This window comes from Martinezella sp. CNPSo 3959 (assembly GCF_057784355.1).
In genome coordinates, this window is record NZ_JBXSOV010000016.1 from 1 (window position 1) to 56,037 (window position 56,037).

General features: G+C 59.1%; 56 protein-coding genes and 4 pseudogenes (1 of these 60 only partly in view). 37 read left to right on the forward strand and 23 right to left on the reverse strand.

Annotation, left to right across the window (positions count from 1 at the left end):
- Positions 1-138 (forward strand): winged helix-turn-helix domain-containing protein (locus AC13RE_RS24750; RefSeq protein ID WP_488564979.1); only part of this gene is annotated, 138 nt, incomplete at its 5' end.
- Positions 139-325: 187 nt separating this feature from the next.
- On the opposite strand, the gene AC13RE_RS24755 is transcribed toward AC13RE_RS24750, so the two are convergent.
- Together AC13RE_RS24755 and AC13RE_RS24760 are read right to left on the reverse strand one after the other, a co-directional pair.
- Positions 326-1,255 carry an MBL fold metallo-hydrolase gene (locus AC13RE_RS24755; RefSeq protein ID WP_132721664.1) on the reverse strand — a complete coding sequence of 310 codons (930 nt, stop codon included), beginning with the start codon at positions 1,253-1,255 and terminating at the stop codon, positions 326-328.
- A gap of 213 nt (positions 1,256-1,468) precedes the next feature.
- Positions 1,469-2,218 (reverse strand): SDR family NAD(P)-dependent oxidoreductase, encoded by a 750-nt coding sequence (locus tag AC13RE_RS24760; RefSeq protein WP_488564884.1) that lies wholly within the window; start codon positions 2,216-2,218, stop codon positions 1,469-1,471.
- Between the two features lie 58 nt (positions 2,219-2,276).
- On the opposite strand from AC13RE_RS24760, the gene AC13RE_RS24765 reads away from it, so the two are divergent.
- Entirely contained in the window at positions 2,277-3,212 is a 936-nt protein-coding gene (locus AC13RE_RS24765) for a LysR family transcriptional regulator (RefSeq protein ID WP_488564885.1), read from the forward strand.
- 33 nt (positions 3,213-3,245) lie between these two features.
- On the opposite strand, the gene AC13RE_RS24770 is transcribed toward AC13RE_RS24765, so the two are convergent.
- The 6 genes from AC13RE_RS24770 to AC13RE_RS24795 all read right to left on the reverse strand — a co-directional run bounded on the left by AC13RE_RS24770 (position 3,246) and on the right by AC13RE_RS24795 (position 10,352).
- On the reverse strand, positions 3,246-3,941 hold the full coding sequence (locus tag AC13RE_RS24770) for a response regulator transcription factor (protein ID WP_132721658.1): 696 nt from the start codon (positions 3,939-3,941) through the stop codon (positions 3,246-3,248).
- 1 nt (position 3,942) lies between these two features.
- Complete coding sequence (locus AC13RE_RS24775) at positions 3,943-4,320, reverse strand: response regulator (protein WP_488482139.1); 378 nt, start codon at positions 4,318-4,320, stop codon at positions 3,943-3,945.
- Positions 4,321-4,322: 2 nt separating this feature from the next.
- On the reverse strand, positions 4,323-4,964 hold the full coding sequence (locus AC13RE_RS24780) for a response regulator transcription factor (protein ID WP_488482140.1): 642 nt from the start codon (positions 4,962-4,964) through the stop codon (positions 4,323-4,325).
- Positions 4,961-8,170 (reverse strand): PAS domain-containing protein, encoded by a 3,210-nt coding sequence (locus AC13RE_RS24785; protein WP_488564886.1) that lies wholly within the window; start codon positions 8,168-8,170, stop codon positions 4,961-4,963. Before AC13RE_RS24785 ends, AC13RE_RS24780 begins: the two co-directional genes overlap by 4 nt.
- Before the next feature lie 374 nt (positions 8,171-8,544).
- Positions 8,545-9,525, reverse strand: coding sequence for an alpha/beta fold hydrolase (locus AC13RE_RS24790; protein ID WP_488564887.1), 981 nt, complete (start codon positions 9,523-9,525; stop codon positions 8,545-8,547).
- A gap of 41 nt (positions 9,526-9,566) precedes the next feature.
- Positions 9,567-10,352 (reverse strand): alpha/beta fold hydrolase, encoded by a 786-nt coding sequence (locus tag AC13RE_RS24795; protein ID WP_488564888.1) that lies wholly within the window; start codon positions 10,350-10,352, stop codon positions 9,567-9,569.
- Between the two features lie 274 nt (positions 10,353-10,626).
- Between AC13RE_RS24795 and AC13RE_RS24800 the strand changes: the two genes are divergently transcribed.
- The 19 genes from AC13RE_RS24800 (at position 10,627) to AC13RE_RS24890 (ending at position 29,623) form a co-directional block, all read left to right on the forward strand.
- Entirely contained in the window at positions 10,627-11,082 is a 456-nt protein-coding gene (locus tag AC13RE_RS24800) for a carboxymuconolactone decarboxylase family protein (RefSeq protein ID WP_488564889.1), read from the forward strand.
- 307 nt (positions 11,083-11,389) lie between these two features.
- Positions 11,390-12,358: an MBL fold metallo-hydrolase gene (locus AC13RE_RS24805; RefSeq protein WP_488564890.1), complete on the forward strand. Its 969-nt coding sequence runs from the start codon at positions 11,390-11,392 to the stop codon at positions 12,356-12,358.
- Positions 12,359-12,521: 163 nt separating this feature from the next.
- Positions 12,522-13,274 carry an SDR family oxidoreductase gene (locus tag AC13RE_RS24810; protein WP_488564891.1) on the forward strand — a complete coding sequence of 251 codons (753 nt, stop codon included), beginning with the start codon at positions 12,522-12,524 and terminating at the stop codon, positions 13,272-13,274.
- Between the two features lie 78 nt (positions 13,275-13,352).
- Positions 13,353-13,772, forward strand: a complete 420-nt coding sequence (locus tag AC13RE_RS24815) for a cupin domain-containing protein (RefSeq protein ID WP_488482146.1) — start codon at positions 13,353-13,355, stop codon at positions 13,770-13,772.
- Positions 13,773-13,842: 70 nt separating this feature from the next.
- Complete coding sequence (locus AC13RE_RS24820; protein WP_488564892.1) at positions 13,843-14,868, forward strand: mechanosensitive ion channel family protein; 1,026 nt, start codon at positions 13,843-13,845, stop codon at positions 14,866-14,868.
- 2 nt (positions 14,869-14,870) lie between these two features.
- Positions 14,871-16,355: a GAF domain-containing sensor histidine kinase gene (locus AC13RE_RS24825; protein WP_488564893.1), complete on the forward strand. Its 1,485-nt coding sequence runs from the start codon at positions 14,871-14,873 to the stop codon at positions 16,353-16,355.
- 125 nt (positions 16,356-16,480) lie between these two features.
- Entirely contained in the window at positions 16,481-17,731 is a 1,251-nt protein-coding gene (locus AC13RE_RS24830; protein WP_488564980.1) for an adenylate/guanylate cyclase domain-containing protein, read from the forward strand.
- 760 nt (positions 17,732-18,491) lie between these two features.
- The gene (locus AC13RE_RS24835) at positions 18,492-19,187 is read left to right on the forward strand and encodes a GntR family transcriptional regulator (protein WP_488564894.1); all 696 of its coding nucleotides are present in this window, start codon (positions 18,492-18,494) and stop codon (positions 19,185-19,187) included.
- Between the two features lie 21 nt (positions 19,188-19,208).
- Positions 19,209-20,120, forward strand: coding sequence for an agmatinase (locus AC13RE_RS24840; protein WP_488564895.1), 912 nt, complete (start codon positions 19,209-19,211; stop codon positions 20,118-20,120).
- Between the two features lie 350 nt (positions 20,121-20,470).
- On the forward strand, positions 20,471-21,073 hold the full coding sequence (locus AC13RE_RS24845; RefSeq protein WP_488484754.1) for an amino acid synthesis family protein: 603 nt from the start codon (positions 20,471-20,473) through the stop codon (positions 21,071-21,073).
- Between the two features lie 24 nt (positions 21,074-21,097).
- Positions 21,098-21,934: an alpha/beta fold hydrolase gene (locus AC13RE_RS24850; RefSeq protein WP_488564896.1), complete on the forward strand. Its 837-nt coding sequence runs from the start codon at positions 21,098-21,100 to the stop codon at positions 21,932-21,934.
- Entirely contained in the window at positions 21,931-22,866 is a 936-nt protein-coding gene (locus AC13RE_RS24855) for a flavin reductase family protein (protein WP_488564897.1), read from the forward strand. The genes AC13RE_RS24850 and AC13RE_RS24855 overlap by 4 nt, the downstream gene beginning before the upstream one ends.
- Positions 22,863-23,903, forward strand: coding sequence for an LLM class flavin-dependent oxidoreductase (locus AC13RE_RS24860; protein ID WP_488564898.1), 1,041 nt, complete (start codon positions 22,863-22,865; stop codon positions 23,901-23,903). The genes AC13RE_RS24855 and AC13RE_RS24860 overlap by 4 nt, the downstream gene beginning before the upstream one ends.
- Before the next feature lie 5 nt (positions 23,904-23,908).
- Positions 23,909-25,372, forward strand: coding sequence for an aldehyde dehydrogenase (locus AC13RE_RS24865; RefSeq protein ID WP_488564899.1), 1,464 nt, complete (start codon positions 23,909-23,911; stop codon positions 25,370-25,372).
- A 5-nt stretch (positions 25,373-25,377) separates the two neighbouring features.
- Positions 25,378-25,692 carry an NIPSNAP family protein gene (locus AC13RE_RS24870; RefSeq protein ID WP_174172767.1) on the forward strand — a complete coding sequence of 105 codons (315 nt, stop codon included), beginning with the start codon at positions 25,378-25,380 and terminating at the stop codon, positions 25,690-25,692.
- A 55-nt stretch (positions 25,693-25,747) separates the two neighbouring features.
- Complete coding sequence (locus AC13RE_RS24875; RefSeq protein ID WP_488564900.1) at positions 25,748-26,758, forward strand: ABC transporter substrate-binding protein; 1,011 nt, start codon at positions 25,748-25,750, stop codon at positions 26,756-26,758.
- Between the two features lie 114 nt (positions 26,759-26,872).
- Positions 26,873-27,745 (forward strand): ABC transporter permease, encoded by an 873-nt coding sequence (locus AC13RE_RS24880; protein ID WP_488564901.1) that lies wholly within the window; start codon positions 26,873-26,875, stop codon positions 27,743-27,745.
- 1 nt (position 27,746) lies between these two features.
- A complete protein-coding gene (locus tag AC13RE_RS24885; protein ID WP_488564902.1) occupies positions 27,747-28,547 on the forward strand; it encodes an ABC transporter permease in 801 nt (266 codons plus the stop codon).
- Positions 28,544-29,623, forward strand: a complete 1,080-nt coding sequence (locus AC13RE_RS24890) for an ABC transporter ATP-binding protein (protein WP_488564903.1) — start codon at positions 28,544-28,546, stop codon at positions 29,621-29,623. The genes AC13RE_RS24885 and AC13RE_RS24890 overlap by 4 nt, the downstream gene beginning before the upstream one ends.
- A 495-nt stretch (positions 29,624-30,118) precedes the next feature.
- Here the strand turns inward: AC13RE_RS24890 and AC13RE_RS24895 are convergent.
- The 3 genes and pseudogenes from AC13RE_RS24895 to AC13RE_RS24905 all read right to left on the reverse strand — a co-directional run.
- Positions 30,119-30,199: pseudogene (locus AC13RE_RS24895) on the reverse strand (IS6 family transposase); the annotation flags it as partial.
- Positions 30,200-30,307: 108 nt separating this feature from the next.
- Positions 30,308-30,916 (reverse strand): LysE family translocator, encoded by a 609-nt coding sequence (locus tag AC13RE_RS24900; RefSeq protein ID WP_488484763.1) that lies wholly within the window; start codon positions 30,914-30,916, stop codon positions 30,308-30,310.
- A gap of 649 nt (positions 30,917-31,565) precedes the next feature.
- Positions 31,566-32,789 carry an MFS transporter gene (locus AC13RE_RS24905; protein WP_488564904.1) on the reverse strand — a complete coding sequence of 408 codons (1,224 nt, stop codon included), beginning with the start codon at positions 32,787-32,789 and terminating at the stop codon, positions 31,566-31,568.
- Between the two features lie 108 nt (positions 32,790-32,897).
- Here AC13RE_RS24905 and AC13RE_RS24910 point away from each other — a divergent pair, with 108 nt between their 5' ends.
- Positions 32,898-33,257 (forward strand): ArsR/SmtB family transcription factor, encoded by a 360-nt coding sequence (locus AC13RE_RS24910; RefSeq protein WP_488564905.1) that lies wholly within the window; start codon positions 32,898-32,900, stop codon positions 33,255-33,257.
- 146 nt (positions 33,258-33,403) lie between these two features.
- Here the strand turns inward: AC13RE_RS24910 and AC13RE_RS24915 are convergent, their stop codons facing one another.
- Together AC13RE_RS24915 and AC13RE_RS24920 are read right to left on the reverse strand one after the other, a co-directional pair.
- On the reverse strand, positions 33,404-33,559 hold the full coding sequence (locus AC13RE_RS24915) for a DUF2568 domain-containing protein (protein ID WP_488564981.1): 156 nt from the start codon (positions 33,557-33,559) through the stop codon (positions 33,404-33,406).
- 65 nt (positions 33,560-33,624) lie between these two features.
- Positions 33,625-34,230: a TetR/AcrR family transcriptional regulator gene (locus tag AC13RE_RS24920; RefSeq protein WP_488564906.1), complete on the reverse strand. Its 606-nt coding sequence runs from the start codon at positions 34,228-34,230 to the stop codon at positions 33,625-33,627.
- Between the two features lie 73 nt (positions 34,231-34,303).
- Here AC13RE_RS24920 and AC13RE_RS24925 point away from each other — a divergent pair, with 73 nt between their 5' ends.
- Together AC13RE_RS24925 and AC13RE_RS24930 are read left to right on the forward strand one after the other, a co-directional pair.
- Positions 34,304-34,756 (forward strand): hypothetical protein, encoded by a 453-nt coding sequence (locus AC13RE_RS24925; RefSeq protein ID WP_488564907.1) that lies wholly within the window; start codon positions 34,304-34,306, stop codon positions 34,754-34,756.
- 127 nt (positions 34,757-34,883) lie between these two features.
- Positions 34,884-35,672: an SGNH/GDSL hydrolase family protein gene (locus tag AC13RE_RS24930; RefSeq protein WP_488564908.1), complete on the forward strand. Its 789-nt coding sequence runs from the start codon at positions 34,884-34,886 to the stop codon at positions 35,670-35,672.
- Positions 35,673-35,928: 256 nt separating this feature from the next.
- Here the strand turns inward: AC13RE_RS24930 and AC13RE_RS24935 are convergent, their stop codons facing one another.
- The 3 genes from AC13RE_RS24935 to AC13RE_RS24945 are packed head-to-tail and all read right to left on the reverse strand — an operon-like array spanning position 35,929 to position 38,562.
- Positions 35,929-36,648, reverse strand: coding sequence for a hypothetical protein (locus AC13RE_RS24935; protein WP_488564909.1), 720 nt, complete (start codon positions 36,646-36,648; stop codon positions 35,929-35,931).
- A 10-nt stretch (positions 36,649-36,658) separates the two neighbouring features.
- On the reverse strand, positions 36,659-37,483 hold the full coding sequence (locus AC13RE_RS24940; RefSeq protein WP_488564910.1) for an alpha/beta fold hydrolase: 825 nt from the start codon (positions 37,481-37,483) through the stop codon (positions 36,659-36,661).
- 59 nt (positions 37,484-37,542) lie between these two features.
- Positions 37,543-38,562, reverse strand: coding sequence for an alcohol dehydrogenase catalytic domain-containing protein (locus AC13RE_RS24945; protein WP_488564911.1), 1,020 nt, complete (start codon positions 38,560-38,562; stop codon positions 37,543-37,545).
- 151 nt (positions 38,563-38,713) lie between these two features.
- Here AC13RE_RS24945 and AC13RE_RS24950 point away from each other — a divergent pair, with 151 nt between their 5' ends.
- Positions 38,714-39,655 (forward strand): GlxA family transcriptional regulator, encoded by a 942-nt coding sequence (locus tag AC13RE_RS24950; RefSeq protein WP_488564912.1) that lies wholly within the window; start codon positions 38,714-38,716, stop codon positions 39,653-39,655.
- Between the two features lie 211 nt (positions 39,656-39,866).
- Here the strand turns inward: AC13RE_RS24950 and AC13RE_RS24955 are convergent, their stop codons facing one another.
- Both AC13RE_RS24955 and AC13RE_RS24960 read right to left on the reverse strand, forming a co-directional pair.
- Positions 39,867-40,586 (reverse strand): hypothetical protein, encoded by a 720-nt coding sequence (locus AC13RE_RS24955; RefSeq protein WP_488564913.1) that lies wholly within the window; start codon positions 40,584-40,586, stop codon positions 39,867-39,869.
- A gap of 355 nt (positions 40,587-40,941) precedes the next feature.
- Positions 40,942-41,391: a cupin domain-containing protein gene (locus tag AC13RE_RS24960; protein WP_488564914.1), complete on the reverse strand. Its 450-nt coding sequence runs from the start codon at positions 41,389-41,391 to the stop codon at positions 40,942-40,944.
- Between the two features lie 41 nt (positions 41,392-41,432).
- On the opposite strand from AC13RE_RS24960, the gene AC13RE_RS24965 reads away from it, so the two are divergent.
- From AC13RE_RS24965 to AC13RE_RS25010, 10 genes and pseudogenes are all read left to right on the forward strand, one after another.
- Entirely contained in the window at positions 41,433-42,458 is a 1,026-nt protein-coding gene (locus AC13RE_RS24965; protein ID WP_488564915.1) for a LysR family transcriptional regulator, read from the forward strand.
- A gap of 399 nt (positions 42,459-42,857) precedes the next feature.
- Positions 42,858-43,555 (forward strand): IS6 family transposase gene (locus AC13RE_RS24970; RefSeq protein ID WP_488564982.1). Its coding sequence is split into 2 segments (ribosomal slippage): positions 42,858-43,053 and positions 43,053-43,555, totalling 699 coding nucleotides; the frame shifts between segments, so codons are not numbered across the junction.
- A 147-nt stretch (positions 43,556-43,702) separates the two neighbouring features.
- Positions 43,703-43,804 (forward strand): annotated as a pseudogene (locus AC13RE_RS24975) (IS6 family transposase); the annotation flags it as partial.
- 340 nt (positions 43,805-44,144) lie between these two features.
- Complete coding sequence (locus AC13RE_RS24980; RefSeq protein ID WP_488564916.1) at positions 44,145-44,957, forward strand: DUF2189 domain-containing protein; 813 nt, start codon at positions 44,145-44,147, stop codon at positions 44,955-44,957.
- A gap of 103 nt (positions 44,958-45,060) precedes the next feature.
- Entirely contained in the window at positions 45,061-45,447 is a 387-nt protein-coding gene (locus AC13RE_RS24985) for a c-type cytochrome (protein WP_488564917.1), read from the forward strand.
- Positions 45,448-45,682: 235 nt separating this feature from the next.
- A complete protein-coding gene (locus AC13RE_RS24990; protein WP_132720930.1) occupies positions 45,683-46,486 on the forward strand; it encodes a cytochrome c oxidase subunit II in 804 nt (267 codons plus the stop codon).
- 56 nt (positions 46,487-46,542) lie between these two features.
- Positions 46,543-48,321, forward strand: coding sequence for a cytochrome c oxidase subunit I (locus AC13RE_RS24995; protein ID WP_488564918.1), 1,779 nt, complete (start codon positions 46,543-46,545; stop codon positions 48,319-48,321).
- Complete coding sequence (locus AC13RE_RS25000) at positions 48,318-49,022, forward strand: cytochrome c oxidase subunit 3 (protein ID WP_132720932.1); 705 nt, start codon at positions 48,318-48,320, stop codon at positions 49,020-49,022. The genes AC13RE_RS24995 and AC13RE_RS25000 overlap by 4 nt, the downstream gene beginning before the upstream one ends.
- 12 nt (positions 49,023-49,034) lie before the next feature.
- Positions 49,035-49,757: a heme-copper oxidase subunit III family protein gene (locus AC13RE_RS25005; RefSeq protein WP_132721011.1), complete on the forward strand. Its 723-nt coding sequence runs from the start codon at positions 49,035-49,037 to the stop codon at positions 49,755-49,757.
- A gap of 10 nt (positions 49,758-49,767) precedes the next feature.
- The gene (locus tag AC13RE_RS25010; protein WP_132720933.1) at positions 49,768-50,100 is read left to right on the forward strand and encodes a cytochrome C oxidase subunit IV family protein; all 333 of its coding nucleotides are present in this window, start codon (positions 49,768-49,770) and stop codon (positions 50,098-50,100) included.
- Positions 50,101-50,428: 328 nt separating this feature from the next.
- On the opposite strand, the gene AC13RE_RS25015 is transcribed toward AC13RE_RS25010, so the two are convergent.
- Entirely contained in the window at positions 50,429-50,788 is a 360-nt protein-coding gene (locus tag AC13RE_RS25015; RefSeq protein ID WP_132720934.1) for an SPW repeat protein, read from the reverse strand.
- Positions 50,789-50,992: 204 nt separating this feature from the next.
- Here AC13RE_RS25015 and AC13RE_RS25020 point away from each other — a divergent pair.
- A pseudogene (locus AC13RE_RS25020) lies at positions 50,993-51,711 on the forward strand (IS6 family transposase).
- 120 nt (positions 51,712-51,831) lie between these two features.
- On the opposite strand, the pseudogene AC13RE_RS25025 reads toward AC13RE_RS25020, so the two are convergent.
- Positions 51,832-52,118 (reverse strand): annotated as a pseudogene (locus AC13RE_RS25025) (ATP-binding cassette domain-containing protein); the annotation flags it as partial.
- A 539-nt stretch (positions 52,119-52,657) separates the two neighbouring features.
- On the opposite strand from AC13RE_RS25025, the gene AC13RE_RS25030 reads away from it, so the two are divergent.
- Entirely contained in the window at positions 52,658-53,287 is a 630-nt protein-coding gene (locus AC13RE_RS25030; protein WP_488564919.1) for a TetR/AcrR family transcriptional regulator, read from the forward strand.
- Here the strand turns inward: AC13RE_RS25030 and AC13RE_RS25035 are convergent.
- The 3 genes from AC13RE_RS25035 to AC13RE_RS25045 all read right to left on the reverse strand — a co-directional run.
- The gene (locus tag AC13RE_RS25035) at positions 53,284-54,135 is read right to left on the reverse strand and encodes an NmrA family NAD(P)-binding protein (RefSeq protein ID WP_488564920.1); all 852 of its coding nucleotides are present in this window, start codon (positions 54,133-54,135) and stop codon (positions 53,284-53,286) included. The two genes, AC13RE_RS25030 and AC13RE_RS25035, sit on opposite strands and share 4 nt — an antisense overlap.
- Complete coding sequence (locus tag AC13RE_RS25040) at positions 54,132-54,965, reverse strand: SGNH/GDSL hydrolase family protein (RefSeq protein ID WP_488564921.1); 834 nt, start codon at positions 54,963-54,965, stop codon at positions 54,132-54,134. The genes AC13RE_RS25035 and AC13RE_RS25040 overlap by 4 nt, the downstream gene beginning before the upstream one ends.
- Positions 54,966-55,677: 712 nt before the next feature.
- A protein-coding gene (locus AC13RE_RS25045) for a sulfonate ABC transporter substrate-binding protein (protein WP_488564983.1) crosses the window boundary here: on the reverse strand, positions 55,678-56,037 show its final stretch. Its footprint extends 594 nt past the window's final position; only the last 360 of its 954 coding nucleotides appear in the window; the start codon falls outside the window, past its right edge; its stop codon occupies positions 55,678-55,680.

Consider the following 56,037-nt stretch of genomic DNA (forward strand, 5'->3'; position numbering starts at 1 on the left):
CTTCCCGAAGGCGATGCGCTTGACCGCACCGTCGACAGCCACATGAGCAAACTTCGTAAGAAGTTTGAGCAGGCGGGCGCGCATCGAATGATGTCCGGTGTTCGTGGCGTTGGTTACAGATCGTCGGCGGAATCCTGAACCCGGAACGACGGGGGTCCTCGACGCAGGCCAGATGAATTGCTGCCTCTCGCTTACCAAAGGATGTTCCATAATAGAACCTTATCCCAAGAAAGGCATACGACTCTGTTGTCACCAAAGAACCGGCGCATCATGTGATGCGCCAGGCTTCCATCTCCAAATACTGATCGATCTTACCGAGTAATGTTCAGTAATCCCACCACGCCGGCACCCAGCGGAAGAGGTCGCCGGCCACCGCGACGCGACCTACGGACGGGAAGGGCATGTGCGTCGAGATCAGCCAGGAACCCGTATCTGCAAGTTCCTGCATGAGGCGGAGACGAACGCGCGTCGCTTCTTCCGGATCATGTTCGAAGCCGTTGTGCCATTCCGGGTGATCGAAGGACACCGGGAAGATCGCATCGCCGGCGAACATCAGGCGATCCTTGCCAGACCTCACCCTGACGACGCTGTGCCCCGGCGTGTGACCGCCTGTACGGGTTACGGAAACGCCGGGAGCCACTTCGGCCTCATCCTTGAAAGTTCGAATGTGGGGGCCGTAGACATTCATGAAATCGAGCGACGCCTTGCGGGCCAGCGCAGCGAGTGTTGGCGGCATGGCAGTGCGGGAGAAGTCAGGCGACTTCCAGAATTCGGTTTCGGCGGAGCAGACGTGCACGCGGAGATCGGGACGCATCTTCTCCTTCACACCTTCGGCAAGAAGGCCGCCGACATGGTCGAAATGCATGTGGGTCAACACGACATCCGTAACGGATCCGAGGTCGACACCGGCCGCTTCCAGCCGATGCACGAATTGCCCGGCGCGCGGAAAGTCCGGATATTCTTCGCCGAGGCCGCTGTCGATCAGCATCGTCTGCTTTCCTGTGCGGACCACGACGGCATTGAGCGCCCAGTCGAAGGCCTCCTTTGAAAGAAATTGACTATCCAGCCAAGCCCCGCGGGTGGCCGGGTCAGCATTGGTTGCCATCGATTCAGCCGGCGGCGTCAGCATGCCGTCGCTGATCACCATGACGTCGATATCACCGACCTGCACTGCGTAGCGCGACGGGACCAATTCGTCAGGTCCGGGTTTGGCTTGCTGATCCACTGGTCGAGATGTTGCCTCTGCGTTCGACATGATAAGCTCCAGTTGTAAGTTTAAGGTGTGGCATTCACGGGCCACGTAGCGAACTCTAGGTTCGCGGGTGTTGCCGGTCGAGTTATGCGCAAGTAGGGGTGGTGCAACCCAAAGGATTGCTCCCTATAGCGTTCGGGACATGAGGGCGGACGGATTGCACGATATGTCGGTACCGTGGGGTGGGCAGCCGCGCGCTCAGACGTCAGCGTCCTTTCAAGCCAAGGTCATGCCGCCGTCGGCATGAAGCTCGATCCCATTGATAAAGCTGCTCATGTCGGAGGCGAGGAAGAGCGCGGCTCGCGCCAGTTCTTCCGGCTGTCCCATGCGGCCCGCCGGGATGAGCGATGCCATTTGCCCCTCGAAGGCCGGACGCTCGGCATCCGATACGCCGAGCTTACCGAGGATTTCGGTTTCGACCGGCCCGGGACTGAGGATGTTGACGCGGATGCGGCGGGACTTAAGCTCGATTGCCCAGTTTCTTGCAAAGGCGGCGACGGCGGCTTTCGATCCCGCATAGACGGCGTGGTCCGGCAGCACCTTTGTCGCAGCGAGCGAACTTGTAACAATGATGCTGCCGCCATCGCGTATCAGCGGTGCGATCGCCTGTACACCGAAAAATACACCGCGCGTGTTGATGGCGAAATGGCGATCATAGTCTTCCGGTGTCACATTGCGGGATGCGGTGAGATTGATGACGCCGGCATTGGCCATATAGATGTCGATGCCGCCAAAATGATTCTCCACCATGTCCACCACCCTATGATGATGTTCAAGATCGGCGACGTCGCCCACGATGCCGATGGCATGATGACCGATATCGCGCACTGCTTCGTCGACGACATCCTGCCGCCGGCCGGTGATTACGACCCTCGCGCCTTCTTCGACGAAAAGCTTGGCGGTCGCCTTGCCGATACCGCTATTGCCACCGGTAATAACGGCGACCTTGTCTTTGAGATGCTGCATTGATTATCTCCTTTCAGCTGGGATTGAGATAAACGCGGGCATCCTTGGCTGTTAGATCATGAACGGGCACATGATTTGTGCCGCGGAGTCGCAAATGCCGAATCTACTGAATGAGACGTCTGGATTGATGGCTTTCGTGCGGACGGTACAGGCCGGCTCTTTCAGCGCTACGGCGCGCGCGCTCGATACGACGCCATCAGCGGTGTCAAAGAGCGTGGCGAGGCTTGAAAAGAAGGTCGGCGTCCGGCTCTTCCTGCGCTCCACCCGCGCCCTGACGTTGACGCAGGAAGGCCAGATTTTCTTCGAGCGCGTCGCACCGCTCCTGCAGGATCTGGATTCCAGTGATGAGGTGATCAGGTCCGATGCCGCGCTCTCCGGCCGCCTGCGTATCAGCATGCCGACCGAATTGGCGCCTCTGCTGCTACCGCGGCTGTTTACAGGCTTTGCTGCGGACAATCCGGACCTGCATCTCGATATTGGCCTGACGGATCGATTCGTTGACCTCATCCGCGAGGACTATGACGTCGTGCTGCGCGCCGGCAATCCGGCGCAGAGCGATCTCATGGTCCGCCATCTGGCCGATCTGCCGCTGGCAATCGTCGCATCTCCGGCTTTTCTGGAGGCCTCGAGCAATCCTCCGGTACCTGTCGAACAGCTGGCGACCCTACCCTTTGCTCGCTACGTGCTCGGCGGCATGGTCCAGCCTGTGCGCCTGACTAATGGCAGCAGCTTTATTCCCGCCGGCCGTATTGATTGCGATTCAGGTGCCGCGCTCATCCAGGCGGCGCTCGCGGGGCTGGGTGCCGCCTATCTGCTACGGTGCCTGGTGGCAAAGGAGTTGCACACCGGTGCGCTTGTAACACTCGCGTCGGAGAAGGCGCTTCCGAGCCTGCCGTTCAACGCGCTGCACGCCTTTGGCCGCACGGTGCCATTGCGTGTCAAACTGTTCTGCGACTTCATCGCACGCGAGGCAAAGGCCATCGAGGCGATGTGAGGACAAGGCACTCCTGGGCCGGATCGACCCCTATTAGAACGTCGCGCCACCGGCCTCACGCATAGCGGCGGGCAGCGTCTCCCAGGCCCTGATCAACTCGCCGATAGAGCCGGCCCCCATTTTGCGCATGGCATTGGCGCGGTGCAATTTGACCGTGACCGCACTTATCCCGAGGTCGAAGGCGATTTGCTTGTTGAGCCGACCGCGAGCTACCTCGCGCAGGATTTCGCGTTCGCGGTGCGTTAGTGTCACCAGGCGCTCGATATTCCGCTTGACGACCAAAGCATTGGCCCGTCGCTTCGCGTCAAGCGCGATACCGGCAATGACGGCGTCGAGCAGCGTCTGGTCGCGCACTGGCTTGGTCAGGAAGTCGACCGCACCCGCTTTCATCGCCTGCACAGTCATCGGAATGTCCCCATGCCCGGTTAGAAAGATGATTGGCTTCGCATTACCGCTTTCCAGCAGATGATGCTGCAGGTGAAGGCCGCTCGCCCCCGGCATGCGGACGTCAAGGATCAGGCAGCCGGGGCTGTCCAGTATGTCAGCCTCAAGCACTTCTCGGGTCGAGGCGAAGCTCATTGGCTGCAGGCCCGCCGAAAGGATCAGCTCCGACAAGGCCTCGCGAACAGCTGCATCGTCATCAACGATGATCACAATGGGCTCGCTGAGGTCACTCTTTTGCTGCCGCGATAGCGGTGCCGTTCTTCGGAGCGGCTGGTCAATTTTCATGTCACCCTCCATTTCTCGATTTCTGTAGAGCTTCCCCTATCGCGATGAGTAGGGCAGGCGCGTCGAATGGCTTTCGAAAAAAGCCATCCACGCCTTTGGCGCGGCCCTGATCGGCAATCTCGTGGCGGCCTGTAACCAGGAATACCGGCAGTTCCGGACGCGCCTTGTTGACCATGTCACGAAGTTCAAAGCCGTTTGTGCCTGGCATTCCGATGTCGGTGATCAACAAATCCAGATCCGACAGACCGCAGGCAAGCAGATGTTCAGCCGACCGGAAACAGCAGGCTGAATAGCCGGCGGATTCCAGCAGCTCGTCCAGGGATTCGAGCAGCCTCGCATCGTCATCGACAACCGCAACGATCGGTTTTGTCTTCTCCATGCTCAATTTCCTCCCATGCGGCGCGAATGGATGATCTGTATTCCCAATCGTTCCGCTATGCGCACGAGATCAGCGAGCGATGCCGCCGCCATCTTCTGCATCACATTCCGTCGATGGACTTGCAGCGTCACTTCGCTGATTCCGAGTTGCGATGCCGCCTGCTTGTTGAGCAGGCCGCTAACCACGAGCGGCAGCACGTCGCGTTCGCGTGGCGTCAGTTCGAGATAACGCCGCTTCAACAAGCTTAGTTCGGCCCGTTCCGATCGCTTTCGCCGATCTTCGGAAATTGCCGTATGAACCGCGGCCATGAGGTCCGCGTCGCTGAATGGTTTGGTGAGAAAATCCACCGCGCCGTGCTTGATCGCCCGCACCGAGGAAGGGATGTCGCCATGACCGGTGATGAAGACGATCGGCGGATGATCGCCCTCGGCGATCTGCCGCTGCAGTTCGAGGCCGTTGATATCGGGCAATTCAATGTCGAGTATCAGACAAGCAGGTAGATCCGGTTTCTCGGCGTCTACATAGTCACCCGCCGAACCGAACGCGATGGCGCGCATGCCGTGGGTCTCCAGGAGCTCGCCGAGTGCCTCCCTGATGCGTTCGTCATCGTCGACGATGAAAACAACATGATTGTCCGGTGTCATGGCGCCGCTTTCCCCACGGTTGGTAAGGTGAAAATGAACCGCGCGCCACGCGGTTCATTTTTCTCGGCCCATAGACGCCCGCCATGCGCTTCCACGATCGAACGGCAGATGGCGAGACCCATGCCCATTCCGCTCTCTTTCGTCGTGAAGAAAGGTTCGAAGATCTGATCCGGGAACTCGATGCCGTTTCCCCGGTCGCCTATTTCGATCTGCACTTCGCTACCCAAGCGATGGGCGCGCACGTCGATAGTTTTTTCCCCTGCAACGACGTCCATTGCCTCCATGCCATTGCGGATGAGATTGACCAGGACCTGTTGAATCTGGATGCGATCGACCGCGACAGGCAGAAGCTTGTCTTCCACATCGATGTCGATTCGGATGCGGCGGCGCAAAGCTTCGCCAGCCACCAGGCTACATGCCTCGGCGATAACGCCTGCGGTCGACAGGCTGACCCTATTGTCCACGGATTGCTTGAACAGCGCCCGGATGCGACTGACTACTTCCGCCGCTGAATTGGCATCACGAATGACACGTTCAGTTGTAATCTTCGCTCGTTCGACATTGACGGGCTCAGCTGAAAGCCAGCGGTAGCATGCATGCGAATTGGCGACGATCGCCGCCAGAGGCTGGTTCACCTCGTGTGCGATGGAGGCGGAAAGCTCGGCAAGGCTCGCCGCCTGGCTGGCGCGCGCCAGCCGCTCGTGCGCCATGCGCAACTCCTCCTGCATCCGAACCTCACCATCGATATCCAGGCAGATCACATTCCATTGCACTATGGCGCCTTCGCTGTCGCGCATCGGCGCGGCTCGCGTCTCGACCCAGCGATATTCGCCATCGGAACGGCGCAAGCGATGCCTGCGTGCATAGGGTTCGCCGGTCGACAGGCAACGGGCGTACTGTTCCTTGACCCCGGCAAGATCCTCTGGGTGCACCCCGGCATCGAGCGTGCCATTCAGCCGTGACTTCTTCGTGCCGTCCAATTCTTCCAACTCGTAGCCAAGAAATTCCCGGAGCTGCTGACTGCGATAGACCGGCTCGCCATTGGGCGCAGCGCAATCGATCATCGCCGGTAGCGTTTCCACCAATTGCCAGAGAAAGCGTTCTCTTTCCCGTAGCGCCTCCTGCGCGAGCATCTCATCTTCGATATCGATCGAGATGATATACCATTGTACGATGGCACCATCGGCATCCAGCAGCGGCTGCGCGCGGGCCTCGATCCACCGATAGGTTCCATCCCTGGTACGCCGACGAAACCGGTTTACGAAAGGTTGGCCGGTCGCGAAGCCATTCATTGCTCTCTGAAACATGATCGGAAAGTCTTCAGGGTGAGCCAAATCTCGCGCCAGCGAATCGAAGTTCTCGATGTCGGGTGTTGGTGCACCGACATTGTCCAGATATCGTCTGCTCGTATAGGTCATCCTGCGCGATGGAGCAAAGCTCAGGATATTGATCGGCAGGGTGTCGATCATCTGCTCCAATTGCCGCTTACTGGTTTTCAGCGCTTCTTCGGCCTGCACCTGATCGTCGATGTCGATGGATACCTGATACCATTGCACGATCGCTCCATCTCGATCACGCAGAGGCTGCGCGCGCGCCTCCATCCACCGGTAGCTGCCATCTTTCCAACGCCGGCGATACCGCATCATGAAGGGGTCGCCGGATCTGAGGGAGTTGGCTGACGCATGCAGCACCTTGGGAGCATCTTCGGGATGAACTAGTTCTTGCGCCACGCGGGTGCTATCTTCGAAGTTCGCCCCAGAGAGGCCGAGATCTTCCAAAGATCGCTTGTTGACATAGGCCAGCTCTCCAGCAGGCGTCCAGCTCCAGATGTGGACCGGCAGGGCGTCCACAAGCTGCGAGAGCTCTCGCTCCCGATCGCGCAAGGCCGCCTGCGCGCGCACTTCATCATCGATATCGATGGAGATTGCAAACCACTCAACGATCCCGCCGTCATCGTCGAGCAATGGCTCCCATCGACCGTCGAACCAGCGATAGACGCCATCCGCGCGACGCATGCGATATTTCATTGCGTAGGGCTCGCCGGTCGCGATCGAACGTCGGACCGCGTTCAAGAGCCGATCGGAATCGTCCGGGTGAACAAAAGTCCGCATGGCGGTCACCAAACGACTGCTATCCCGATTGTCCAACTGCCCGACGTCATCCAGGCCGAAATAGTCGAGCAGCCGTTTATTGAAGAAGGTTGGCTCACCTGCCGGAGTCAGACGCCTAATTTGGACGGGAACCATGTTTACGATCTGCTCGAGCTCTCGCTCTCGGTCACGCAAAGCGTCCACACTCTGACGCAATGTCTGTAAGGCTAGCTGATGCTGCCGGGATATGGCGGCCACAACCAGAGCTGAAAATGCCGAAATCGCCAGAAAGAGTTGAAGCATGATCTGGTTGTGGCGCTGGCTCTCGGCATTTCCGGCAAACTGGCTGGCACCCGATATCGTGACGATCGCGGTAATTAGCGCGAGAAGGGCGAGAGTGACGACAGCGCCCTTGAATTCGAATCGCACGGCGGCCCAAAGCAGTGGCGGCATGATGATATAGGCGAAGGGCAGGTAGCTGCCGAGCGAAAGGGCCGCGACGCCGAGAAGGATCAGTCCCACTGCGCATGCTTCAAGCCACCGCGCAACCGATAGCTCGGTCTTGCTGTTCCAGTTCTGGATCACGACTAACGCGAGCGGTCCGACGATCAGGACGCCCGTGGCATCCCCGATCCACCAGAGCGGCCAGGCGCCTGAGAAGGTTTGTGAAAATATGCCGAACCAAACAAGTGTCGCGCTTCCGACCGTCGCGCTCACCACGGGAGCAACTCCAGCGCCTAACGCGACGAATACAAGAACCTCCCGCAGGGTTTCCAGTCGAACCGGCCGACCCAAAGCCCAGTTTATGAGCCACGCGCCGACCATGGCTTCGAGCGCGTTGCCGGCATAAATCAGAACGGCGGCGGGCAGCGGGCTGTGGAACCACAGGGCATTGCTGAATAGCTCCCCGAGGCAGCCGATCGATACCCACCACGGCCAACTCCGCTTGGGCGCGAGCATAAGGATTGCGATGAAAAGCCCGCTCGGGGGCCATATGGAAATGCCCGTCCCGGGCACGATTGCAAGTGTCTGTGCGAAGCCGCATCCCAGAATATAGGTCGCAAAAAATTGACCTAGGTGCAGGAGTTGGGGGCGGTACGACCAGACGCGCGTCATCGGCGGCTCCTGCAGGAAACATAAAGTTTGGGCTGCGCCAGCATATCGAATGGCCAGTCTCGATAGCAGCATCAGTGATCCAGACTCGTACACTATTCGCGCCATTACGCGGCGGCAACTTATGGAAATCCATCTATTGGCGGCGCCATCGCCGCGCTGGTGGAAAATCGTCAAGCCTCAGTGGTATCCGGATCCACTCGGATGCCTCCTGTCTCAGCCAAAAGCCGCAGGTGGTTATGGGCCAAGTCTGCTGCGTGTTGGATGAGCTCCGAGAGAACGATGATGGAGAGGGATTGAAGAACTGGCGCGGCAAGGCCGCGCCAGTTCAGGACGGCTCGCGGAGGACGGCGGCTTGCCCCGCGAGCCGTGCCAGCTCAAGCCTTGAGGAAGGCGAGCAGGTCGGCGTTGACCTGGTCTTGATGGGTGGCGGTGAGGCCGTGGGGCGCGCCGGGATAGTAGATCTCCTTGGCACCCTTGATCAGCCGCGCGGATTTGACGGCGGAATCCTGGATCGGAACGATCTGGTCGTCTTCGCCATGCAGGACGAGTGTTGGCACGTCGAACTTCCGCAAGTCTTCCGTAAAGTCGGTTTCGGAGAATGCCTTGACGCATTCATAGGCGTTGAGCAGGCCGGCCTGCATGCTCAAGCGCCAGAACTGGTCGAGGGTGCCTTGGGAGACACCCGAGCCCGATCGATTGGCACCGTAGAACGGCAGGGCGAAGTCTCGGTAGAACTGTGAACGATCCTTGGCGAGACCGGCGCGGATCGCATCGAAGGCCTCGATCGGCAGGCCTTCAGGATTGGTCGCCGATTTGACCATGATCGGCGGCACGGCGCCGATGAGGACGGCCTTGGCGACGCGCTTCGTGCCGTAGCGGCCGATATAGCGCGCGACCTCGCCGCCGCCGGTAGAGTGGCCGACCAGCGTTGCGTCCCTCAGGTCCAGCGTCTCGATAACGGCGGCCAGATCGTCGGCGTATCCGTCCATGTCGTTGCCCGACGTCGGCTGACTGGAGCGTCCATGACCACGGCGATCGTGCGCCACGACGCGGAAGCCGCGTTGGGCGAGGAAGAGCATCTGACCGTCCCAAGCATCGGAATTCAGCGGCCAGCCGTGGGAGAAGGTGACAACCGGGCCGGTTCCCCAGTCCTTGTAATAGATTTCCGTACCGTCCTTGGTGGTGAGCGTGCTCGTTGTTTGTTTTCCGTGGTTGCTGCTGACGGAGAGAGGCTGCTTCGGAGTCTTTGCGGCGGCAACCGCGGGCAAGCCGGCCGCGATACCGGCAATGAGGCTGCCGAGCAGGGCGTCGCGGCGTGAGAGGCTAACGACCGATGGGTTTGGAATGTCCCGCATATTTCTATCTTTCCCGATGATTAAAGTGGAGTAAGGGCCAATCATTGGGCGGATGCCGCCTCTTCGATGAGAGCGGTGACTTCGCCGGGATGCGAGACCATGAGTGCGTGCGAGGCTCCGTTGATCACGACAGTCTTCACGGCATGTGCCCGCTCGGCCATGAATTGCATGACCGCTGGCGGAATGCTGCGGTCGGAAGACCCGTAGATCATGTAGGAGGGCAGCAGCTTCCATGACGCGACGCCGGAGGGTTCGGCAAGCGCAGCTTGGGCGACGGGTCGCTGCGTTAAAGCCATCAGCGCCGCCTTGTCATCCGCAACGTCGGCAGCGAACTGGAGACGAAACTTGGATGGTTGGATATAGAGATCCTGCTTGCCATCAGGCAGCGTCACGGGCGCGAGTGTGTCGGCAAGCGTGCTGCCTGGGAATTTTGCCGATAGGGTGACGCTGGATTCGCCGGTATCCGGCATGAAACCAGCGACGTAAACGAGAGCTTTCACGTTCGGACTGCCGTTCGCGGCTTCGGTGATGACCGGCCCGCCATAGGAATGGCCCACCAGGATTACCGGGCCGCGGACCGAATGGACAACTGATGCGACGGATGCGGCATCCGATGCAACGCCGCGAAGCGGGTTGGCTGCTGCGATCGCCACATAGCCATCCTTCGTCAGGCGGGTAATCACGGCATCCCAGCCCGACGATTCAGCAAAGGCGCCATGGACGAGAATGATTGTCGGTTTAAGATCGCGATCCTGGGACTGTGCGCTGGCGACCGTCAGCGTGGCGATCGCGGCGCCAAGCGCCAAGACCTTTATGATTTTGAGCATCTGCTTTCTCCTAACGTAGCGGTTGCCTATGTCGAGAGAATGCGTGGGTTTGCGGCCGCAAACCATTCTACGTGAGATGCGCCCATCCAATGCTGAGGGATAGGATGATGTAGCGCAGCCGGCGAGAAATCTGATCGATCTGCAGGGCACCGCTACATCAGAGAGCAGCCAGACGCACCTTCCGGCCAGATGGTTGATCCACGGCGCCGGGGATAGTTGGTGATCCGGGCGACACGCCCAGCGTTCCGATCGTAATCAATCAACGGAGAACAGGATGACCAAGCGTTTGAACATATTGGCCAGGAAGAATGACGGCATCGATGGCCTCGTCGCCGTAGAGGCCTGGATTGCCAAAAGTCTCGATCCCAAACTGATGGAGCTCGTCAAGGTGCGCGTGTCGCAGATTAACGGCTGCGCCCATTGCCTGCACATGCATCGTCAGGATGCGCTCAAGCTGGGCGAGACGGAAGAGCGTATGCTCTTGCTGGATGCCTGGCATGAATCCCAGCTTTACACGGATCGCGAGCGTGCGGCGCTGGCATGGGCCGAGTCCCTGACCAATGTTGCTGAGAGCCATGCGCCGGATGCCGACTATGAAACTGTACATAGCGTCTTTTCGGAGGACGAGCTTCTGGCGTTGTCTATCGGCATCGCCATGATCAACGCCTGGAACCGGCTGGCGATCGGCTTCCGGCTGCAGCATCCGGCGGATCACAAGCGTGCTGCCTAATCGCTGACCAGATGCGAGTGGGTCGGGCGGATGCATCCGCCCGGCAATTCCAATCCACAACCTTTGACAGGTGACACGCCATCCACGAGCAGGACCGAGCGCAAGACATCGTTCGGCCGGCTAGAATTCATGTCAGCCTCTTTGCTGCCAAGTGTCCGCTGCGGCCCCCCCCCCGAGAGCATGGGCTGCCCTATCCTCCGGTATGGCTTTTCCTCTCCCTTGGCCGGATCGACCGCCAAACGCCCCGCAACATAAGATCCGGGCCGTGGCTTGTGACCGTTTAGATCACGCAAAACAGGAGCGCATCATGTCGCAGACAGAAACAAAGCCTCACACGATTGCTCAACAGGAGACTAACATGAGCTTGGAGAACAACTCACGCGTCGGGAGAACAGGCGCCGACGAACTGGTCCCGTCGCGCTACGCGGTGCAGATCGGCGATATCGAGGTGCTGGTGATTAGCGACGGCGTGCTGCCGCTGCCGACCAAGATGCTGGGATACAATGCCGACCCGGCCGATCGCGCGGCCTGGCTGAACGACATGTTCCTGCCGCCCGACGCCTTCGACTGGGCGCTGAACGTGGTCGTGGTGCGCAGCGGCAAGCAGACGATCCTCATCGACGCCGGTCTGGGGCTGGATCCGGAATTGAACCTGCCGCGGGCCGGACAATTGATCAAGCGACTGGAAGCCGCCGGCATCGACCTTGGATCCGTTACCGACGTGGTACTGACCCATATGCATATGGACCACGTTGGCGGGCTGCTCGTCGACGGAGTGAAGGAGCGGTTGCGTCGAGACCTGCGGATCCACGTGGCAACGGCCGAGGTTAAATTCTGGGAAGCGCCCGATTTCACCCACGTGTCGATGCCGCCCGGCTTCCCGGACGCGCTGCGGGCGGCCGCCAAGCAGTTCAGGAAGGAGTACGACAGCCACCTCAGATTGTTCGATGATGAGCACGAGGTGGCGCCCGGTGTGGTCGTCTCTCGAACCGGCGGCCATACACCTGGCCATAGCGTGGTCCGCGTGACATCGGGCAAGGACCGGCTGATGTTTGCCGGCGATGCTGTGTTCGCCGTCGGCTTCGATCACCCAGACTGGTTCAACGGCTTCGAACACGATCCGGAAGAAGCTGCCCGCGTCCGCGTTCGTCTTCTGCGGGAGTTGGTGGAGACCGGCGAGCTTCTGGTGGCCACTCATATGCCGTTCCCCTCCGTCGGCCACGTGGCAGCCGACGGCGATCGCTTCCGCTGGGTGCCGGTCTTCTGGGACTACTGACCGCCTGGTGTAGTGAAGCCGAGCCGGCGCGCGGCCTTTGAGGCCACGTCCCGGCTCAGTCGAGTGGATCTGCGGAACCGGCAGGGCCGGCCCGATCCTCGGACCAATCATTCAGAAACGAATGAACAATGCGGTGCGCGAAGCGGCCGCAAAGGAGAAGCTCGTGAAAATCGTTATCATAGGCGGAACCGGCCTCATCGGTTCAAAGACAGCCGACCGCCTTCGCAAGCAGGGCCATGAAGTCATCGCCGCCTCCCCCAATACGGGCGTCAATACGATCACCGGTGAAGGATTGGCCGAGGCACTTGCCGGCGCCTCCGTCGTCATGGATCTCGCAAACTCGCCCTCCTTCGAGGACAAAGCCGTGCTCGAATTCTTCGAGACGGCAGGCCGCAATCTGGCGACAGCGGAAAAGAAGGCCGGGGTGAAGCATCATATCGCTCTTTCCATCATCGGCGTCGATCGTCTGCCCGAAAGCGGCTACATGCGTGCCAAGGTTGCCCAGGAAAAGATCATCCGCGAATCCGGTATTCCCTATACGATCGTCCATTCGACGCAGTTTATGGAATTCTTAAGCGGCATCGCCCAGTCCGGTACGGTCGGGAATGTTGTCCGGCTGCCGGCGGCCTATGTGCAGCCGATCGCCTCCGATGACGTCGCCGACGCCATGGCTGCCGTTGCATTGGCGGCCCCCATCAACGGCGTCGTCGAGATCTCGGGTCCGGAACGCGTCCGGATGAATGAGCTCGTCGCCCGCTATCTGAAGGCCATGGGTGATCCGCGCCAAGTCGAAGGAGACCCCGAAGCCCGCTATTTCGGCGCCAGGCTGGAGGATGGTTCGCTTGTCTCCGACAACAATCCCCGCCTCGGTCACATCACCTTCGAACAATGGTTCGCAACCTCCGCGCGGAAATGAGCGCCCACAAACATAAGCGGATGACGACGTCCCGCAGCAGCCGGCGCACTGCCTAGCTCTCAAGAAAGGAAATTCGAGATGATGAAATCAATCCTGACCCTTGCCATGACAGCTCTCTTGTCTGCCACGGTCGCGGCCGCCAATGAGACCGGCGAAAAAAATGCCAAGGTTACCCTCGTCTACGAACATGAATTGCCGAATGTTCCAGGCAAGAGCATCAAGGGTATTCTGGTCGAGTACGGCCCTGGCGGCTTCTCTCCAGGCCACACGCATCCTACCTCGGCCTTCATCTATGCGACGGTCCTGGAGGGCGCGATCCGAAGCCAGGTCAATGACGGTCCCGTCAAGGTGTTCAAGGCCGGCGAGAACTTCTCCGAAATGCCGGGCGACCGCCATGGCGTCAGCGAGAATGCCAGCAAGACCAAGCCGGCGAAGCTGCTGGCCGTCTTCGTCGTTGACAGCAGCCAGAAGGAACTGACCTTCCCGATCAAGAAATAGCTGCATTGGGGCGGGTGCGGTCGGCACTCGCCCGCGCCGCCTGTAGAAAATCATCATCGGTGAGCCCGTCATGTTTGGCGAACATCATTTCCTGCCGCTCGTCCTGATCAATCTGCTCGGGCTGGCTGGCATTGTCATTTGGCATATCCAGGGACGCAGCCGTCCGACCGGGCGTCTGATCGTGCAAATCCTATTCTTCGGCACCATGAGTCTTGTGCTCGGCCTGGGTGGAGTTTCGCCCTATCGCCTCGACGATGTCGAGCTTCAGGAGGCCGGCATCCTGCTGGCCAAATCCGCAAGGGTTCTCTGGTGGCTCCATCTGGCTTGGACGATGATCGGTTTCGTGCAGATCTATATCACCGTCAACCACAAGCCGCGGGAAGCACATCTGCTGCAGGATCTGATCGTCGGTGTCGTCTATCTCGGCGTCGCTCTGGCAGTCATCGGCTTCGTCTTCGGAGCGCCGATCGGCCCTTTGGTGGCTACGTCCGGCGTGGTCGCCATCATCATCGGCCTGGCGCTGCAGAACACGCTTGCCGATGTCTTTTCCGGGATCGCGCTCACGCTCGGTCGTGCTTACGTCATCGGCGACTGGATCCAGCTTGGCGACGGGACGGAAGGGCGCGTCGCCGAAACCAATTGGCGCTCGACCAATCTTTTGACCGGCGGGCACAATGTCGTCGTCCTGCCCAACAGCGTGCTTGCGAAACAGGGAATGACCAATCTCAGCCGTCCTGACGAAACGCACTGGATTTCACTTTCCATGCACGTTGCCGCCACCCAGCCGCCGTCTGTCGTTGAAGACCTCATGCTGAGCGTTCTGCGGAGCTGCGAGCGTATCGTTAAAGTTCCGCCGCCGTCCGTCGCGCTCAAAGCGATCGATGCAATGGCTATCGAGGTCGAGCTGCAGTTTTGCGTGGCAAGCCCCGCGAGCAGGATGTCCGCCAAAAACGAGGTCATTGATCTCGTCTATCGGCATTGCAAGACGAACGGCCTCTCATTGGCGATGCCGCCGGAGAGCCTGTCTTGGGTGACGGCCGTCGCCAGCGGTGAACCGCCAGCCATCAGCAGACCGCTCTCGTCCAGCAGGGTTTAGCCATGGACGCCGAGCTTCGACGCAGGATTGACGAACTTGAACAGCAACTAGGCTCTATGACGGCCGAGAACGCCGATCTACGATCGGAGCTTGGAATTGCACTGGAACGTCAGGCGGTCACCGCGCAGATTCTCAATGTCATTTCCATGTCGCGAACCGACGTACAGCCGGTTTTCGATGTCATTTCCGAGAGCTCGCGACGGCTGCTTGGCGGTCAAACGGCGCTTGTGACGCGCGTTATGGATGGCATGCTCCATCTGGCTGCCTGCACGGCGGGAAGTCTCGCCAGCCACGGCGAGATCCGATCTTCATTTCCGACTCCCTTGACTTCGTCAGGGATTCACAGCCGAGTTGCACTCAGCTCGACCATGGCATTCCGCTCCGATATCGAAGCCGAACCCGGCATCTCCCAGGCCGTCAAGGATATGGCGCGCATTCGAGGATACCGGAGTATTGTCGTAGTACCGATGCTTTGCGACGGCGTCGCGATCGGCACCATAGGCGTTTCGCGTGCCGAGCCTGGCACATTCGGCGACAGCCAGATCGATCTTCTTAAAACGTTTGCCGATCAGGCCGTGATCGCGATCGAGAACGCGCGGCTGTTCGAAGAGCTGCAGGAGCGGACGAGGCAGCTATCCAAGTCTCTCGACGATCTCAGCGCCGCGCAGGACCGTCTTGTGCAGACCGAAAAACTGGCCTCGCTTGGTCAGCTGACCGCCGGCATCGCGCACGAGATCAAGAACCCCCTCAACTTCGTCAATAATTTCGCAGCCCTCTCAGCCGAACTGATGGATGAGTTGAGCAATACGATCGAGCCGCTCGCATTCTCCGACAATGTCCGCGATGAGCTCGAGGAATTGGTCGGGCTGTTGAAGGACAATCTGCAAAAGATCGAGCAGCACGGCAAGCGAGCCGATTCCATCGTCAAGAACATGCTTTTGCACTCGCGGGGAGGCGGCGGCGAACACCGGCTGACGGACGTGAATGCATTGGTCGAAGACAGTCTCAACCTCGCTTTTCACGGAGCGCGCGCCGAGAAGCCGCAGTTCAACGTCACGCTCAAGCGCAAGTTCGATTGCGATGCCGGCTCTGCCGAAGTATTCCCCCAGGAGATTGCTCGTGTGTTGCTGAACCTGATGTCCAATGGCTTCGATGCCGTTGCCGAGCGAAGCGGGAAAAAAGTCCCTGGCTTTGAGGCCGAGCTCTGCGCCAGCACGCACAACCGCGGAGACCATGTCGAAATCCGCATTCGCGACAATGGTATCGGCATTCCGGCAGATGTCAGGGAGAAGATATTCAATCCATTCTTCACAACCAAACCACCCGGCGAAGGCACTGGCCTTGGACTTTCCATGAGCCACGACATCATCGTGAAACAACATGGCGGCAGCATCGATGTCGAGACCGAGCCTGGCGCGTTTACCGAGTTCATAGTCCGGTTGCCGCGCAGGAGTAATTTTTTGGAGACGAGGAGAAGTAAGCCATGACTTCCAACATTGACATGCCTGGGATGAGCGGTGTGCTGGATCGGGGGTGCGGAGGGTCTGGTGACGAAACCGATCGACTTCAGGCAGTTACGCCAGCTCATCGAGGCGAGATTTGGACCGGCCGCATGACTGCAACCGTTCTTGTGGTGGACGACGAGCCGGACCTGGAGACGCTTATTCTGCGGAAATTCCGAAGGCAAATCAGAGACGGGCGCATCAGTTTCGTGTTCGCGCATGACGGTGTCGATGCACTTCAGGCGATCGAGCAGCATCCCCATGTCGATCTCGTACTCATGGACATCAACATGCCGCGCATGGATGGTCTCTCACTGCTGGCGAAACTGCAGGAGCGGGAGGACAGGAAGTCGGCCATCATCGTGTCCGCCTACGGGGATATGAGTAATATACGAACCGCAATGAATCGCGGTGCGTTCGACTTTTTGACCAAACCGATCGACTTCGCCGATCTAGAAGCAACCATCCTGAAGACCATCCGTCACGTCGAAACCTTGCGCGAAGCACGCCGTCGCCAAGCGGAAGCGGAGCGCGCCCATGCGTCGTTATCCCGTTATTTTTCGCCCGAACTAGCCAAGCGTCTCTCTACAGGCGGGAATGATGATGACATGCAGGTACGCTGGCGCGACATCGCCGTGATCTTTACGGACATCACGAGCTTTACCGCACTCGTCGAGACGGCCGCTCCCGAGGTGCTGGCCGAGTTGCTCAATGAGTATGTCGGTGGTCTCACGGATGTCGTCTTCGCGCATGAAGGAACGGTGGCTAAAGTGATTGGTGATGCCATTCAAGTGCTGTTCAATGCGCTGGGCGATCAGGCCGATTACGCCACCCGCGCGATCGCCTGCGCACAAGCACTCGACCACTGGGCTGAGGCGTTTCGCAAGCGCTGGAAGCAGAAAGGTGTCGATTTCGGTGTGACGCGCATCGGTGTTCATGCAGGCCCGGCGCTTGTCGGGAATTTCGGCGGCGATCGATTTTTCGATTTCACTGCCTACGGCGACACGGTCAACACGGCTGCGAGGTTGGAGGCCGCGAACAAGACGCTGGGCACGCGGATTTGCGTCAGTGAAAGTGTAGCGAACGCGGCAGAGGACTTCCGAGGACGACCGATTGGCGATCTTGTGCTTCGTGGACGAAGCCAGTCGTTGCGCGCCTTCGAGCCTTTATCGGTGGCGAAGTTCGATGGCCTGGACGTGGCGCAGTATACGGAAGCCTTTACAAAGCTCGAGCTAGATCACGACGCTGCCATGCCAGCCTTCGCTGCGCTAGTTGGGGCACATGCGGATGATCCGCTCGCCAGCTATCATTTGAGGCGGCTGCTCAATGGCGCCAAAGGGATTTGCATACAGATCGGATGATCGCGAGCGCGTTCATCTAGGTTGCTGACGTTGGCGTGCGGTTGAGCTCATTCAACCCAGTTCCGATGTATGGCAAATGATATTATCGTGTATATTCAACCTGTTAAGCTGCTGGAAAGTTGACGGTCCTCGATTCGTACCCCTTCCCATCAATAGATCCGATTTTGTTGCCTGTGGGTCGTGATTTTTAACAATGGCATTGCAGCCAAGGGCGGAACGACTGATTTGCGTCCCCATTGCGGTCGTAGAGGTCGTCAGCGCGCGCCTGAAAGCGGACTGGCTCCGCTGCGGGAGGTCTTATGTTTAATTTATGATTTGTGAAGCTGACCTTCATGGCTCTCGAGTGCGCCTCAAACAGAATACTGCGCGGCATAAGCGCCGGTCGCGCTATATTGCAAGCGGCGACCGACAAAGAAGCCTTGCATGTCTGTAGGGCTGTTGCCAGGTTTGCGATACCTGTTTGCTTGCGCGTTCTCAGGTCGTAGCCAGCTGATAACAAGGGGAGTGATCACCTCGAGTGCGCTGTCCACTGAACTCGTGGCGTTGTTTGACCAACCTCCTCTCCGCGGGAGGCCATACGGCGGGCGCCTTCGTCTCGCGCCGTTGACGTGACGCCGAAAGGCTGGAAGGTGTTGAAGGAGCATTTCGGCATTCATGAACAAGCCTTGCTCTGACGGGCGCTCTGCTGCATTGACTTCATTTCGACAATAGATGATTTTGGTAGGCCATATTATGGTATCCGGAGATCAAGGGTGCGGAAATGAATGATGATGCGCATGGCGCCGCAATTCGCGTGGAGCGTCCCACCAAGACGTTGCGAGAGCTTGCCCTAGACAAGGTGCGGGAGGCGATCATCAACGGCTACTTCCGCCCGGGCGACCGCCTGGTCGAACGCGATCTGTGCGCGCAGCTCGGCGTCAGCCGCACGATCGTGCGCGAGGTCCTGCGCCATCTCGAATCCGAAGGCCTCGTCGCCAATCTCCCGAACAAGGGGCCGATTGTCGCCCAGCTCAATCATGACGAAGCCAAACAGATCTACGAAATCCGCGCTGCACTCGAAGGGATGGCGGCACGGCTTTGCGCCGAGCAGAACAATCCCGCGATCGCTGATGCCCTGGACAAGTCGCTAGAAGATATAAAGCATAGCTACCGCGAGAAGGACATGGCCGGCGTGCTCGCTCACACATCGTCCTTCTATCAGACGCTGTTCAGCATGGTTGACCGCCATGTCGCCTGGGGCGTCGTCAACCTCCTGACGGTGCGCATCAATCACCTGCGTTCTATGACGATCAAGACGCAAAATCGCGATGTCCAAGGGCCTGCGCAGATGGCGCGTATCGTCGATGCTATCCGGCGTGGCGACGGCGAGGGCGCCTATCAGGCGGCGATGGATCATGTCACCAGCGCAAGCACCATTGCTCAGGCCGTGCTTTCCGGGCGGCAGCCGATCGATTGATTTCTCGCCAAGGCCATGAAAATGACGGCTTCCTCTTCCTTTCTCGGCTTCTCGGACCGCTTTGACGATGGTCGTCTGCCGCGTGTGGTGATCTTTGGGGCGGGGCACGGCAGCACCTATCCCGGCAAGGATAGCAGCGGCTATGCCTTGTCGGCCGGGGCAATCCGGGACGCCAGCCAGGGTGATGCCGGGCTTGTCGAACACTGGGATTTCGATCTCGGCGGCCCGCTGTTCGACGGCAAGCCGATTTCTTGCGTCGACGTGGGGAACATTGAGACCGTCATGCATGACAATGCCGGCAACCGAAGCCGGATTGAGGCCAAGACACGCGACGTTCTGGCATTGTCGGCCGTGCCGATCTTGCTCGGCGGTGACTGCTCGGTAACGGTCCCTTTTATTGCAGGCTTTGCGGATCACGGACCGGTCTGGGTCCTGCAGATCGACGCCCACATCGACTGGCGTGACGAACTGCATGGCGAGCGCTACGGCTATTCAAGCCCGATGCGGCGGGCAAGCGAGATGCCGCATGTCGCTGGAATGGTGCAGGTCGGCCTGCGAAGCGTCGGGAGCGCTCGTCGTTCGGATGTCGAGACAGCGCAACGCTATGGCAGCCGCTTTGTCACGGCCCGCGAGATCCACGCCCAAGGGGTCGAAGCCGCTCTTCGGCATATTCCGGAAGGAGCGCGGGTTGTCGTCACCTTGGATTGCGACAGCATCGATCCCAGCATCATGCCTGGGGTTGCCGCGCGGACGCCGGGCGGTCTCACCTATACGCAGGTTATCGACCTGATCGCTGGCCTCGGCCGACGGGCTGACATTGCGGGTTTCGATCTGGTGGAGCTCTATCTACCCGCCGATATCGATGGACTTTCGGCTCTGACCGCCGCTCGTATCGTCGTCAACGCAATCGGCGCTATCGTCCGCCAGGGGTAACGCCGGCGAAATTCCCGCCGTGTGAGGGGCCGACTTGCACGACGCCGGATGATACCGGTGGGCGTCACGCCTCATCAAATTGTCGTTTGTCTGGTGAAGCGGGTTGACTCTCTCACGCCCTCGATGTGACGGTATACCATAATAACGAATACAAAAGCGGAACATCAATAGCTGAAGGTATGCGATGATAAGCATCGCTTTCGCTGGTGCTTGTCGCGTATATCGATAAAGCACTGATATAGCTGATTATTTCTGATGCGCGGCACGTTTTTCAATCCGGTCGCTTAAGGCCGCTTGACAGAATAGTATTATGGCATACCATCATATATAATATTAGATGAGAGCGAGCCATGAGCCTTCAGATCCGAAAAACTGTCCTGCAGATCGAAACGACGCTTCTTGAAGGGGGGAAGGCAGCGGCTACGCCGCTAAAGCTTTTCTCGGCCTGCGCGATCGTCAAAAATCCCTGGGCCGGCCGCGGCTTCGTTGCGGATCTGAAGCCCGAGATTCACGCCGCCGCGCCAGTTCTCGGTGAATTGCTCACCAAGATGATCATCGATGCGGTCGGATCGGGCGAGGCAGTCGAAGCCTATGGCAAATCCGCCGTCGTGGGTCTCGATGGTGAGATCGAACATGCATCCGCGCTGATCCACACCCTGCGTTTCGGCAATCACTATCGCCATGCCGTCGGCGCCAAATCCTATCTCGCTTTCTGCAACACGCGCGGACCGGCCAATGCACCGATCATGATCCCGTTGATGGACAAGAATGATGAAGGCCGTCGTTCGCATTATCTGACAATCCAGACGTCGGTCCCCGATGCGCCTGCCGCCGACGAGATCGTCGTAGCGCTCGGCGCCTCCGTCGGTGGACGGCCGCATCATCGCATCGGCGATCGTTACCAGGATCTCAAGGATCTGGGGCAGGACGTCTCCAATCCGGCCGGCGTGTAAGGATCGGATGTCTGGATGCCGGCGATGGAAACGATGGATCAGAACAAGGCCGGTAATCTGACTGTGGGAGGCTTGCTGCGCAAGCACACGGCGCATGGCACCGCCTATCATGAAGTCGGCAAAGGCGAGCCGCTAGTGCTGATCCATGGTGTCGGCATGCGGCTTGAAGCGTGGACGCCCCAGATCGAGGCATTTTCTGGAAGCCATCGCATCATCGCCGTCGATATGCCTGGGCATGGCGAAAGCGTCGCATTGCCTGCCGGAAGTCCGCTGCAAGCCTTCGTCGCCTGGTTCGGCGGCTTTCTCGATGAGATGGAGTTCGGCAAAGTTAACGTTGCCGGCCATTCGATGGGTGCGCTGGTTGCCGGAGGGGCGGCTGCCACCTTCGGTGAGCGGATCAAGCGAGTCGCCTATCTCAATGGCGTCTATCGGCGCGACCCCGAGGCCAAGGCGGCCGTACTTGCACGCGCAGCGGCAATACCGCTTGCCGGCGTCGACAAGGAAGGCCCGCTGCTGCGCTGGTTTGGCGATGATGCCCAAAGCGCGGTGGCACGGGAACTCACCCGCAACTGGCTGAGCCTTGTCGATCCGCAGGGGTACGCGACGGCTTACGCCGCTTTCGCCGGTGGCGATGAGACCTATGGCGACCGCTGGCCCGATGTCCGGGCACCTGCGCTGTTCCTGACGGGATCCGACGATCCGAACTCGACGCCGCGGATGGCGGAGCAGATGGCCGCGGCAGCGCCCAAAGGCTGGGCGCGTATCGTCGAAGGGCACCGCCATATGGTGAACCTGACGGCGCCAGATATCGTCAATGAGCTGCTTGCCGAGTGGCTTTCATGCGGGGAGGACGCAAGATGACGACGCAAGATTTCGACCCAAGAGCGCTGCGCGACGCCTTCGGTGCATTTCCGACCGGTGTGACGGTCGTGACCGCGCGCGATCAGGTTGGTCTGCCGCTCGGCTTTACGGCCAACTCCTTCACGTCGGTCTCGCTCGATCCGCCGCTTCTTCTTGTTTGCTTGGCAAAGACCTCGCGCAATTTCGCGGCCATGACGAGCACGAAACACTTTGCCATCAATGTGCTGTCCGAAACGCAGAAGGCCGTCTCTAACACCTTTGCGCGGCCCGTTGAAGACCGGTTCGCCGCCGTCGAGTGGAATTCAGGTGCCGATGGCTGCCCAATCCTTGCCGATGTCGCCGCATGGTTCGAATGCGCCATGGAGCAGGTGATCGAGGCCGGCGACCATGTCGTCCTGATGGGACGTATCGTCTCGTTCGACAATAGCGGCCGCAATGGTCTCGGCTATGCGCGCGGCGGCTATTTCACGCCGATCCTGGCAAGCAAGGCAGTCTCTGCCGCTGCGGAAGGCAATATCGAGCTTGGCGCGGTGATCGAGCGCGATGGCGAAATCCTGCTGCTTGGCAATGACGTTCTCGCTCTTCCGAATTGCGAGGGCAGGGAGGGCAGCCCAGCCGACATTCTTGGCCAGTATCTGACTGCACTGACCGGCCTGACGGTGACGGTTGGCTTTCTATACTCGGTCTATGAAGGCAAGAGCGATGGCAAGCATCACATCGTCTATCGCGCCTTCGCCTCGCAAGGCGAGCCGCGTGAGGGCAGGTTCATGAAGCCGGATGCTTTGAAGGCGGTGCACTTCAAGACGAGTTCGACGGCCGATATCGTCGCCCGCTTCGCAATGGAAAGCCAGATTGGCAATTTTGGGGTCTATTTTGGCGACGAGACCTCCGGCTTGGTGCGGCCGATTTCCGGGAAGGCGGTGCAAGCATGAAATTCTCTCTCTTCGTTCACATGGAGCGCCTCGACGCGAGCCAGACCCATAAGAGCCTCTATGAGGAATTCGTCGCGCTCTGCGAGATCGCCGACAAGGGCGGCATGCACGCGATCTGGACGGGCGAGCATCACGGGATGGATTTCACCATCGCGCCCAATCCCTTCGTGACCATCGCCGATCTGGCGCGCCGGACATCGCGGGCAAGGCTCGGCACGGGAACTGTGATCGCGCCGTTCTGGCATCCGATCAAGCTTGCCGGTGAAGCGGCCATGGCCGACATCATCTGCGACGGCCGCCTCGATATCGGTATTGCCCGCGGCGCCTATTCCTTCGAGTATGAGCGGCTGCTGCCGGGTCTTGATGCCTGGGGGGCGGGTCAGCGTATGCGTGAGCTGATCCCTGCTGTCAAAGGTATCTGGCAGGGGGACTACGCCCATGATGGCGAGTTCTTCAAATTCCCGTCGACCACCTCCGCGCCGAAGCCGCTGCAGGAGCCGAACCCACCGATCTGGGTCGCTGCCCGCGACCCGAATTCGCACGAATTTGCCGTCGCCAATGGCTGCAATGTTCAGGTGACGCCGCTTTGGCAGGGCGATGACGAGGTCGGGGCGCTGATGGGCCGCTTCAACGATGCCTGCGCAAAAAACCCGCATATAGAGCGGCCGAAGATCATGCTTCTGCGGCATACCTATGTCGGCTCGTCCGAGGACGATATCGCACGGGCCGCGCATGAGCTCAGCGTCTACTACAACTACTTCTTCGCCTGGTTCAAGAACGAGAAGCCAATCCATCAGGGCCTGATCGAGCGCATCCCCGAAGAGGATATTCGCGCCAATGACATGCTGTCCGATGCGGTCATGCGCAGCAACAATGTCGTCGGCGACGCCTCGACGGTGATTGCCCGGCTAAAGACATATGAAGCGATGGGTTACGACGAATATTCCTTCTGGATCGACACCGGCATATCCTTCGAGCGCAAGAAAGCTTCGCTCGAACGCTTCATCGCCGAAGTCATGCCGGCATTTGCGGAGTGAACGTCATGCAGCGCTTCCAGTATTATATCGACGGTGAATTTCTGGACGGGGAAGGCCGCTTCCAGAGCATCGATCCCGCGACCGGAGACGTCTGGGCCGAGATGCCGGAAGCGCGCGAGGCCGATGTCGACCGTGCCGTCAATGCTGCCGAGAAGGCCCTTTACGACGGCCCCTGGGCAAAGACGACGGCGACGCAGCGCGGCAAGCTCCTCTACAAGCTCGCCGATCTCGTGGCAGTCAATGCGCAGAAACTTGCCGAACTGGAAACGCGCGACACCGGCAAGATCATCCGCGAGACCTCGGCGCAAATCGCCTATGTCGCCGACTATTATCGCTACTATGCCGGCATCGCCGACAAGATCGAGGGCTCCCATTTGCCGATCGACAAGCCGGACATGGATGTCTGGCTGCGCCGCGAGCCGGTCGGCGTCGTTGCCATGGTCGTACCCTGGAACAGCCAGCTCTTCCTATCGGCCGTCAAGATCGGCCCGGCGCTCGCCGCCGGCTGCACCATGGTCGTCAAGGCATCTGAGGATGGACCGGCACCGCTACTGGAATTCGCGCGGCTGGTCCAGGAAGCCGGCTTTCCGGCCGGCGTCGTCAACATCATCACCGGTTTCGGCCCTTCCTGCGGTGCGGCACTTGGGCGGCATCCGAAGGTCGCGCATATCGCCTTTACCGGCGGGCCAGAGACGGCACGCCATGTCATCCGCAATTCGGCGGAGAACCTCGCCTCGACATCGTTGGAACTAGGGGGCAAATCGCCCTTCATCGTCTTTGCCGATGCCGATCTCGAAAGTGCCGCGAATGCGCAAGTCGCGGGCATTTTCGCGGCGACCGGCCAAAGCTGTGTTGCCGGCTCGCGGCTGATCATCGAGGCCAGCGTCAAGGAGGCATTTCTGTCGATCCTCAAGCGCAAGGCCGAAGCAATCCGCATCGGCTCACCGCTTGATATGGCATCCGAGGTCGGTCCGCTCGCCACCAAGAGACAACAGGATCATGTGGCCGCGCTTGTCGAGACATCCATCAGGAGCGGCGCTCGGCTCGTCACCGGCGGGCAAAAGCCCGACGGCGTGGGTTACTATTTCCCGCCGACGATCCTGGATTGCGATGGTGTCAGCTCGCTGTCATTGGCCGAGGAATTCTTCGGGCCGGTTCTGTCGGTTGTCTCGTTCGAGAGCGAGGCAGAAGCGTTGAGGCTTGCAAACGACACTCGCTACGGACTGGCATCCGGTGTCTTCACCCAGAACCTTACGCGCGCCCATCGCCTGATGAAGGGTATCCGCGCCGGCGTCGTCTGGGTCAACACCTATCGCGCGGTATCGCCGATCGCGCCCTTCGGTGGTTTCGGCCTCTCAGGCCATGGCCGGGAAGGCGGGCTTGCGGCTGCGCTCGATTACACGCGCACCAAGACCATCTGGCTTCGCACGTCGGATGATCCGATCCCCGATCCCTTCGTCATGAGGTGAGGCCGATGTTTTACGAGATCCGCACCTACCGACTGAAGAACGGCACCATCCCGCAGTATCTGAAGGTCGTCGAAGAGGAAGGGATTGCCATCCAGAAGGCGCATCTCGGCAATCTTGTCGGCTACTTCCATTCGGAAATCGGAGTAATCAACGAGATCGTGCACATCTGGGCCTATTCAAGCCTCGACGATCGTGAGGCGCGGCGCGGGCGGCTGGCGGCGGACCCCGAGTGGCAGGCTTTCCTGCCAAAGATCCGCGACCTGATCGAACAAGCGGAAAACAAGATTATGAAGCCCGCCGGTTTCTCCCCATTGGGATGAACGGGCGGGTGCGTAAGGCATGCCTCTAAGAACTTAAAAGCAAGGACAAGGGAACATGAAAGCAAGAATTGCACTCGCGGCCTTTGCCGCAATGATAGCCGCATCCATGCCCGTCAAGGCCGAGACCATGGTCTTTACAAGCTGGGGAGGAACGACGCAGGATGCGCAGAAAGTTGCCTGGGCCAACCAGTTCACGGCCAAAACCAACATCGGCGTCATGCAGGACGGCCCGACTGATTATGGCAAGCTGAAAGCGATGGTCGAAGCCGGCCAGGTGAGCTGGGACGTCGTCGACGTCGAGGGCGATTATGCCGCGCAGGCTGGAAAGGCAGGCCTGCTCGAAAAGTTGGATTTTTCCGTCATCGATAAATCGAAACTCGATCCGCGTTTCGTCAGCGATTATTCGGTCGGAAGCTTCTATTATTCCTTCGTCATCGGATGCAACGCCGATGCCGTCAGCGCCTGCCCGAAGACCTGGGCGGATCTTTTTGACAGCAAGAAGTTTCCCGGCAAGCGCACCTTCTACAAATGGTCCGCGCCCGGCGTCATCGAAGCCGCACTGCTCGCCGACGGCGTTCCCGCCGACAAGCTCTATCCGCTCGATCTCGATCGTGCCTTCAAGAAGCTCGATACGATTAAATCGGATATCGTCTGGTGGTCGAGCGGCGCGCAATCGCAGCAGCTGCTGGCGTCGGCCGAGGCACCTTTCGGCAGTCTCTGGAACGGCCGCATGACGGCGCTTGCCAATAGCGGCGTCAAGACGGAGACGTCATGGAGTCAGAACATTACCGCAGCGGATTCCCTCGTCATCCCGAAGGGCGCGCCGAACCTCGAAACGGCGATGAAGTTCATCGCGCTTGCGACCTCGGCACAGCCGCAGGCCGATCTAGCGAAGGCAACCGGATATGCGCCGATCAATCTCGGCTCGGTGAAACTCATGGACCCGGAAACGGCCAAGACCTTGCCCGACCAGCAGACGGCGAGCCAGGTCAATGCCGATATGAGCTATTGGGCCGCAAACCGGGATGCCATCGGCAAGAAGTGGTACGCCTGGCAGGCGCAGTAAGCGGCGGAGATGATCAGACCACCGCGGAAAAATCTCCGCGGTGGGGCAATGCGAGGTCCAGGCCCGCGAGTAGCGCTCGCTGCCCGTCGGCGCCCGTGGTGGGAAAGGGTTGCCATGTCGACATACATAGACGTTGCGGATAAGGCCGCACCGGCGCGCAAGGCGGCAAGGCCCACCGGATTTGCCCAGGTGGCGCCGGCTCTCGCTTTCGTCGCGATCTTTTTCATCTTTCCGGTCATCGCGCTGCTTTTGCGCAGCGTGATGGAGCCGGCATTCGGCTTTGGCAATTATGTAGAGTTGTTGGGCTCCGAAACCTATCTGAAGATCTTCGGCAATACATTCATCGTGTCGGGCGTCGTGACCGTCTTGTCGCTGCTGATCGGTTTTCCTGTCGCATGGACGCTGGCGATCATGCCTTCGCGCTGGTCTTCCATCGTCTTTGCGATCCTGCTGCTGTCGATGTGGACCAACCTGCTGGCGCGAACCTATGCCTGGATGGTGCTTTTGCAGCGCACGGGATTGATCAACAAGATGCTCATTGGTATGGGCCTGATCGACAAGCCGCTCGCGCTTGTCAACAACCTCACCGGCGTGACGATCGGCATGACCTATATCATGCTGCCCTTCATCATCCTGCCGCTCTACGGCGTCATCAAAAAGATCGATCCTGCCGTGCTACAAGCGGCGGCGCTCTGCGGCGCCAGCCGGCTACAGTGCCTGACCCGCGTTCTGATACCGCTTGCCGCTCCCGGCATGATGGCGGGGGCCTTGATGGTGTTCGTCATGTCGCTCGGTTACTACGTCACGCCGTCGCTGCTTGGCGGCACTGCGAACATGATGCTCGCCGAACTCATTGCGCAATTCGTGCAATCCCTCGTCAACTGGGGCATGGGCGGCGCAGCAGCCTTCGTCCTGCTCGTCGTCACCCTGTCGCTCTATGCCGTCCAGCTGCGGCTGTTCGGCGCCCAGAATATGGGAGGACGCTGAGATGTTGCTGAATTTCGATCGTCTCGGCTGGTGGAAATATGTGTTGCTTGCCATTACCGTCCTGACCGCGGCTTTTCTTCTGCTGCCGATCCTGTTCATCGCGGCCTTGTCGTTCGGTTCGTCGCAATGGCTGATCTTTCCGCCGCCGGGCTGGACGTGGCGCTGGTATGCGGAGCTGCTATCCGACCCGCAATGGCTGGCTTCGGCCTGGACGAGCTTCAAGATCGCGGCGATCGTCACGGTGCTTTCGGTGCTGCTCGGCCTCGTGACCTCCTTTGGCCTCGTGCGCGGGAAATTCATGTTCCGCGATGCATTGAAGGCTCTGTTCCTGACGCCGATGATCCTGCCGGTCGTCGTCTTCGCCGTGGCGCTCTATGCCTTCTTCCTGCGAATTGGCCTTGGGGGCACCTTGATCGGCTTCGTGGTGTCCCACCTCGTGCTGGCGCTGCCCTTTTCCATTCTGTCGATCTCCGGCGCGCTTGAGGGCTTCGACAAGTCGATCGAGGATGCCGCCGTACTTTGCGGCGCCTCTCCGCTCGAGGCGAAGATCAGGGTGACGCTGCCCGCCATCAGCCACGGATTGTTCTCGGCCGCCGTCTTCTCGTTCCTGACATCGTGGGATGAGGTGGTGGTGGCGATCTTCATGGCGAGCCCGACGCTGCAGACGTTGCCGGTCAAGGTCTGGGCGACGCTCAGGCAGGACCTGACCCCGGTCGTCGCCGCCGCTTCCACTCTTCTCATCCTTTTGACGGTCATATTGATGACGCTGGCCGCGATCCTACGCAAGGTTTTGAAATCATGAGTGAATCCTTCCTGAAGATCAAAGGCATCCGCAAGGAATACGGCCCCGTCGTCGCGGTCCACGACGTCAATCTCGAGGTCAGGCGCGGCGAGTTTCTGACCTTTCTCGGCCCCTCCGGCTCGGGCAAGAGCACGACGCTGTATATCCTCGCCGGTTTCGAGAACCCGACCAGGGGCGATATCTTGCTGAACGGCGAGACGCTACTGTCGACGCCATCGCACAAGCGCAATATCGGCATGGTGTTCCAGCGCTATACGCTGTTTCCGCATTTGACTGTCGGAGAGAATATCGCCTTTCCGTTGAAGGTTCGCCGCAAGTCCAAGGCAGAGGTCGACAGCCGGGTCAGGGAAATGCTGCGCCTCGTCCGGCTCGAAGGCTTCGAGGATCGCAAGCCCGCGCAAATGTCGGGCGGCCAGCAGCAGCGCGTCGCGCTTGCAAGGGCGCTTGCCTATGATCCGCCGGTGCTTCTCATGGACGAGCCGCTGTCGGCCCTCGACAAGAAATTGCGGGAGGAGATCCAGCACGAGATCAAAAGGATCCACGAGCAGACCGAAGTAACGATCCTCTATGTGACCCACGATCAGGAAGAGGCGTTGCGGTTGTCCGATCGTATCGCCGTCTTCTCCCGAGGCATTATCGACCAGATCGGCACCGGGCCGGAACTTTACGCCAATCCGAAAACCCGCTTCGTTGCCGAATTCATCGGCGACAGCGATTTCATCTCCTGTCATCTGCTGTCCTCGGACAATGGCCAGGCGACGATCTCGCTCAGTGACAAGACCGTCTTCGACAGCATCCCGGTTCACGGCCGGCCGATGTCGGGCAGTAAGGCGGCATTGATGCTGCGGCCCGAGCGCATCCGGCTCGGGCGCGAGGCGGGTGTGAGCAAGGGCCTCAGCGCGACGGTTAATGATATCACTTTCCTCGGCAACAACGTGCATGTGACCACGCGGATTGCCGCCGGCGAAACCCTGTCCGTGCGTCTGCCCTTCGGCCATGAAGCCATCTCGGGCTTGAGCCGTGGCGACAATGTGCATCTGGAGTTCGATCCCGATGCCGCACATGTCTTCTGCTAGCGCTGGCCGGCACTCTTACTGCGTAATGAAGGCAACGACTGCGACGACGGCAATCAGGACGATGAAAAGCAACCGAAAACGCACGGAGTCGCTGGCGCACTGTGTCGGGGCTGCAGTCATACAGACCCGCGTCGGCCGTTGGCTGGCTTTCAGGGTGTGGAGAGCCTTCCTAAGGTGGGTTGCATCCTTGGCATCGAAGCCCCTTTACACCCCCCGACATAGACCTAATCACCCTTTCGGCCGCCAAGAGGAGGGCTCCCGGTCCCGCTGCGGGCATCGGTCGGTCACCCATTGCTTACAATCATGCAACTTTCCCTCTTTTCTATCGCTATTCGCGCCCCGGAAAATCAGGCGCTGATCAATCGCTCAGCCGTGAACTTATCGGTCACGAGTATGTCGATGACACCGGTATCGCAAATTGCGGTTCTGTCGCAAAACGATATTGAGGTCACGGATGCGGAGCCATGCACTGGGGCTCAAGCGGCAATAAGTTCGGAATTGCTCTGCGATTGACGGGCGTGGATTGTCGGCGAACCTCGCCTGCCGTTTGTGCATCATATGGACCATCTCGATACCGTGTTGCGACAGAACCTTTCCAGCTTCATAGGTGAAGCTCCGGTTCGCCCTATGACCTGCGGCAGGTGCCATCTCCTTACCCTTATGATTTGCGGGCAAGTGCGCCGCTCACAGAATGGCCATCAATACAGTGGCCAGGATCGTGGCGCCCATGAGGACATTAACTGCTCTCTCTGTCGCTGGCTTGAGGTTGGCCCGACCAAGGGCGACGCCAGCCCAGAGCCAGGCAAGATCGACGACGACCATGACAGCAACGCAGACGATCCATTTGATCGACATGTCAGCAACGGTGTCGAGTCGGACGATCGAGTACGACGCCATGAGCGACGCAAAGGCGATATAGGCCTTGGGATTTGTCACGCCAAGGAACGCTCCGCCGGCCACCGTCGAGGCGAAGTTCGTTCGGCTCTCTGTTTCACTCGCTCCAACCGGTGCGAAAGCGATCTTGTAAGAGAGATAGAGCAGATAGGCGGTTGCGATGAACATCATCGCCTTTGTGGCACCCGGAATGGCGGCGAATATGGAAAAGAGGCCGGCCGCGCTCGCACCGGCGGCAATCGCCAGACCAAGCTGCAGGCCGCCGTAGAAGCGCAAACCCTGGAGAAATCCCCGGTTCTTGCCAACAGCAATAAGCGCCGCAATGGCTGGGCCGGGCGACCCAAGCAGAAGTACCGCAGCAATCCAAAAAAGGGATAAATTCCCAATATCAATCGTCATGAAAGCCATCACATAAAGGATTCTTTATGTCTTTATATGTTCTTGGCCAAGTTGCGTCAAGCGATCACCAGGGCCCGAGCGAGGAAGATCTGTTCGACGCCAGTCCAGACTATAGCTCCTCAATCCGGACCTCGTGTTTGTCGCCCCGAGCATGCGAGGGTCGGCTGGGGAGGGCGGACCTGTGGCCGGCTGGCGCTTGCGCCTAACCCGAAAAAGGCGGCTTCATTAACCTGAAATGACCGACGACATCGTCGGAGAGCAGCTAATTACATCATGGCAAGCGCTCTGGTTGCTATAAGGGAGGCTGAACCACATCGCCTCGCCGATCGCAAGATAGCGGCTACCAAGACGGCGACATTTGCTAAGGATACAATTCCCTCCTAACGCGTAGTGATGACGTTGGAGCAGCCGGGAATTCGTACGACAAAGTCGCTGAGTGTGGCACCGGGGCCTGTAACAACGTAGGCCGAAGACGGTATGATCTGGATCGTCGGTTCCACGATCGTGTGGTGGCCTGATCTAGTCGAAAAATAAAATCCGAGCGGACGCCGGCTTCGGTGGTCCTATCCCTCGAAGCTCCGGGATACCCCGAAGCTGATTGCGGCCCACCTCCTTTCCATTACTTATCCGTCCCCCAACGCAGGCCATGTCAGTCCCTTGCAAGCTTATGGAAAACGGTCATGCCACCCAGAAGGGCTACAATGGCCAGCACCACCGCAAATCCTGTCGAACCAAGGGAAAGCCCCGCCCTATCGATGACGAAGCCGGTCGCGACAGGCATCAGCCCGGCCGGGATATAGCCGCCGATATTGAGGACGGCGTTTGCCTCCGCCCGATGATTGCCTGGGACGTGCAGTCCGATCAGCGTCAGGCCGCCGAGCTGCCCGAGGCCTTGTCCGCTGCCAGCAAGAAGTGCTGCGACAATCAGGGCCGCGACATTGGACGAGATCACCGCCAGCGCGATGCCTGCCATGGACAGGATCGTTGCCGCGGCGCCGCATAGGAAAATGGTGCGCACGGAAAATCGGCGGGCGGCGAATTGGACGCCGGTCGCCGTAAGAAACATGGCGCAGGCCATGCCGCCGGCGATCAATGGGCTGGTGACACCGAGCAGATGCGACAGCAGCGAGGGGCCGAGTGCCAGCACAAAGGACGTCGCGGTGATACCCGGCCCAAAGACCGCAATACCCAACAGAAGATGGCGATGATTGGCGCGCGGCACGCTCGGCAGATGCAGTCGCCAGCCATGATCGGCCTTTGTGCCGTGATGCTTCAGTGGCAGGATCAGGATAGCGGCTAATGCACTCAGCAGTACGGCAAGCTCGACGGCAAAGATCGGAATCACCGGTGCCGCCAGCAAGAGGGCGATGCCGCCGGCGAGCAGCGGCCCGAGGCCAGCCCCGAGAACCATGGAGACGGACGCGATCAGCGAGGCTTGCCGTTTGCGTTCTGGTCCGCCGAGATCGACCACCGCCGCCATGCCCGCCGACACCACGACGCCAACAGCTACACCCGATAGGAAGCGCGCGGCGATCAGCATCGCCACTGAATGGGCGCTGGCGAAGAGCACACAGGCGACGAGTGCGGCCGCGAGTCCCGGGACAAGGACGGGCTTGCGCCCGTAACGATCGGAGAGCTGCCCGGCGACCAGCAGCGTCAATAGCAGGCCAAGAATGTAAGCGGCGAAGATGACGGTCAGCGTGGCTGATGAGAAGCCAATCGCAGCCTGCCACCGCACATAGAGCGGTGTCGCCGAATTCGAGAGAATGAAGACGGCGGTGATGATCCAGGCGGCCATCCACATACGCCAAGGCGGATGGGCGGCGTTCTCATAGGCTGAGTGGACAGTGTGGGCGGGGTTAAGAGACGACATGGGCAGACTCCATTTGTCAGTACGATTTTAGTCGTACTTACCATAGTTCGATGGAAGTCGTACATATTAATTCGACAGGAATCGTACCGACGTGCTATGAGAGCTGCCATGGCCCTTTCGACCACTGACACCCACCACTCAATTCCCACCGATCTCCCGGCGCCGCTGCCTGAGCCGTCAGCAGAGGATATGCGCCTCGATATCATCATGGGAGCGCTCGCCGATCCCTTGCGTCTCACCATCGTCAGAAAGCTGCTTCTGGAGTCGGAAGCCTATGACCACACCTGCGGATGGTTCGGTTTCGACCGGCCGAAGTCCTCGCTGACCCATCATTTCAAGGCACTGCGGGAGGCGGGCTTGATTCGGCAACGGCAATATGGGCTTGAGCGCCGTAGCCGGGTGCGCGCTGAAGACCTCGATACCCGGTTCCCCGGCCTTCTCGATCTGGTGAAGGCGTGGCAGCCGTAAGACCAAACCGATGACTAAGTCTGTCTCCGTCTCCATCGGCGAATCGACCATTGTGGTCCGCTTGCGTCGTTTGGCCATTGTCGTCGGGTTTAAACCGCATTGGACGGCCAGGGACCGGGCGCTTTCCTAGGCTCGAAGTAGCGTCGTCATTCGGGAGCTGCCGCGGAGGCAGTCGAGAGGAACATGCCCCAGACGGCAGCGCCCGTCACACAGAACACGAGCCCAAGTAGCACCTGCACCAAGCCCGGTATGTCGAGATGCCCGGCCAAATTTGCAAGCGATGCGAGAATGCAAAGCTCCAGGGAAAATCATATACCGAGCGCCGTTGCTCTCATTGTCTGTCCACGACGTCGTTGGATTCGTTCGCTCATTTTTGAAGCAGTCCTAAGCCGGTTAAGAGCCGAATGATGTAGTCTCTGAGCTGCTCCTCCGTTTGGTCCGCAGGCTCGAGAAGGATCTGATGGAGGAGAGCGCCGGTCAGCATGTCTTGGATCAGTTCCGGATCGAGACCACCCGGAAGAGCGCCAGTGGCACGAGCGCGCCGGATCATGTTGGAGAAGGCCGCTCTGCGTGGACGCAGGACGGCCTCGGAATAAATTGCCTTCAGCTCTGATTTTTCGCCCAGGGCCAGGACGCTGCGCGAAAGGCCCCGATAGAGGGGGTTGAGCATCTGACGCGGCACGTTTTCGACGAACCAGTCCATCACCTCTGAAATCGGCCGCTCGGCCCAGTCGGCGAACGTGGCCTCCGCCTCCTCGCGAAGACGGCCCAGAGCTCGAGCGAGGATTTCTTCTCTGGAAGACCAGCGGCGGTAGATCGCGGTCCTGCTGACGCCGGACCGTTGTGTGATCTGCTCGAAGCTAACTGCGCTGAGGCCGCCCTCGATGAATAGCGCCAACGCTGCATCAAGGATCGCGGCATCGACCTCGGGGCTGCGGGGGCGGCCGGTTCCGATGCTGGAGGATGCGCACATTGACAAGGATCCAAACCAAAGTTACGCTACAGTAACGTATCGTAAGTCGGTGCGTCAACATCGGAGGCGAAAAATGGTGGCGAAAATCCTCGCAATCCTTCTGGCTATCTATTCCCTCCAGGCCCTGGCGAAGTTCGGCTTCTTCTTCGCGCTCAGCTATCGCAGTCGCCGGATGGCCCTAGATCGCGCGTATGCGGGCAAGGCGAGCGCCACCAAGACGGCCGATGCCTTTCTCCTCGTGCTTGCCATTGTGCTCGCCGTACTGCTCGACCTTCGGGGCGCTGACCATGTGAGCTTCCTCACAGGCTTGCTCGTCGGGATGACCCTCATCCAAATCTACTTCCACCAATTCTCCGTCCCGCTTTCCAATGAGGAGACGCCGGAGCCTCCTTCCTCGCCGATCAAGACCATGTCGTACGCGATCCAGGCGCGGCCCAGCCGTCCCTGGAAGGAGTTGGTGGTGATCGCAGTCTTGCTCGTCTGGTCGCTGTACGGCCTCGCCCAGCAGTACGGATTGCTCCGGTGAACACCAACGCCGAACGGTTCCGATCGCTCCGGCGCGAGCGGGCGCGATGTCGCTTTGTCCGCTACAGTCAGCGCGAACATCGGGATTTTCGGCGCCTTGTTCTTGTTCAGGATGTCACGGGTGCAGGATGAAGGGCTCGTCGGTGCTTGAAACGGTGGCCTGCCTCGGCTCCAGCAGCACCGCTGGCAAAGGGCAGGCATTCGATTGGATTGGCGAACTATCTCGACGGCCGTGCAACGCACGGTTCAAATTTCTCAACTTCGGCGTTGGCGGCGATTTGGCAAACGATGCCCTGAAGCGCGTGGACAGCGTTCTGGCGAGCACGCCCGACCGCATAGTCGTTTGGGTCGGCGGTAACGATGCCCTGGCGACGGTATCGCCTAAGGCACGACGACTTTTCCGAATAATGAAGTTTGCATCCACGCCTGCGACCGAGACGCGGTTTGACGACTGCTTTGAGAGGCTCGTTCGACGGCTGAAGTCCAGCGGCGCCCGCGTGGCCGTATGCTCTCTCGGGCCGATCGGGGAATCGCCTACATCCCATCATCCTTTTCAGGCTGCGCTCAACTCCGCAATCCGCGACTTAAGCGCAAGTATCCAACGCATCGCTTGCGATGAAGCCGTCGAGCACATCCCGATGTTCGAGACCTTCCGGGCTGCCATCGCGGCCGATCCGGGCCGGGCGTTTACGACCCTTCGGTTCCTATCGATGTACCGCGATGCGTTTCGTGCGATGGTGCTGCGGATGTCTCCCGATGAAATCGGGCGGTTGAACGGTTGGAAATTTCATAGCGACGGCATCCATCTCAACGGCAGAGGAGGGATGATCGCTGCGGACCTGATCCAATCTAACTTGGACGACCCCAACCCCTTTTCGGCCTCAACACGAATTGGCGATCGAGAGACGGGCATATGACACATTGTCGTCTGGCACTTTCGTGGTTGCCTTCATTTGGCGAGAAGTTTCTGCCCTTAACGGCACTGCAACGTTACTCGGTCATCTCTGCTGGTTTCGGGTCGATTGAGCCGCAGGTTGCCACGATGGATGAGTCATCGCAGGTCCTGGGCTGCATGCTCAACCTAGGCGGCAGGAATTAAGGCTCGATTCCTTATTCAAGTGCTTAAATGCCATTTCGCATTATAAGAGGTCAGTCACTGCCGAGGTAGCGACTTCACTCGAAGCGATAGTCGGAGAGATCTACCCCGACGATGAGGGGCTCTGCGGCCGGCCTGTTGTCCGGACCGCGAGGATAGACCCGGAATTTGGACGGCAGCACGATGCCCTCCACGGTCACGGGCTCGAGGAGATAGCGGGCGGCCGTGTTGTTGCCCTGGATCTCGACCTCATAGTCATGGCGCCGGATGAGGCCTTCCGGCCCGATGTAAAAGGTCTGCTCTCTGCTGTGGGTCGCGATTGTTGCCGGAAAGGTCGCCCGTAGCCGGCGCCACGTCTCGCCCTGTTCCGACCAGGGCGCGATCTCCTCTGCCACGACGTCGGGCTGAGCGAGGATGAAGGGCGAGGTCAGATAGGTCCACATCGTGTAGCCCGCGAAATAGGCGAGTTGCGGATCGCTCCAATGCGTCTCCATCGCGAACCCATCGAAGCTCGCGCGCGGCCGGGAAAGCTTCTCGACAAGCTCACCTTCCGGCGTCTCGATCGTCACCTCGTCCGGCGTGAAATGTGAGCGGTTCTGGGTCGGATGGAACGGCCAGTGTGACACCTCCTCCTTCCGAAGGTTCACGCGCACATTGGCGTGAGTGAGCGTGCCTGGCTTGCCCTTCAGGTCCCAGAGAACGCCGAACTGGTGGAGCTTAGCCGTCAAAAAGGAGAACCGCCGGAACCGTTCGAGGCCGCCATGTGTCTCGATCACTTGCTGCTGGAGGTCGGTCATCGTCTGCTCCTCAGGCGTCCAGGAAGGTGTGGCAGTGGGCAACGAAAATCTCCGGGTACTTGAACAGTGCGCCGTGGCCGGAGTCGGGATAGAGGACGAGCTGCGCATTCTTCATCGCCTTGAACATGTTGTAGGCGTTGATGCTCGGGAACATCGTGTCGTCGCTGCCATGCACGATCAGCGCCGGCTGGGCGATGGCGCGCAGCGTCGTATCGCCTTCATCCTTTGCCGCGCACCAGCCGATGATCGCCTTGGCCTGGGGCTCGCTGACATCGTCGCCGTTGTCCGGGTCGCGGTCCTGCGTGCGAGCCGTGGCGCGGGCCACGAAGGCTTTGCCGGCGCGCTGGCTTTCTTCCGAGGGCGTGAAGAACAAGGGCAGGCGCACATCCGGCGCGCCTTTCGCGAAGGCGTCCTCCACCACGGCGAGAAGATGCTCCTCGCCGCCACGGGGCGCCGCACCGGCGATGATGATCTTACGGATCAGGCTTGGGTACTGCATGGCGAGGACCTGGATGAGCATGCCGCCCAGGGAGAAGCCGAGAAGATCGACCTTGCTCAAGCCGAGGCCGCGTATGAACGTCGCCGCATCGGCCGCCATCTGTTCCACCGTGTCGGGCGTCCGACCAGTCGAGGTGCCGATACCGAGATTGTTGAAGGCGATAACGGGCCGCGTTGTGGCAAGGCCGTTCGCCACCGCAGGATCCCAAGCATCCATCGTCCCGGTGAAGTGCTGCAGTAGGATAAGTGGTCTCCCGGCTGGCGGGCCAAGCCGCCTGAAGGCGAAGCGGACGTCGCCGACGTTCAAGTATTCTGTTCTTGCGGTTTCGAGTGACATGATTGTTCCTTTGTGAGCTGCCTCACCCGAGGCAAAGTCGATCTGTATGATTGGCGCATCTACATGGTGAGGACGATGCGGAAGCGGGCTTCTCCCGCCATCATCTTGCGATAGGCTTCTGGCGCGTGTTCCAGCGGCATCGTCTCGATCATGGCGGCGACGTCGGCGAGCGAACTGAAACGCAATGTGGCGTCGGCGGTTGCGGGGTCGCCGGTTAAGGCGCCCTCGACAGAGCGCCCACCGAACAGGAGGTCCGAGGTTGCGATATCCACGGGTTCGGGAGATGCGCCAAGCGCGATGATCCGACCGCGCGGCCTAAGCCCCTTAACCGCGTGGGCCACGGCCCTACCACCCGACGCGGTAACAACAACGAGATGCGCGCCCCCAAGATCCTGCAGCGCCGAAGCAACCGTAACGGCGGAGCTATCGATATAATGATGCGCGCCGAGCTTTTCGGCGAGACCACCCTTGTCCGGTCCGCGCCCGATCGCCACGACCTCGAAGCCCATGCGCCGGGCGAACTGCACCGCAAGGTGCCCGAGCCCGCCGATGCCGATTACGGCTACGAGATCGCCGGCGCGTGCGGGAGAGTTGCGCAGCGCGCTGAAGGTCGTCAGCCCCGCGCAGAGCAGCGGAGCGGCGTCCTCCGAGGCGAGGCCGTCGGGGATCGACACGAGACTGCTGGCGCGCGCGAGCATGTATTGCGCGTAGCCCCCGTCATGATGAATGCCAGTGAATTCCTGGTTCCGGCAGTTGACGAGATCGCCGCCGCGGCACTCCGCACAATGTCCGCAACTACCTCCGAGGAAACCGACGCCGACACGCTGCCCGAGCCTCCAGCCCTCAACGTTGCTGCCGACGGCATCGATCACGCCGACCACCTCATGGCCCGGCACCCTCGGCCATTGAATGGGGAAGACCCCTTCGACCGTCGCGGCGTCGGAGTGGCAAACCCCGCAAGCTTCGACGCGCAGACGGACCTGCCCGACGGCGGGATCGACAAGTGGCTTTTGCGTCAGTTCGAGCTGTCCCGGCGCGACGGCTTGGACGGCGATGTATGTTGTCGGATGGCGCGACATGAAAAACTCCAGCGTCTGATACTTTGTCAAAGCGCTATCAGCGGCCTCTCCAAGCCGACAGGACGTAGATGCCATCATTCCAGCCATGAACATGGCGAAGTGTCGCCAGAACAATTATTTATGCACGGAAAGCAAACATCACGGAGTAAGCATGAAGATCGGCCTTGTCCTTTGCCCGAGTTTCCAACCTGTCTGCTTCGGGGCCGTTGCGGCATTCGACGTGGCCAACAAGCAAGCCGGTAAAACGCTCTACGACGTGCGCGTCCTCTCGGAGGAAGGAGGGCTGGTCGCCTCGGGTGCCGGCATGCGGGTTATGACGGACCCCTTCGACGACGCGGCCTATGACACGCTGATCGTCGCCGCGGGTCTCGAGATACCGACGTCTTCGCCGGGCCTGGTCCGGCTGCTTCGGTCTGCCGCGCGCGACGCCCGCCGCGTCGCCGCCATCTGCCTCGGTTCGTTCATCCTGGGAGATGCTGGGCTGCTGAACGGCCGGCGCGCCACGACGCATTGGCGCTATGCCCAGACCTTGCAGGAGCGGTTTCCGAGCTGTCAGGTCGACATGGACAAGATCTACGTCGCGGACGGCCCGATCTGGACATCGGCGGGCATGACGGCGGGAACGGATCTCGTCGTTGGCCTGATCGAGCGCGACCATGGGACAGCAGTCGCCCGGTCGGTCGCGAAGGGAATGGTCATGTACCATCGCCGATCGGGTGGCCAGTCCCAGCATTCCGCGTTGCTGGACCTCGGCACCAACGAGGACAGAATTCAGCGCGCGCTGAACTTCGCCCGCCAGAACCTCGCCCGAAGCCTAACGATCGACGATCTTGCCGAAGCTGCCGCCCTCAGTCCCCGCCAGTTCACGCGGCTCTTTCGTGCAGAGACCGGCACAACGCCGGCAAAGGCGGTCGAAGCGCTCAGGGTCGAGGCCGCCAAGCTGATGCTGGAGCAGAGCCGGTTGCCGATCGAGGTGATCGCCCGCGAGGCGGGGTTCGCGAACAGGGAGCGGATGCGCCTCGCCTTTGTGCGCGTGCACGGGGAGGTCCCGAGGGCGATTCGCAACGACGCTGGGCCGCTCGCCGCCCTTTAGCCGGCCGCCCTAAGCAGCACAGCTTCGAGTTCACGATCGATATAGAGGCCCACCTCGTGGACATATGCGTCGCCCAACTGACCAAACAGCGATGAAGGGCGATCATATTCGGAGATCGTCTCTCCGTAGTCGGTTTCAAACAACGCCACGCAGAACGGCGCGTAAAGCGAAGCACCACTCGGCGCGCGATTCAGCGTACCAGAGCCAATGACTAGCTGAGGCGGATGTTTGAGAGATCGATCGAGACGACAAGCGGGTCGGTGCCGAAGCTCCCGTCAGGCTGTCGGGCATAGATCCGGCGCTTCGTCGGAAATTTGATGCCTGATATTTCCGCATAGTCCTCGATGATGTGCGCGCCGGGCGTGTTGCCTGAGATCTCGACATCATAGTCGTGACGCTTCAGCAACCCGTCTGCATCGAAATAGAGCGTTTGCACGGTGCTGTGTGTTGCGATCTCGGTAGGGAATCGCACCGCGAGGCGGCGCCAGTCGCCGCCGTCGGTCGGCCACGGCTCCAGTTCCTCCGTTTCGACATTCGGCCAAGCCAGCAGGAACGGCATGTTCAGATAGGTCCACATAGCGCAACCGGCGAAGTAGGCGAGTTGCAGTTCCGTCCACGGCGTTTGCAGGGTGTGACCGGCAAAGCTTGCCCGCGGCTCAAGCAATTCCTCGCGAACCGTTCCATCCTCCGCTTCCAGAACGACGCGGTTCGGCTCGAAGCGAGAGCGTCGTTTGCCGCCGCCGAACGGAGCGTGCGAAGCCCACTCCTTCTTGAGCCCGACGGTAACGGTCGTGCGCTCGAGCGTCTGTGGGTGGCCCTTCAGCGGCCACAAAACGCCTCCCTGCATGAGATCGGCAGAGACCTCTTCGAACTCCTGCCAGCGCTGGAGGCCCCCATGAGCTTCGATGGCAAGTTCTTTAAGTCGTATCATGATCTGCTCCCAGCGGTGCCACGCGATGGCGAGGCTTCTGTCGTTGGAGGCTAGATGGTTGATTATACTTCCTGAACGTCTTAGATGCCTTGATTCAGGCCACGATCTTTGAACTAGCGAAGCCTTGCGTGCACGAGAGCAGACTGGTCCCACTGGCAAAGCTAGGCCGTTCCAAGCGACGAGAAGAGCGTGACGTCTCTCGGAACGAGTGCCATCATTTAATAACTCGGCCAGGACGATATTGATGACAGCGTCCGGCTAGGTCCGTCGCAGAGCTTTGGTTGGTTGTGGAGAACAACGCCCGCATCACGTTTGGCGAGGGTCCAGGAGGGTTCATCGAACCTAGCAGCACTGGCTAGACTACATCAAGCGGAGGGCCAGTGAAGCGGAGGCTATGTCTGTCGGCAGATTCTGCAATCAGTTCCATATCCTGGGGGATTTGGAACTGGCCTGCAGCCATCTCCGCGAAAAAGCCTTCAAAACCCCCCGGCGTCAGGATAACCAGATGCCGCGAGGGCATGTCGCCAATGACCCTGAATGTATGTTCGAGCCCCCTCGGCACAAACATGGTTTCCCCGGGCCTTTTGGTAAAGGTCTCACCCTCCATCCAGAATTTGCAGCAGCCGGAAAGAAGGACAAATGTCTCATCCTCTCTTGCATGAATATGTCGCGGCGGTCCGCTGCCAACAGGTGAGAGGCTGTCGACGATGGACATCGCCCCGCCAGTCGCCGCGGCTGCAAGAATAGTTCGGTAATGAACGCCGAGCCATTCAATCGTATCGGTGTAGTCAAGAAGATCAATCATCGTTTCCTCCGTGGTCAGAATGAAACGAAAGCGCTTTCGTCTTGCAATTCTTAGCATTCCAAGCGCTATTAGAAAAATCGTTTGATGGTATAGAAGCTATCGGTGAAATGAATTTCGCGGCTTTCGATCTTAATCTTGTGCGTGTGCTCGACGCGTTGTTGCGGGAAGGGTCGACGGTTAAAGCTGGCGAAAAGCTGGGTATGTCCCAATCCGCAGTGTCTGGCGCACTTTCGAGACTGCGTTATGCACTCGATGATCAATTGTTCGTCCGTCATGGACACGGTCTACGCCCTACAGATTATGCGAGAGGTTTAGCGATACCCGTCCGCGAGACGCTCGACAGATTGGAGGCAGCATTGAGCGGTGCATCCTTTGATCCTAAAAGCGCCAGCATAACTTTCAAGTTGTCAGGCAGCGATTTTTTCGCGGAGATGCTGATGCCTAGGCTGGCACGGGAGGTTCACGAGCGTGCACCGGGCATTCGGGTGCAATTGGTCGACCTGGTGCCAAACAGCTACATCGATTCCCTTGAGCGATATGAGGCCGATATGGCTCTCATTCCTGATGCAGAATTGCCGGATTGGGTCGACCGACATCCGCTATTTCGCTCATCCTTCGCGACCATCGCACGCAAAGGAAACACCGTGATCGAAGCAGCCGGAATAAAGGCTGGCGAAACCTTGCCCATCGATCTGTTCTGCGACCTTGGCCACATCCTTTTCTCGCCCGAAGGAAAAATCAAAGCTATGGGCGATGCGGCATTGGCGAAGATCGGGCGCTCACGAAATGTGGTCATGACGGTTCCTGTCTTCTTCGGCGTCTGCCGAGCCGTAAGCGAGAGTGATCATATTGCACTCGTTCCTCGCCAACTGGCGGAGCGATTGGCGGACCTTTTCGGGTTTGTTCTCTATTCGCCACCCATGCCGCTTCCGCCGGCGCTGATCGTTGGCGTGTGGCACAAGCGCTCCACGGGGAACCCGGCTCATCGCTGGATCCGGAATCTCATTGCCGAGATATTGTTGCCGCTTAATGTCGGCGAGCAGTCGCTGCCGAAAGAAACACGCTGATGGTGATGTTGGTCTCAATCCGCTCCGAACATTCCCGCGGTACATCTACTACCGCAAATTCTGCGCGCAAAGTTTCGTGAACGGTACATCGCGTCTACAAAGTGGCTGACGATACGTTTTGGGTTTCGCAATAGAGGGCGATACGGCGCGCCTTCAGCGGCCAGTTTGATCGTCATCCTTACCGTCCTCTTTGCTCGCTTAGTGCTTCAGTGCGGTGGTCCTGGTATTCGCCAAGCGTCTCGCAAATGTCTGACTACGGAGGCAGCCATCGCGACGCATCGCGCTCCGTCAAATAGGAATAATGAGCAGAATGCTCCCGTCAGCTGCTTTGGTTCTGTCGCAAACTTTTCGGTATGGCGATCTGGCATGAAGCTGTGTCGATTTTCCGCAGACGTCACGATGTTCAAAGGCCGCCATTTCGACCGCTCGCTGATCCTCCTATGCGTGCGTTGGTATCTTGCTTATGGTCTGAGCTTGCGCGACCTCGAGGAAATGATGACGGAGCGCGGGATTGCCGTGGATCACTCGACTGTGAACCGGTGGGTGGCTCATTTTTCGCCAGTGCTGCTTGAACGGTTCAACCGTCGAAAACGGCGGTCAGCGGCAAGTGGCATATGGATGAAACCGACATCAAGGTTCGTGGCCAGTGGATGTATCTTTATCGAGCAATCGACAGTGTGGGCGATACGATCGAGTTCTGGTTTAGCGCAAACCGTGATCTGCCGGCGGCCAAGCGCTTCCTGCGCAAGGCTCTGAAGCGCCATGGTCGGCCTGAGCGCATTGTCGTTGATGGAAGCCAGACAAACCAGGAGGCGATCATTTCCTGCGACGCCGAAAGCCGTTTGCAGGACCGGTCGCGGCGAGAACTGAAGTCAATCAGCATCCGCAGGAGCCAATATCTCAATAACCGGATCGAGCAGGATCATCGCCGTATCAAGCGTCGCGTGCGCCCAATGCTGGGCTTCAAGTCGTTCCCGGCTGCAACAGTCACACTTGGTGGTATCGAGATGGTTCACATGATGCAAAAACGGCAAGTCCGTTTCGCCTTCAATCCAAACCCGTCGCTTAAAGACCAATTCGAGGCAATCGCCGCCTGAAATCCGTCAACCGGAAACGCGCTTCCCCCGCAGAAAATTTGCGACAGAACCCGCGGGGATGAGCCTGTGGACGCAAATCGCTCGGGTATGAACCGTGAAAGCGACTAGGCCCACCATTGCGCCGCGGTCGTCAAGTTTACGATGCCCTTTCACATTCCACGCCACGATATTCCATCCGATCATTACCGCGAACTGCAAGCCACAGCCATGCAGATCTGGAATGAAATCGCACGCCTGCAAATCGCATAAGCAAAAGCCCCGGGCAACATTTTTGACCAGTGTCGGTTAACTTTACGGTGCCCAACAGGTTGCTTACCCGGTCGATGAATAGGGGAGCCGATTGCCGGACGTACAATGGGCGAAATCTCACTGCCGCAGGCGAATATTGTCTTCCATGTACCGACGTTCAAAATCGTCGATCATTTGGCATCATGAATGAATAGTATCTAATTTCATAATTTAAAGAATAGGCGACAAAAGCGATAAGATTTGATAAATTTACGCTAGCCGGTTGCGGTTTGATTGTAGATAAAATTCGCCGGACGTCTTTGCAGCGCCAGCCGGTATATGGTGCAGGAGGAGAGATGTTATGGTGGCATTCCACGTCATGGCCGGTGCGAGCGGCGAATTTGCGCGCCCGGAAGTGCGGAAGATAAGGATCGGAGATCTTATCGATGCGCTGAGATTGGGGCTTAATGATTTCGGAGCGAAGCCCTCACATTACGTTTTTCTCTGTCTTATATATCCGATCACAGGCGTTTTCCTGATCATGTGGAGTTCCGGCGCTAACTTGATGCCGTTGTTTTATCCCTTGATGTCCGGCTTTGCGTTGGTTGGCCCGATTGCGGCCCTTGGCCTTTATGAAATCAGTCGACGCCGCGAACAGGGACTGGATAGCTCATGGTATCACGCGTTGGAGGTCTGCCGCTCTCCGGCACTGCCATCGATCATTGCGGTGGGCTTCATGCTGTTCGCGCTTTTCGTCGCTTGGTTATTTGTCGCGCAGCATATCTACACCCTCACGTTCGGCAAGGCCGATCTGACCTCGGTCTCCACCTTCCTGTTAGATGCACTGACCACTTCTCAAGGTTTCTCCCTTATACTTTGGGGAAACTTGGCCGGTTTCGTTTTCGCGATAATTGTTTTGGCGACGACTGTGGTGACCTTCCCGCTGCTGCTCGACCGGGATGTCGGCGCAACCGCGGCCGTAAATGCGAGCATACGCGCCACGCTTGCCAATCCAGGGCCTGTTGCGCTTTGGGGATTGATCGTCGCGGCGCTGCTCGTCGTCGGTACGATCCCGATCTTTGTCGGCCTTGCAGTCGTCATGCCCATCCTCGGGCATTCGACTTGGCACCTGTATCGGAAATTGATTGCCGCCTATCCGAACCGCATGTCTTGAATTCACAAAGGAAACTTACCCCGGGATCATCCTCCAAGCCATTACGACCTGTCCGATGGGAGCCGCGTCGTTTGGAATAGCGATGAAGAGAATGAGGATTACCATGTCTTGCCGTTTTCTTTCGATCTGTCTGCTTCTCGCCATCGCCGCCCCGCATGACGCTCTCGCGCAGGAGGGCGATGCGACCGCGGGAGCCATTGTTTTCAAGAAATGTGCCATTTGCCATATAGCCGAAACGGACCAGAACAAGATCGGACCTTCGCTGAACGGTCTGTTCGGCAGAACGGCTGGAACACATCCGAATTTCGCCTATTCGCCGGCAATGCAGCAGGCAGGCAAAGACGGCCTCGTCTGGAGCGAGACATCGCTCCGCGACTATTTGCACGATCCCAAGGCGAAGGTGAAAGGCACGAAAATGACCTTCATCGGGCTGAAGGACGATACCGAGATTACCAATCTGATCGCCTATCTGAAGCAATACTCCAAATAGCCAGATGGCAAATTGGGATGAGCTGTCTTCCGTGCCGCCGGTTGGATCGGCGGAATTCCGCTCGGTGATGTGACACCGCCGCTCTGTTCGCGCGGTGCCTTCGCGCCCCGTATGGTTTGTCAGGATGAGCCGCTGTCGTTGTCGCAATTGCTCGCCTGACCTCTTCATGAGATAATGCTAAAATCTCTCGCGATGGGATTGTGGAAATATTCGCGGCCGGGTCAGGGAGGCGACAATGGCTGTCGTCATAGTTCTCGTTCTGCTGGTGGTGGGATCGATCGCATTCCATCTGCTTAGTCCTTGGTGGTGGACGCCGATTGCGTCGAACTGGAGCTATATCGACAACACGATTGTCATCACATTCTGGATCACCGGCATTGTTTTCACGACCGTCGTCTTGTTCATAGCCTATTGCGTCCTGCGCTTCAGGCATCGCGCCGGAAACCAGGCGGCATACCAGCCTGAAAACAAGCGGTTGGAATGGTGGCTTGCCGGCGGAACCGCAATTGGCGTGGCTGCGATGCTCACACCGGGCCTCTTCGTATGGAAACAGTTCGTAACGGTCCCGAGTGACGCCAGCGAGGTCGAAGTCGTCGCTCAGCAATGGCAATGGAGTTTCCGGCTGCCGGGGGCGGACGGAAAGCTGGGTCGGGCGGATACGCGCAATGTTGCTCCGGATAATCCGCTCGGCCTGAACAAGAACGATCCCGCCGGAACGGACGATGTCATCGTCGAAGGCGGCGAACTGCACATACCCGCCGGCAAGCCGGTGAAGATGCTTCTGCGCTCGATCGATGTCGTTCACGATTTCTACGTGCCGGAATTCCGGGCCAAGATGGACATGATCCCCGGCACGGTCACCTACTATTGGTTCACGCCGACGCGAACGGGAACCTTCGAGGTTCTCTGCGCAGAGTTGTGCGGCGTCGGTCATCCCCAGATGCGCGGCACAGTCGTCGTCGATACCGACACCGCCTATCAAGCCTGGCTGCAGCAACAGCCGACTTTTTCGAAATCGCTGGCGTCGGCGCAAAAATAAGTGCCATGCGCAGCTGAGGAGGAAGGCTGCATCGCAGGGAACAGGGAGGATGGAATATGGTCGAGATTGGGTCCGGCACCGAGCAGGTCATCCAGCCCGCTGAAGTCGAGGATGTGGAGCTTTATCACCCCAGAAGCTGGTGGACGAAATATGTCTTCAGCCAGGATGCTAAGATCATTGCTATTCAGTATTCTCTGACCGCCATCTCGATCGGCATGGTGGCGCTGGTGCTGTCCTGGCTGATGCGGCTGCAGCTCGGGTTTCCCGGCTATTTTTCCTTCATCGACACGGAACATTATTATCAGTTCATCACCATGCACGGCATGATTATGGTGATCTATCTGCTGACGGCGCTATTCCTCGGTGGCTTCGGCAACTATCTGATCCCCTTGATGCTCGGCGCCCGTGACATGGTGTTCCCCTATGCGAACATGCTGAGCTACTGGCTTTATCTGCTCGCGGTCATTGTGCTGGTCATCGGCTTCTTCGCGCCTGGTGGGCCGACGGGTGCCGGCTGGACGCTGTATCCACCGCAGGCACTTCTATCCGGGACGCCGGGAGGACGCGACTGGGGCATCATCCTGATGTTGTCGTCGCTGATCCTGTTCATCATCGGCTTTACTATGGGCGGGCTCAACTATGTCGTCACGGTGCTGCAGGGTCGCACCCGCGGCATGACGCTGATGCGAATGCCCCTGACGGTTTGGGGTATATTCACCGCCACCGTCATGGCATTGCTTGCTTTCCCGGCGCTCTTCGTCGCCGCTGTCATGATGCTGTTCGACCGCTTACTCGGCACGAGCTTCTTCATGCCCGCGATCGTCGAGATGGGTGAGCAGTTAAAGCAAGGCGGCGGCAGCCCGATCCTGTTCCAGCATCTGTTCTGGTTCTTCGGTCACCCCGAAGTCTATATCGTCGCGCTTCCAGCCTTCGGTATCGTCTCGGACCTGATCAGCACGCATGCACGCAAGAACATTTTCGGCTACAGGATGATGGTCTGGGCGATCGTCATCATCGCAGCGCTGAGCTTCGTCGTGTGGGCGCATCACATGTATGTCAGCGGCATGAATCCGAACTTCGGGTTCTTTTTCGCGACTACGACGTTGATCATCGCCATCCCGACGGCCATCAAGGTCTATAACTGGGTGCTGACGCTTTGGCGCGGCGATATCCATCTGACATTGCCGATGCTGTTTGCCCTGGCGTTTATCGTTACATTCATCAATGGCGGGCTGACCGGCCTTTTTCTCGGCAATGTCGTCGTCGACGTGCCGCTGTCCGATACCATGTTCGTCGTTGCCCATTTCCATATGGTAATGGGGGTCGCGCCGATCCTGGTGATCTTCGGTGCAATCCACCATTGGTATCCGAAAGTCACGGGGCGCATGCTCAACGTGACGATGGGGCATATCCACTTCTGGATCACCTTTCTCGGCGCCTATGCGATCTTCTTCCCGATGCATTATCTCGGCCTGATGGGTGTGCCGCGGCGTTATTACGAGCTTGGCGAAACAGCTTTCATTCCGCCGTCGGCGCATACGCTGAACATGTTCATCACCGTTGCCGCATTGATCGTGGGGGCTGCTCAGCTTGTGTTCCTGTTCAATCTCGCCTGGAGTCTTCGCTGGGGCAGGCAAGCGGGCGGCAATCCATGGCGTGCGACGACGTTGGAATGGCAGACACCGCAAACGCCGCCCGTTCACGGCAATTGGGGCAAGGAGCTGCCGATCGTCTACCGCTGGCCATATGATTACAGCGTCCCCGGAGCGGATCAGGACTTCCTGCCGCAGAATCAGCCGGCCTCGGTCGGGCCGTCCGAAAGGGCGTTGTCATGAGCGCCATTCTCATCTTCATGGCCGGGATCGCCGGCATCATCATCTGGTGGATGGCAGGACAGCGGCTGACCTCAAAGCCCTGGCTGGAAGCCGGGCCGGCGGGAGATGCGCCGGAGATGCAAGGATCACCGGCGACCGCGGCGAAAGTCGGTCTAGGCATCTTTCTCGCCGTCGTCGGTGCCCTGTTCACGCTCCTCATCAGCGCCTATCTTACCCGCCTCAGCGGCTCCGACTGGTGGAGTATTCCAATCCCCCGACTGCTTTGGGTGAATACCGCTGCCCTTGCCGCTAGCAGCGTCGCATTGCAGTGGGCGAAAACCGAAGCCTGTCTCGACCGCAGCGAGATGCTGAATACGGCTCTTGCCGTGGCCTTCGCACTGGCTGTTCTGTTTCTGGCCGGGCAGGTTCTCGCGTGGCGGCAACTGGTGTCGGCAGGTTATGTGCTTGCCGACAACCCATCCAACAGCTTCTTCTATATGATCACCGGATTGCATGGCCTGCACATATTGGGTGGGCTTTTCGTGCTCGGGCGAACAGCAATCCGCGCTCGCATCAGCCCTGTCCTCGCAAGAGTTCGCCTAAGCGTGGATCTCTGCGCCATCTATTGGCATTTCATGCTCGTTGTCTGGCTGATCCTTTTTGCGCTCTTTGCCGGCTGGGCAAATAGTTTCGTCGATCTCTGCCGTCAATTGGTCAGTTGAGGAGCCGCGATGATGACCGAGTCCATAGAAAGACCGACAAGTAATCCACATCTGCGGCCCGTGGGACTACGCGGCGTCGCGGCTGACCTGTCGTCGGACCAGCGAGCGTTCAAGAACGTCTCCTGGGGCAAGGCGATGATGTGGATCTTCCTCCTGAGCGACACCTTCATCTTCGGCTGTTTTCTGCTGGCCTACATGACGGCGCGCATGTCGACCACGGTCGCCTGGCCCAATCCCAGCGAGGTTTTCGCCCTGACGATCGGGGGCAAGGAAATTCCGTTGATCCTGATTGCCATCATGACTTTCGTCCTCATCAGCAGCAGCGGTACGATGGCCATGGCGGTCAACTTCGGATATCGCCGCGATCGTCGCAAGACCGCCGCACTGATGTTGGCGACGGCGGTTCTCGGCGCGACATTCGTCGGCATGCAGGCATTCGAATGGACCAAACTGATCAGGGAAGGAGTTCGCCCCTGGGAGAATCCATGGGGTGCGGCACAGTTCGGTTCGTCCTTTTTCATGATTACCGGTTTTCACGGCACCCACGTCTCGATCGGCGTTCTTTTTCTTCTGATCATGGCACGCAAGGTATGGCGAGGAGATTTCGACCAGGAACGGCGGGGTTTTTTCACCAGCCGCAAGGGCAATTATGAGATCGTCGAGATTACGGGACTATACTGGCACTTCGTCGATCTGGTCTGGGTATTCATCTTTGCGTTCTTCTATCTGTGGTGAGGATGGCATCATGGCACAAGGGCAGGCACATTCCGGACAGCAGCATCCGATAAAACTTTACATGGTGGTTTGGGGGCTGCTTTTCGTCCTCAGCACCTTCTCCTATCTCGTCGACTACCTCGGCATTCAGGGCTCTCTCAGATGGTCTCTGATCCTTCTGTTCATGATCCTGAAGGCTGGGCTGATCGTTGCGATTTTCATGCACATGGCCTGGGAACGGCTAGCGCTAATCTATGCCATCCTGTTCCCCCCGGTCCTGATACTTGTCTTTGTCGCTCTGATGGTGTCGGAATCGCACTACACGGTCCTGACGCGGCTGGCTTTTTTGGGGGGTGGTCCGTAAGGTTTGGCACCATCCAGCCATCTCTGAAGCGGAGTATCAAGTGCTCGCAATATGGCTTAGCCTCAACGCAAGACAAGCTTAGCATCTGCGTGGCAGACAAGAAGACCAAGATTCGCTGAACGGGATGGAACTGTGGCGTGAGACGGGTCATCTACTCAGCTACAATGTTGCTACCCTGCAATTCCTCAGGCTCCAGCGTGTCAGGCTTAACAATCGCGAAAAGCACATCACTTGATGCCAGTCGTCAATTGATGGCGATGGTTCGAACAGTCACCACATACCCGCCGCTTTAGGCGGCGGGTCCAGTCAATATCAGGCACGCGTCCAGCTAAGCGTGGGCGTGAGGATGATGAACATCCCAGACCGCCCATAGCGATGCCGCAATGACGAACACGCCGAGAACGATGTCCGTCCACATGGCGTTTACGTTGGCGGTAAAACCGAGCAGCCAGGGAGATGCAACCAACCACAGGCCGAGCACCATATTGGCCCATTCCTCCCATTCGGCGAATACCGAAAGCGCGGCGGTCGCCAACACACCCAGCAAGACGGCAACGATCCATGCGTTCCAGCTCGGCATTGCCTCGGCTGTGAAGCCGAATACCCACGGGGAGGCAAATAAGCATGCAGCCAGCAGCAGATTTGCCCAATCCTGCTTCCTTTTTCCTTTCATCAGAATGTTTGCCATGGCAACCTCCTCACCAAGAAGCCTAACAACAATTTCATCCGGCGTGAACTTCACGCTTAAGTATAGAAGTAATTACTAGATCTTCTGATTCAAGATAATACGCGAACGATACTTCCGGTATCACGTCTGAAATCTCAGCTGCGCTAAGGCCAAGCTCAGCCATCTCCGGCGATGTCACGTTGTCTGCAGCTTAACGGTTAGCGGATAATTAAGCTCGATGAGCGGGCCTACGATCAGTTACAAGAACCACCGCTTTCCGCCACAGATCAGCGCCCATGCGGTGTGTTTGTATTTCCGGTTTCCGTTAAGCCTGCGGTTGGTCGAGGAAATGCTGTTGGAGCGGGGCATTGTCGTATCTAACGAAACGATCCGGCGATGGGGCCGCAAATTCGAGGCGGCTTATGCCAAGCGGTTGCGCAGAAAGAAGTCGTCGCGGAAAGATATCTCGTATTTGGACGAGGTGGCGATTTCCATCGGCGGCCGGAAACATTGGCTTTGGCGGGCCGTTGACGAGGACGGCTACCTTCTCGACGAGATCGTCCAGACCCGCCGCGGCACCAAAGCAGCCAAGCGATTGCTGGTCAGGTTGCTGAAGAAGCAGGCCCTGTCGCCGAAGCGCATCGTCAGCGACAGACTGCGCTCATACGGAGCGGCAAAACGGCAGCTCGTGCCCGGCGTCGAACATCGATCACACAAGGGCCTGAACAATCGCGCGGAGAATTCTCACGTGCCGCTTCGAAAACGAGAGCGGATGATGCAGGGCTTCCGTTCCGTCGGCGGCTTGCAACGTTTCATCTCGGTCTTTTCAGCAGTCAGAAATCTCTTCGTGCCGCCGCATCAGAAACGCTCATCCCCCGCCACCCACATTCATTGACGTTCGCGCAATGGCGCAGCGGAAAGTCGTGACCGGCGCAACTGCGTAAATTCATCGGCAACGCCTTATCGGGGATTACGCGAACAACGTGACATCGCCGCAATAACGATTACAAAGGCGAGATTTGGCGCACTTTCGATACCCAGGGGCAAGATCTACCAGCTTTCTAATCCAGCCGCCCGCTATTCAAGCCGAATAGGCGATCGGCCAGCGTCATGGCCCCATCTGGTCATGAGTGACATAGACGCTCGTGGTCGCGAGAGATCGTTGTAGCCGTTTGATCTGGACGCGCATTTGCACCCGCAGCTTGGCATCGGGATTTGAGAGCGGCTCGTCGAACAGGAACGCTACCGGCTCGCGCACGATGGCACGACCCATCGCTACGCGTTGCCGCTGACCGCCGGAGAGTTGGCGTGATTTGCGCTCGAGGAATGGTTCGATTTCAAGCGATCGTGCCTAAACACGCTTCCGAGACGAGAGGCGATCCAGCACTTCCTCCATCGCGGTGCAGACGCATGCCGCGCCTGAAATCGACAAGATCGCCCCTTTGGGCAGGGTCGCGACGAAATACAAAGCTGGTTGAAATATCGACGCAAATGAACCCCAGGCTTGCTGGTGCCATAAGTAGGCACTATGGTCCATAAGTCCGATTTTTTGACGGTGGGTCGTGGTCTTTAAAAGTGCCGTTGCAGCAAAGCGTAGGACGACTGCTTAGCGCCTTCATCGCTGTCGTTCGAACGTGCGGTTCACAGCCTTAGAAGCTGCCGTTCTGCCGCCAAGCCACCAAAGGCGGGCAAGGGATGGGTAGCAGTCAGTCGAACTTTCTTGCCGATGCGCCCCAAGCGACGTAGCTTCAACCGCGCGATCGATACTGGTTCGATGAAATTTACCTTCATCGAAGAGCGGTCGTGGTTGCACTTTCCTTGGCACATTGCCCGCAAATTGGGCGGCTGCTATGGTTCCTTGTTGAGGTTTGTGACAAATGGCAGGATAGCATGTCGACGGCCGAAAGCGCTCTCACCCGGCGCGAGCCCAAACAGAAACGTTCGCAGCAGACGGTAGAGGCGGTGCTTGAGGCGGTCCAACTTGTCGTCAAGCGCCACGGGATGCGTGCCATCACCACGAATCGGATCGCGGAGGCTGCCGGTGTCAGCATCGGGTCACTTTATCAGTATTTTCCTGACAAGCGCGCGATCTTCGCGGCCCTCCATGATCGACATGTCGACGAGGTACGACAGCTGATCGAGCAGACTATGGCCGCCTGCCGCTTGGCACCACTAGACGAATTCGCTCGTGAACTTGTCCAAGGCCTGATGAATGCGCATGCGGGCTTCGCGGACTTGCACAACGCCGTTTCGTCTGCCGTTCCGGAGAACGCTCTCGGCTTCAAGCGTGCCCTGCATCATTCTTTCAGACAGATGCTGTCGTACGACGAGCAGCAGCGGTACAGTCTCGATGAAAAGGAGCGAATGCTCTTTGTCCTTCCGGGAATGGTGGAGTCGCTCGTGCACGGGGCGGCGCATCAGGGGCGCGCCGCCCTTTCGCGCAATGGCGCCGAGGGCGAGGCAATCCGCGCCGTAGCGCTTTACGTGAATTCGTTTCAGGACATCGCGCCGAAACACTAGTGAAACGATGGGGCATTTTCGGCAGACCACTGATCGAACGAGATTGGTTCTCGCCTCAAAATCCGCCTTACCTCGCCCGTTACCATTTCAAGCCGTCCCTCGCGCACCGCGCGCCAGATGTCGACGAACGCTTCGGCATAAGGACCTTTGCCAGCCCATTCGACCGCGCGCGCGTATGCCTGCTGGTCAGATAATTCCTCGAAGCCGACAGGCTTGCCGATAGCCCTGCCTATCGCGGCGGCCATCTCCCCGTACGACAGCGCCTCGCGGCCTGTAATCACCAATGCCTGACCGTGATAGTCGAGTGTGGTCAGGGCGGTCACGGCGACGGCCGCGATGTCGTCTGGATGGATAAAAGCGATTTTGCCAGCGCCTGTGGACGAGCGCAGCATTCCATCTTTGCGGATGGAGTGCGACCAGCTGAGCGCGTTCGACATAAATCCGGCCGCCCGAATAAATGTGAACGCCGCTCCACTAGCGCGAATGGCGTCCTCACCGCGTGCGTGCCATGCGCCAGTGCCGACCCCGGATAGCACGTCCAAGGTAGAGAGCTTGACGATGTGCCGCACGCCTGAGTGGCGCGCAGCCAAGGCGACTGCGTGATCCTGCATGTCGAGATGCGGTCCGTCAGTCACGAGGAAAGCCGCGCCGACCCCGCTCAGCGCAGCATCCAGCGAGGAGCCGGGCCTTTCGAGGTCTCCGGTGTGGATTTCGACGCGGTTACCGAAAAGAGCTCTGGCCCTCTTCGCGTTGCGAACGAAAACGGAAGGACTTGCTCCAGAATCGAGCAGGCGCTGGGTAACCCGAGACCCGATGTTTCCCGTGGCGCCGAAAACGAGGTAATTCATTTGAGGCTGCTCCATCCCCGGATCACTTCGAGCGCCAGTCGCTTCTGACCCTCCAGAGTGAAATGCAGTCCGTCGCTCATCAGCAGCTCAGAAGGAGGTGGACTCCCCAACTTGGAGAAGGCGTCGACAACAGGCTCATCACCGTCTCGGACGATCTTCGCGACCCGCTCCAAGTCTTCGTTGCGAAACCGAACTCCGAACCTAGCCAAGCCCGAATGCGCGGCCACCTGTGCCTCGTTGACTGCGGGTGGAGTGATCCAGATGCTGCGCGCAGTAGTCTCCCGGGAGACGCGCTCACGCAGCTCCGCAATGTTGCGCGCCGTCTCCTCGCGATGGACGAGCGTCTTCATTGGATGCGGGCCCTGCGTCCGTGCGTCATCCGTTCCGACGAGAAAGAGAATCCAGTCGGGCCGGGAATTGACAATCCCGCCGACCCGCACTAGGCCGTGCGTCGTCGTTTCGCCGGCTACCGCGCTGATTGTGAACGATATCTGATCGGCGCTGCGGCGCATCGCGAGCATTTCTCTCAGGATCACTGCCCAAGACTGGGGTTCGGACGTCAAGCTGTCGCCGAACGCCACTATGCTGGCTCCCTTCCGCAGGGGGAGGTGATCGACCATCGATGCCACAGTGTGGTCGGAAAGCAAGGCGGTGGCCGCTTCCGAGGCCTCCTTCTGTAGACAGTCGAGTTCGTTTGCGTAGACCTCGACCGGCAGATTGAGAAGCCCGGCGTAGGCCGCCTCGCCGAGGCCAGAGCCGCCAGGGAGGAGGGCGAGCGTCCGCTCGGGTTGGATGACCTTCAAAAGCCAGCGCAGTTGTTCGTCCGACATCGATATTTCTCCACACTTGTACCGGTTGCACAAGACGAAGATAGGCGCGCCTTCGGAGCGTCGCTACTCGCATTACAGGCCAGTTAAATTCATGTAATTGTTATGTATTTTGGGGTTCAGTGAACTTTTCTTCAGATTTTGGCGTTGCTTGCCGCGTGCCTGACAGCCCTGGGCCGCCCCGAGACCACGCTATCTGCCGTCGCTCCCGAAGTTGGAATGACGCCTAGGCGGCAGCTTTCGGGGACTGGTCAAATCCGGCACAACGTCCGCAAGAAAGTCGGAGTTAGTTCGCTCGGACAACATGATTCCGTGGCAGGTCTTGCCTCAAGACCGGAATGTCCGCTCTCGGCCCCAAATCGGTCATTCCATCAAGGTCAAGCAGATGTATGCCATCGAAAAATAGGAGGCCGATGGCGTTTGTACCAACAGGGTCGTGCGTTCTAACCCTTTCAAGAGCATGACAACTTATACTGTCCATACTGCAGACATTGACGGCAGCCGCTGATCAGAACGTCGCTTGACTATATAAGGGCCTTAGATGGACTGCAGGTGCAGCGTCAAACGCAGCTAAACTCTATACTTAATTATAGAGGGTTTCTGATTTGCGGATCAAACAATGCCAGCCGTATAGAAAGGGTGCCCTGTTTGGACGTCAAACGAGGCAACACCGATCTCCTCGCTTGAACCATTATCGGAGGCCTTGAAAGCAGAGCTATGCCTTGTTCTTGCGCACAGCGTCTGCGACCGTCACCTTCTTAGGGATGAGCTTGAGCTCGAAAAAGGCGTCGGCGATGGCTTGCTGTTGTGCCACCACGGAGCCATCGAGACTGCTGATGCCATAGGATTGACGCTCTAGCGCCTTGACAAGGATAGGTTCCGGGATGCCGACCGACGGCGATAGTTCCGCGGCCGCCGCCGCGGTGTCGGACTTGGTCCATGCGTCAATTTCGGAAATAGCCTCGATCAGGACATCAACGGCTTCGCCGTGATTGTCGACCAGTGCGTTGGTGCCGAGGTAGAACTGATGGTTGGGAACGATGCCCTCACCGTTTCTAAGCTCTCGCGCTTCAAG

Coding starts and splice junctions, on each gene's coding strand:
- AC13RE_RS24755 (WP_132721664.1), bottom strand. CDS start 1,255: ATGTCGAACGCAGAGGCAACATCTCGACCAGTGGATCAGCAAGCCAAA.
- AC13RE_RS24760 (WP_488564884.1), bottom strand. CDS start 2,218: ATGCAGCATCTCAAAGACAAGGTCGCCGTTATTACCGGTGGCAATAGC.
- AC13RE_RS24765 (WP_488564885.1), top strand. CDS start 2,277: ATGAACGGGCACATGATTTGTGCCGCGGAGTCGCAAATGCCGAATCTA.
- AC13RE_RS24770 (WP_132721658.1), bottom strand. CDS start 3,941: ATGAAAATTGACCAGCCGCTCCGAAGAACGGCACCGCTATCGCGGCAG.
- AC13RE_RS24775 (WP_488482139.1), bottom strand. CDS start 4,320: ATGGAGAAGACAAAACCGATCGTTGCGGTTGTCGATGACGATGCGAGG.
- AC13RE_RS24780 (WP_488482140.1), bottom strand. CDS start 4,964: ATGACACCGGACAATCATGTTGTTTTCATCGTCGACGATGACGAACGC.
- AC13RE_RS24785 (WP_488564886.1), bottom strand. CDS start 8,170: ATGACGCGCGTCTGGTCGTACCGCCCCCAACTCCTGCACCTAGGTCAA.
- AC13RE_RS24790 (WP_488564887.1), bottom strand. CDS start 9,525: ATGCGGGACATTCCAAACCCATCGGTCGTTAGCCTCTCACGCCGCGAC.
- AC13RE_RS24795 (WP_488564888.1), bottom strand. CDS start 10,352: ATGCTCAAAATCATAAAGGTCTTGGCGCTTGGCGCCGCGATCGCCACG.
- AC13RE_RS24800 (WP_488564889.1), top strand. CDS start 10,627: ATGACCAAGCGTTTGAACATATTGGCCAGGAAGAATGACGGCATCGAT.
- AC13RE_RS24805 (WP_488564890.1), top strand. CDS start 11,390: ATGTCGCAGACAGAAACAAAGCCTCACACGATTGCTCAACAGGAGACT.
- AC13RE_RS24815 (WP_488482146.1), top strand. CDS start 13,353: ATGATGAAATCAATCCTGACCCTTGCCATGACAGCTCTCTTGTCTGCC.
- AC13RE_RS24820 (WP_488564892.1), top strand. CDS start 13,843: ATGTTTGGCGAACATCATTTCCTGCCGCTCGTCCTGATCAATCTGCTC.
- AC13RE_RS24825 (WP_488564893.1), top strand. CDS start 14,871: ATGGACGCCGAGCTTCGACGCAGGATTGACGAACTTGAACAGCAACTA.
- AC13RE_RS24830 (WP_488564980.1), top strand. CDS start 16,481: ATGACTGCAACCGTTCTTGTGGTGGACGACGAGCCGGACCTGGAGACG.
- AC13RE_RS24835 (WP_488564894.1), top strand. CDS start 18,492: ATGAATGATGATGCGCATGGCGCCGCAATTCGCGTGGAGCGTCCCACC.
- AC13RE_RS24840 (WP_488564895.1), top strand. CDS start 19,209: ATGACGGCTTCCTCTTCCTTTCTCGGCTTCTCGGACCGCTTTGACGAT.
- AC13RE_RS24845 (WP_488484754.1), top strand. CDS start 20,471: ATGAGCCTTCAGATCCGAAAAACTGTCCTGCAGATCGAAACGACGCTT.
- AC13RE_RS24850 (WP_488564896.1), top strand. CDS start 21,098: ATGGAAACGATGGATCAGAACAAGGCCGGTAATCTGACTGTGGGAGGC.
- AC13RE_RS24855 (WP_488564897.1), top strand. CDS start 21,931: ATGACGACGCAAGATTTCGACCCAAGAGCGCTGCGCGACGCCTTCGGT.
- AC13RE_RS24860 (WP_488564898.1), top strand. CDS start 22,863: ATGAAATTCTCTCTCTTCGTTCACATGGAGCGCCTCGACGCGAGCCAG.
- AC13RE_RS24865 (WP_488564899.1), top strand. CDS start 23,909: ATGCAGCGCTTCCAGTATTATATCGACGGTGAATTTCTGGACGGGGAA.
- AC13RE_RS24870 (WP_174172767.1), top strand. CDS start 25,378: ATGTTTTACGAGATCCGCACCTACCGACTGAAGAACGGCACCATCCCG.
- AC13RE_RS24875 (WP_488564900.1), top strand. CDS start 25,748: ATGAAAGCAAGAATTGCACTCGCGGCCTTTGCCGCAATGATAGCCGCA.
- AC13RE_RS24880 (WP_488564901.1), top strand. CDS start 26,873: ATGTCGACATACATAGACGTTGCGGATAAGGCCGCACCGGCGCGCAAG.
- AC13RE_RS24885 (WP_488564902.1), top strand. CDS start 27,747: ATGTTGCTGAATTTCGATCGTCTCGGCTGGTGGAAATATGTGTTGCTT.
- AC13RE_RS24890 (WP_488564903.1), top strand. CDS start 28,544: ATGAGTGAATCCTTCCTGAAGATCAAAGGCATCCGCAAGGAATACGGC.
- AC13RE_RS24900 (WP_488484763.1), bottom strand. CDS start 30,916: ATGACGATTGATATTGGGAATTTATCCCTTTTTTGGATTGCTGCGGTA.
- AC13RE_RS24905 (WP_488564904.1), bottom strand. CDS start 32,789: ATGTCGTCTCTTAACCCCGCCCACACTGTCCACTCAGCCTATGAGAAC.
- AC13RE_RS24910 (WP_488564905.1), top strand. CDS start 32,898: ATGGCCCTTTCGACCACTGACACCCACCACTCAATTCCCACCGATCTC.
- AC13RE_RS24920 (WP_488564906.1), bottom strand. CDS start 34,230: ATGTGCGCATCCTCCAGCATCGGAACCGGCCGCCCCCGCAGCCCCGAG.
- AC13RE_RS24925 (WP_488564907.1), top strand. CDS start 34,304: ATGGTGGCGAAAATCCTCGCAATCCTTCTGGCTATCTATTCCCTCCAG.
- AC13RE_RS24930 (WP_488564908.1), top strand. CDS start 34,884: ATGAAGGGCTCGTCGGTGCTTGAAACGGTGGCCTGCCTCGGCTCCAGC.
- AC13RE_RS24935 (WP_488564909.1), bottom strand. CDS start 36,648: ATGACCGACCTCCAGCAGCAAGTGATCGAGACACATGGCGGCCTCGAA.
- AC13RE_RS24940 (WP_488564910.1), bottom strand. CDS start 37,483: ATGTCACTCGAAACCGCAAGAACAGAATACTTGAACGTCGGCGACGTC.
- AC13RE_RS24945 (WP_488564911.1), bottom strand. CDS start 38,562: ATGTCGCGCCATCCGACAACATACATCGCCGTCCAAGCCGTCGCGCCG.
- AC13RE_RS24950 (WP_488564912.1), top strand. CDS start 38,714: ATGAAGATCGGCCTTGTCCTTTGCCCGAGTTTCCAACCTGTCTGCTTC.
- AC13RE_RS24955 (WP_488564913.1), bottom strand. CDS start 40,586: ATGATACGACTTAAAGAACTTGCCATCGAAGCTCATGGGGGCCTCCAG.
- AC13RE_RS24960 (WP_488564914.1), bottom strand. CDS start 41,391: ATGATTGATCTTCTTGACTACACCGATACGATTGAATGGCTCGGCGTT.
- AC13RE_RS24980 (WP_488564916.1), top strand. CDS start 44,145: ATGGTGGCATTCCACGTCATGGCCGGTGCGAGCGGCGAATTTGCGCGC.
- AC13RE_RS24985 (WP_488564917.1), top strand. CDS start 45,061: ATGTCTTGCCGTTTTCTTTCGATCTGTCTGCTTCTCGCCATCGCCGCC.
- AC13RE_RS24990 (WP_132720930.1), top strand. CDS start 45,683: ATGGCTGTCGTCATAGTTCTCGTTCTGCTGGTGGTGGGATCGATCGCA.
- AC13RE_RS24995 (WP_488564918.1), top strand. CDS start 46,543: ATGGTCGAGATTGGGTCCGGCACCGAGCAGGTCATCCAGCCCGCTGAA.
- AC13RE_RS25000 (WP_132720932.1), top strand. CDS start 48,318: ATGAGCGCCATTCTCATCTTCATGGCCGGGATCGCCGGCATCATCATC.
- AC13RE_RS25005 (WP_132721011.1), top strand. CDS start 49,035: ATGACCGAGTCCATAGAAAGACCGACAAGTAATCCACATCTGCGGCCC.
- AC13RE_RS25010 (WP_132720933.1), top strand. CDS start 49,768: ATGGCACAAGGGCAGGCACATTCCGGACAGCAGCATCCGATAAAACTT.
- AC13RE_RS25015 (WP_132720934.1), bottom strand. CDS start 50,788: ATGGCAAACATTCTGATGAAAGGAAAAAGGAAGCAGGATTGGGCAAAT.
- AC13RE_RS25030 (WP_488564919.1), top strand. CDS start 52,658: ATGTCGACGGCCGAAAGCGCTCTCACCCGGCGCGAGCCCAAACAGAAA.
- AC13RE_RS25035 (WP_488564920.1), bottom strand. CDS start 54,135: ATGAATTACCTCGTTTTCGGCGCCACGGGAAACATCGGGTCTCGGGTT.
- AC13RE_RS25040 (WP_488564921.1), bottom strand. CDS start 54,965: ATGTCGGACGAACAACTGCGCTGGCTTTTGAAGGTCATCCAACCCGAG.